Raw genomic sequence first — 57,671 nt, 5'->3', positions numbered from 1 at the left:
GCAAGACCCGCCGCCGCCAGAGCCTGCCGGCCGGGCTCATCCAACGCCACAAGAATAATGTGAACGGACTGATTGGCAGCAAGCAGCTTTGCGATCGCCGGCACAGTCACCGACAAGCCCGCATCACCCCCCATGCCATCTACGGCAAGCGTCACCTGCGACATAGTTTCCCCGGATATTCTTGTTGCTCAGAACGGCCGGCACTATGCCGGATTCTGATTTATTTTTCCGCTTCCGCTTTGTAAGAAAACGCAATCACACAAATAAAAACGGGAGCCGTAGCTCCCGTTTTTATTGATTCAGGATTACTCCTGATCGTCGTCGATTTCGACTGCCTGAGTGATCACCTGACGACCGCGGTAGTAGCCATCCGGGGTGATATGGTGACGGCGATGAACCTCACCAGTGTTGCTGTCGACGCTCAGGGTCGGCTTGCTCAGCGCATCGTGGGAACGACGCATGCCGCGCTTGGATCGAGTGGTATGTGCCTGTTGAACTGCCATGGTGCGCTCCTGTTAATCGTCCCGGTTCTTAAGCTGAGCCAGAACTGCAAAGGGGTTATCCCGTTTAGACTCTACCGCTGCCGCCGGCTCTGCAGACTTGTGCAGCACCACCGGACATTGTTCATGCATGGCCACCAGCGGCAGCGCCAGCAATAACTCTTCTTCGAGCAACTCGGAGAGCGTGATTCTCTCATCGGTTACCAGCCAAGGATCCAGATGCTCAGGCAGAGCCTTGATCTGCTCCTCGTCATATACCATCACCAGTGCAACATTGGCCTGAACGGCTGTCTGCACCAGCTCCAGACAACGCTGACAGGTAAGCTGCAGACGGGTTTTTACCGTGCCTGTAACTTGCTGCCGGCGCTCTTCGTCACGGCCAAAGCGAAGCGCCACCTCGACGATTTCATCCTGACTGTCGCGAAACTCCGCCAGTCTGGGCAACCGTGATACGGTGGTCTGACCCTTGATTTCAGCTTCCTGATCGGCCAGTTTGCGCGGCTCAAGAAACGACGGAAGTTGCCCGGAATTCATAGGCGCGCAATTCTAGTGATGCGCCGCCCCCCTGTCAAAGCCAATTTGCCAGCTTAACTGCTTGAGTGAAAAGCCTTTTTGACGGGACAATCGCCACCCCTGACTACGGAGCCCGGACATGAGCCAAGAACACCCACCACTGGTACTGGCCTCCTCCTCTCCCTTTCGCCGCGAGCTGCTGGGACGTCTTGGGCTGCAGTTCCTGTGTGACAGCCCCGATATTGACGAAAGCCGCCAGCCTGGCGAGCCCGCCGAGGAGCTGGTTCAACGTCTGGCACTGGAAAAAGCCCGTGCCGTGGCCGCGCGCCACCCCGCAGCGCTGATAATTGGCTCGGACCAGGTGGCGGTGCTGGAAGACGGCAGTATTGTTGGCAAACCAGGCAGTGCCGACCGGGCCGTCGAGCAACTTCGGCAGGCCAGCGGCAGCAGCGTCACTTTTCTCACAGGACTCTGCCTGTACAACAGCGCCAGCGATCAGTACCAGCTGTGCTGTGAACCCTTCAAGGTTCACTTCCGCCAGCTCAGCAGTGAAGCGATCAATTCATATATCAACAAGGAACAGCCGCTCAATTGTGCCGGCAGCTTCAAGTCGGAAGGGCTTGGCATCACCCTGTTTCGTCGATTGGAGGGGGATGACCCGAATGCTCTCATCGGCCTGCCTCTGATCCGACTGACCGACATGCTGGCCGGGGAAGGCGTCGCCCTCCCCTGAGCCAACCTTTCAACGCACGGTCATACCACCCAGGGCGTTGGCCATGCTCTGACCGATACTGGTGCCTAGCCGCCCCAGCAAATCATCCAGCGGGTGCCGGCGTGGCGTATAATCGACCATCTCATGAACACCAATAACATCCCGCGACACCTGCCCCGGGCTGCCAAGACCATCGATCAGACCAAGCTCAAGGGCGCGCTCGCCGGTCCAGAACAGGCCTGAGAAAATTTCGCTATCACGACCCTGGGTCAGACGCTCACCGCGACCCTGCTTGACTGCATCGATAAACTGACCATGAATCTCGTCAAGCATGTTCTGTACATGCTTCTGTTGCTCAGCTTGCACTGGCGCAAAAGGATCCAATAATGCCTTGTTGTTGCCGGCAATCATTACTCGCCGCTCAACACCCAGCTTGTCGATCGCCTCGGTAAACCCAAAGCCTGCCATGATCACGCCAATGGAACCGACAATACTGGCCTGGTCTGCATAGATGTAGTCAGCAGCGGCGGCAATGTAATAGGCCCCGGAGGCACCTATGTCCACAATCACCGCATATACCGGCTTGTTCGGGTGTTTGTCGCGCAAGCGCATAATCTCCCGATAAACATAGGCCGACTGAACCGGTGAACCACCAGGGCTATTGATTCGCAACAGCACTGCTTTGCTGTCATTCGCCTCAAAGGCTTCGCGCAAACCGGTGACGATCATGTCTGCACTGGCATCAGCGCCATCGGCGATCACCCCGGATACATCCACTACACCGACATGCTCGCCACTAACCGGCGTTGGCATGCCCATGCGTCCTGGCATCAGCAGGAACAACAACAGGAATAGATAGGCAAACGTTACCACCCGAAAAAAAATCGTCCAGCGGCGCTGCTTGCGGCTCTCGTCATGTACCGATAGCAGCAGTTTTTCCAGCAGTTTCCACTCGCGATCGGACTGTGGCCGACCTCCCTGATTCAGATCCATATCAGGTCATCTCCGACATTTTAAGAAGCGGCAGGATACCGCGAATATCATCCAACACCATACGCGGTGAATATTGCGCCAGCAGCTCACGGGGGTGGGCTCCCCAGGTCATCGCTACGGATTCGACTCCGGCGTTGTTGGCCATTTCCAGATCAAAACTGGTATCGCCCACCACCAGCGCCTGGTGGGGGGCTTTGTTCAACTGCGCCAATAGCTCGTTAACCATAGCCGGATGTGGCTTGGAACGAGACTCATCAGCACAGCGGGAGGCAGCAAAATAGCCGCCCAAGTCGCTACCCCGCCAAACCCGGTCCAGCCCCTTGCGACTCTTGCCGGTGGCCACCGCCATGGTGACCCCACTATCGCTCAGCTCATCAAGCAGCTCACGCACTCCGGGAAACAGCCGACTGGGCACCGCCTCAGCAGCGATAAAATGACGGGCATAATGCTGGCGCATCTGTTCCGCATCATCGCTGTCGATTCCCGGATACAGAGTACGTATCGCCTCCGGCAGGCCCAGACCGATAATCGAGCGAGCGTGCTCAGTGGCCAGCGCAGGCAGACCTGTATCATCGGCCGCCAGACACAGGCACTCAACAATCCGGCCTGTGGAGTCCATCAAGGTGCCATCCCAGTCGAAGATGACCAGCTGCTTCATGCCACCTTTTCCTTTTTCAGTACGCTCAGGGCGTGTTCAAACGCATCGTCCAGCGGGGCTTCCAGTGACAACTGGGCGCCAGTTTCCGGGTGGCGCAGCTTTAAGGTGCGCGCATGCAGGCACAGCCGCTGGATTCCCATTTTCTTGAGTCGTTCATTAACCGCTGGATCACCGTATTTACTATCACCCAACAGCGGAAAGCCACCGTACTGGGCATGAACACGAATCTGATGGGTGCGCCCGGTTCCCAGAGTTGCCTCCACCAGCTGGGTATCGGCAAGCCGTTCAACAATACGAAACTCGGTATCAGAGGCTTTACCCTCCCGTGACACCCGCACGATGCGCTCATTATTACTGCTGGTGAGCTTGAGCAATGGCGCATTGATGCTGCGGCTCTGACCTTTAAAACCACGGCATATCAGCCAGTAGCGCTTTTCCATACCGCCACCTTGCATCAGCTTTTGCAGGCGGCGCAGGAAGCTGCGCTTGCGCGCCACCATGATCAGGCCGGATGTATCCCGGTCAAGGCGGTGCACCAGCTCAAGCTGATCTTCTTTGGGGCGCAGTGCGCGCAAGGTTTCAATCAGGCCAAGACTGATGCCACTGCCACCGTGAACGGCAAGGCCAGCGGGCTTGTTGTAGACCAGCAGCCAGTCATCCTCATAGACCAGCCCGCGAGTCAGGCGCTCGGCCAGACCCGCACCCACCGCCGGAGCAACGGTGGCCTCGGCGGTACGAACCGGCGGGATACGGACTTCATCACCTTCTTCGAGGCGAGTGGTCTGGGACGCCCGCTTTTTATTCACCCGCACCTGCCCATCGCGGATGATTCGATAGATGCGAGACTTGGGGACACCCTTGAGGTGACCGATGAGGAAGTTATCCAGCCGTTGGCCGACGCGGTCCTCGCCGATGGTGACAAAGGTGACTTTTGCGGGGGTAGGTTCTGACATGGCGGCGATTCTAGCGAGTGTTATCCGGGTTTGCTTGGGAATTTCTACGGCACAATCCGGACAGTGACCCTGACAACCGGCAGGGCTGAGCTATCTCATTGATCAACCGGCAGTTTCACTGTTACACTCGGCCGTCGGCTCCGCCCGCCCTCCGGTGACGCGCTGCGAACATTCACCGGATGCTGAACATGAGCATGGCCATAAGTGGAGCCGACAGAACAGCAAGCCCATGGATCTTTTATTGGTCCGGCCCGCAGGCTGGCTATGTATACCGGCGCTGCCAGAGTGTTTACCTGGCAGCAAAAACATAACCGGTGGCCTGCAGAGAGATTACGCCGCAAAGCGTGGCGACAGACACATACGGTATCAACAACGCCGATTTATGGGCGCCGGAATAGAAAACGGCCCCGGAAGATGACAGTTTTGTGAGGCGAGCCCAACAGGCACGCAATAACAGAACCCGGCCATGAAGCCGCAATGAAAAAGAGGTTCGATCAGGGAAAATGATCAAGACGTGACCAAACTGCCGGTTATCGCCGGCCGTCACGTGTTGCATTGACCAATTCGGCCGGTCTGTCCCGCCCTAGCGGGCCTGTCTGCATGCCATCACAAGAATGTGATGAGCAAACATGAAACGCATGTTAATCAATGCAACCCACGCCGAAGAGGTTCGGGTTGCCCTTGTCGATGGCCAGAAGCTATACGATCTGGATATTGAGCACCGCACCCGCGAACAGAAAAAAGCCAACATCTATAAAGGCAAGATCACCCGCGTCGAACCCTCCCTGGAAGCTGCTTTTGTCGATTTCGGCGCTGAACGTCACGGCTTTCTTCCTCTTAAAGAAATTTCCCGGGAGTACTTCCAGAAAGACAACAAGGACTCCGGTGGCAGGATCAACATCAAGGATGTGATCCGTGAAGGCATGGAGGTGATCGTTCAGGTCGACAAGGAGGAGCGTGGCAACAAGGGCGCAGCCCTGTCCACCTTCATCAGTCTGGCAGGCCGCTATCTGGTACTGATGCCCAACAACCCGCGCGCCGGAGGCATCTCTCGCCGCATTGAGGGCGAAGAACGTCAGGAACTGAAGGATGCTCTCAACTCCCTGAAACTACCTGACGAGATGGGTGTTATTGTCCGCACTGCCGGCCTTGGCCGCAGCGCTGAAGAGCTACAGTGGGATCTCGACTTCCTCCTCAAGTTGTGGAGCAAGATCGACGAGGCCTCCAAAGGCCGTCAGGCGCCATTTCTGATCCATCAGGAATCAAATGCCATTATCCGTGCCATCCGCGACTATCTGCGTAAGGATATTGGCGAAGTGCTGATCGACTCGCCAGAGACCTACGAGGAAGCTCAGGGTTTTGTCACTCAGGTGATGGCTGACTTCCAGCACAAGATCAAACAGTACAAGGATGAAATCCCGCTGTTCTCTCGCTACCAGATCGAGTCGCAGATCGAGTCAGCGTTTCAGCGTGAAGTTAAGCTGCCATCCGGTGGGTCCATCGTGATCGACCCGACAGAGGCATTGGTTTCCATCGACATCAACTCGTCCCGCGCCACCAAGGGTGCCGATATTGAGGAAACCGCCCTTAACACCAATCTGGAAGCGGCGGATGAAATCGCCCGCCAGCTGCGACTGCGCGATATCGGTGGCTTGATCGTGGTCGACTTCATCGATATGGGGCCACAGCGCAACCAGCGTGAAGTAGAAAACCGGCTGCGTGAAGCTCTGGAGGCCGACCGCGCCCGGGTGCAAATTGGTCGAATTTCCCGTTTTGGCCTAATGGAGCTGTCACGTCAGCGCCTGCGTCCGTCGCTGGGTGAGACCTCATCCATCGTTTGCCCCCGCTGTAACGGCCAGGGCCATATCCGTGACGTCAAATCATTGGCGCTATCGGTGCTGCGGCTGATCGAAGAAGAAGTGATGAAAGAGCGTACCGGCGAGATTCAGGCCCAGGTGCCGGTGCCGGTGGGCACCTACATGCTGAATGAAAAACGCCAGCAGTTGCGCGATCTGGAAAGCCGCTACAAAACGCGAATTCTGATTATTCCGAATCCGAATCTTGATACCCCGCACTTTGAAGTGCAGCGCATTCGCGATGATCAAGTCAGTGATGGCCTGATAAGTCACGAAGTAAACCTGCTGGAAAGCAACGACCCTTCGCAGGAGCCAGTAACCGAAGCGGAAATCAAGATCCAGCAGCCTGCAGTCAAGCTGGTAGCCCCTGACACCGTCGCCCCAGCGCCCCGCCCGGAAGCGGCAGCGCCGGCTGCTGCGGCCACGGCTGCTCATCTTGGCTTCTTTGCACGCCTGGTGGCTTGGCTGAAGGCCATGTTTGCTGAAGCGCCTGCTAGCAAACCCACTCCGCCACCGGCACCAAGCCGTCCACCGCGCAATGACAATAACAACCGCAATCGCAACCGCAGTAACCGCGGTCGCCGTGGAGAGCCGCGTGATGGCCGGGTGCAGCAGAACGCTCGCGGTGATCGCCCTGAGAAAGCCGATCGCACTGATAACCGCGCTCCGCGTGGCGACCGTCAGGAGCGTTCAGAACGCCCCGAGCGTACTGAACGCCCTGAGCGTGCTGAACGCACCGATAATCGTCAGCGTGGCGATCGCCCTGAGCGAGCGCCCAAGCAGGAACGCGCTCCGCGTCCAGAGCGTCAGGAGCGGACTGAGCGCCGGCCGGAAAAAGTCTCCGAGGAAGTAACAGAAAACCCTGCCGCCATGGGCGCAGAAGCCGAGCGTCGTAAAGATGTTCGAGATGATCGCCCGCGCCGCGAGCGCCATCGTCCACGCCGCAAGGAGCGCGAACAGGGAAAAACCCGCACTGATGATGAAGTTGTTGCCAGCGACACACCTGCAGCTGTAAGCGAAGCAGCCGCCGTTGCAGCTGTAGCTGTTGAATCGACGACTACTCCAGCAGAGGCCGCCAGCCCGAAGCAAACTGAAACGCCGACTGCCAGCGTAGAGCCGGCGGCAGTTGTTTCACCAGCCGAGACAGACGTTGCCGCGCCGCAATCTAACGCAACCCCTGAAGTCGTTGCGGAGGAGTCTACGCAAGCGACAGAAACCACGGTGGAAGAACAGGCAAAAGACCATATGCCAGCTGCTGAAACGCAGCCGGCTGCCGAACCCGAGCCCGCTCAAGCAGCTGTCGCTGAGCCAGTACCGGTACAGGTTGAAAAGCCAGCCGAGCCAGCCAATCCGCCAGCATCACCGGCAGTAGCCAGCACCGGCAGGGCTAGCAATGACCCGCGTATTCTGCGCCGCCAGCAACAGGCTGAAGCAGCTGCCAAGGCAGCTGCTGAGCAGGGAAGCAGCGAGTCTTGATTCAGGCTGTTAAGGCATAACAAAAAGCCCCGCCATGCGGGGCTTTTTGTTAATTAAGCGGCTCATATACGCCGAACTGTGTTTCGAGACGCAGCACCACACCGTTAACCTCACTGTAATCATCAACACGCGGCCAGAAAACAAATGGTTCGATCTCAAAGAAAAGCCATCGACGAAAGAAGTTGCGCCGGTAACGCAGACTGGTTCGCCAGACATCCACATTAGTTGAAAGATCGCTAAAACCCTGAGCCGACACACTGTACTGCAGCGCAGTGCGCGCATTCAGACGCAAATACAGCACTGCTGCCTGACTTAAATCCCAACCCAGCTCGCGCTCCTGCAGATCTTCGTTATGCTCCGCCTCAGTGGTCAGCCTAAGTGCGGTGCGTGTTGTCAGCGGTCGTGCAAACTCAAAACGGGACTCAGTACCCAAGCCGGTACCATCGATCCAGTACACCGTTTCGGTAAAGCGAAAATCCCACCTATCTCCCGGCAACGGCAAGCGCAGTCGATAGCGCCCCCGAGTGAAAGTCTTGAACTCGGATCGGACACCTACCTCCAGATCAATGGAATCCCTTTCTCTTTGCCTGGCAGCCCAGTTCAACGCCGCACGAAAAGTATTATCTTCGTTATCACCAACCTGCTCTGGCCTGGTGTCCGCAGTGGTCGCGAAGTCATCATCGGGATCATCATCGTTACGGAATGTCAGGCTCAGACGATTAGACAGGTTAGGCAAATTGACACTGGCACGAACACGCACCTCATCGCCCATATCTCCATCATCTTGCCAACGATGCGCACCAATCACTCGGACCAGCGTGGTCGCCGGCTCATCAAGCAGACTATCCGGGCTGGCGAAGAAACGATCGAACCAGTCAACGGACCAGCACACTCCGCGAGACATGGCCTGATGTGTTCGATCATAAAGAGGAACATCATCGCCAGGCAGTGGCTGACCACACACATCGGCAATACCTGTCTCTAGCGATTGGACAGGTTGCGGCTCTGCCAGCGCAACATCCACGGGCTCCGCTGGCTCCGCTGGCTCCGCAAAAGCCGGCGGCAACGCCGCAGCACTTACTAGCAGACAAATGAAAGCAATAACCGGAGAAGGACTTCTTACCATTGCCCAAGCATAAGCCAGCAGCACAGTAACCGGAAACGGTATCCGTCCCGCCGGCCAGCGACCGACGGGATCAGACTATCAGGCAATGGCACCAGACTTGCGTAGTTCGGCGATCTGCTCAGCCGTGAAGCCGTGGCCAGCCAATACTTCATCGGTGTGCGAACCCAGCCGTGTGCCAACATATCGATACTCAGGCTTACTGCGCGAAAATTTGAATGGCGACGCCACCTGGCGCTGGCTGGCACCAGAGGCAGTGGGCACATCAACCAGCATTTCTCTGGCCACCAGCTGCGGATGCTGACACGCCTCACTAAATGACAGGACCGGCTCAGTGCAGCAATCCAGCGCAGCGAATATCTGCTCCCATTCGGCGAAGCTCTTTTGCTTCATCGCCTCAGCAATGCCCGCTTTCACCTCGGCAACGATCTCCGGCAGCATGGCCAGACCGCGGCCAGCAAGATCCGGGCGACCAATCGCCTGGCAGAACTGACTGAAAAACTGGGGCTCAATGCCGCCGACGGAAAACCAGCGGCCGTCGGAAGTTTCATAGCAATCATAGAACGAGCCTCCGTTGAGCTGGGTCCCCTCAAGCTGGGGATCTTCCCCGCCAATCAGCGCACCGGGGGCCGTCAGAGCATGCAAGCTAAATGCTGCATCTGTCATGGAAATATCGATGTACTGCCCCTCTCCACTATGCTGTCGCTCGATTACCGCAGCCAAAATGGCCATCACCGCATGGCATGAACCACCCGCCACATCAGCTACCTGGAAGGCCATAGGCGCCGGACCAGAGTCACGACGCCCGTTGTAGCCTGTCATTCCCGCAATCGACAAGTAGTTCATGTCATGACCGGCACGGTTACGATAGGGACCATCCTGACCATAGCCCGTGATTGAGCAGTAGATTAGGCGCGGATTGATTTCCCGCAGCTGCTCATAGCCAACCCCAAGCTTAGCCATGACCCCCGGACGAAATTGCTCCACCACAATGTCGTAGTCCTTGATAAGCTCATGCACGACCTGAACCCCGGCAGGCTTCTTCAGATCCACAGCCAGCGAGCGTTTTGAGCGATTCAGGTAGCCGTGGACCGCAGAGACGCCCTCATCCATGGGTGGCAGCATACGCACCATGTCAGGCCGCCCCGGCGATTCGAGGCGCAGCACATCAGCACCAAGATCAGCCAGAATCAGGGTGCCAAACGGCCCCGGCAGCAGTGCACTGAAATCCAGAACCTTGAGGGTGGACAATGGGCCGGCCATGCTATGCTCTCCAGAAAATGACACAGAATGCCGGCAGCTTAGTCGCCTGAGTCAGAGACACCAATGACAGGGATGCTCAAAATCATTGATCTGGATGTACAACAACGGAGCGCACTCAACCTATGAACCTGTTCCACAAGATTCGCGGCAGCCTGGCTCTGGTCGCCATGTTCTTCAATACACTGATCTGTATGGTGCCTTTGTATTTGTTGGTGGTGATGAAGCTGCTTCTCAAAGGCGACAAGGCTCAGGTGGCGCTTTCCCATGGGCTGGTGCGGATTGCCGAGTTCTGGATCACGATCAACAATCTGATCATCGCCCTGTTCAGCCAGATCCACTGGCAGGTAGAGGGCATGGATAATTTAACCAAGCAGCAGTGGTACTTCGTTATCAGCAACCACCAATCCTGGGCCGACATTCTGACACTGCAGCGCATCTTCAACCGGCGCATTCCCATGCTCAAGTTTTTCCTCAAGCAGGAGTTGCGCAAAGTACCCATGCTTGGCGATGCCTGGTGGGCGCTGGACTTCCCCTTTATGAAGCGCCACAGCCGTGAAGAAATCGAGAAAAACCCTGAGCTCAAAGGCACTGATCTGGCCACTACCCGGGCCGCTTGCGAAAAGTTCGCCATGTTCCCGACATCAGTAATGAACTTTGTTGAAGGCACTCGCTTTACCACACACAAGCACGACCAGCAGCAATCCCCCTATCAGTATCTGCTCAAACCAAAAGCCGGCGGTGCGGCCTTCACTCTTGGCGCAATGTCCGGTCATCTACGCACCCTGCTGGATGTGACTATCATCTACCCCAACGATGTGCCGCGTACTCTGCTGGCATTTCTGGGCGGCGCTCAGAGAAATATTCAAGTGATTGTCCAGCAGCATCCGATACCGGACTGGGCATCTCAGGGGGACTACGAAAACGATCCCGTTTTCCGGGAACGCTTCCAACAATGGATGGCAAAACTGTGGGCCGACAAAGATGCCTTGCTAGCCTCGCGACGTGCTGCCTGATATTGCTCGCCGCTGAGGCGGCTGGCAGCGGCATCTATCAGTGGCGCGACGCTACCGGCCGACTACACTTTGGTGACCGTCCTCCGCAAAGCACCACCACGGAGGATCTGTCACAACGCTACGACTATAGCCTGCCATTTTCTGTTGTGATCGATGGCACTGGCTACAGCGTACCCCCTCCCCTGCGCGACAAGTTATCCATGTCCGTGGTGAAGATTTTTTCAATTTATCAGCAAGCGCTGGGCATGGAGTATTCGGATAGCGCTGAATTTCGCATCATGATCTATGGTGACGAAGCGGAGTTCAGAACCTACCAGCGGCGGGTTGCTCCGGTACTCGAGAACGCCGCCGGCTTCTACAACAGTGCTAGCAACCAGATCACCACCTGGGCTATCCCAAACGAAAGGGCCCTGATCAAACTGATCATTCACGAATGTTCTCATGCAATTTCCGCCCGCAATGATCACGCCATTCCCAGCTGGCTTAATGAGGGGCTGGCTGAATATTTCGAGAATCTGCAAGTCCATGGATTGAGCGCCGACATCCCGCTTGACCGCCACTGGCTGCAAACTCTGCAAGAGCGCCGTATCAACGAGCGGCCCGGCCACCTTGCTGCAACCATCAATGCACCATACAAACAGTGGTACGCCGCCAACGGCCCCGACAACCTGTCCTATGCCACCAGCTGGTCGTTAGTCTGGTATCTGATGGACTCTGCCGAAGGGCGTCAACTGATCAACAGGCTATTGACTACGCCACATCCGGATGCAGACTTCAGCCGAGAACTAATAGATCAACAGTGGAGTGGCGGCTTTAGCGCACTGGAGCAAAGCTGGCAGCAGTGGCTAAAAAATGCACAGGGCAAACACCGCTACTGATTCTCCTCTCACCCCGTTATCATCAGGCGCACTTCCATCGCCAGACGTTTCTTTGAGGGCATTGCATGTTCAGTCGTTTTTTCAAACCCCGCTGGCAGCACACCGACGCCAAGGTGCGCGAACAGGCCGTTACCACGCTGGACCCGGATAGCGAAAGCGACAGGAGCACACTCGCCATATTAGCCCGAGGTGACTCCAGCGCCGCAGTAAGAGCGGCAGCCAGTGCTCAGCTAATTGACCTGACCGTGCTGGATCATGTTGTCCGCAATGATAAAGAGCAAAGTGTGCGCGACAGCGCCAATCAACGAATTGAGGCTCTGCTAGCAGGCACGGCAAAGCCTGGCCTTGCCGATGCCCAGCGCCTGCAGATTATTGGCTCAACAGATAATCAGGCGCTTCTTGCTGCAGTGGCTCATACCGCCAAGGACAGTGCCAGCCGCCTGACCGCCGCCAGCCGCATTGATGATGAATCGCTGCTAATGCAACTGGCTCTGCAAGGAGCAGATGCCGAACTACGCATAAGCGTTGCCGGGCGACTACAGGATCCTGAAAACCTGCGCCGCCTGACACGGGATGGACGTGACAAAAAAGTGATTCAACTGGCTCGGGAAAGGCTCAAGTTTTATCAGCAGCAACAACAGGAATATCAGCAACATGCACAGCGCGGAGAGGAACTGATAGAGCTACTACTGAGCCATAGCAAGCGGCCATATGACAACCTGTACGCTGCCCGCCTGCAACAACTTCAGCATAGCTGGGAGGAAATTTTCCACCACCTTGAGGAGCCCGCCAAAACTCATGGCGCAGCGCTAATCCGGCAATGTCAGCAACATGTCGATGAATGGCAGCAGCAGCAGCAAAAGCAGCAGGCCGAAGATAACGCCCGGCTGGAACTGAAAGCCGCGATCAATACCTTACAAGACTCATTGCAGGCTCTTCATGAAGCCACTGAGTGGCCCGCATCGAACAGCCTGGCAGCAATATTGGCCAGCCAACAACGGCGCTGGCAGGAAGCCACTGACATCAGCTCCGCTGACCCATCTCAAGAGCAGCATTATCTTGAGCTGGTGGCGAGCTGGAAGTCCCTCATTGACCACTGGCGACTACTTGATCAGCAAAACCCCGAATCGCTTTGGCCAGAAAATATTCCTGTTCCACCTGAACTTCGCAAAAAGCCGGTAGAACAGGAAGAACCTAATGAGCCTCAGCCAACGGCGTCTGCAAACGGGAAAAAATCCGCCAACGAAGTGGATCGTACAATTGGCGTACTACACAATGCTCTTCGCCAGCGGCAGCTAAAATTTGCCAACCGTTTATGGCATAAGCTGGAGCAGCTACAAGATGGTGTCAGCACCGCTCAGCGGGCACGCATGGAAAAACTGAAGCCGCAGCTTGATGAATTGCGCGATTGGCATGCTTTCGCAGCCGAGCCGAAAAAGCTGCAGCTATGTGAGCAGATGGAGCGGCTGGCCAAGATTGACATGGCCGCTCAGGAGAAGGCAGACAGCATTCAAATTCTGCAGGAGCAGTGGCGCGAGCTAATGTCCGCTGATCAACAAAGCGATCAGGCCCTATGGGACCGCTTTCGTGCAGCCGCTGACATGGCCTGGGAGCCGTGCCGCGAGCACTTTGCCGAGCAGGACCGTGAGCGTGCCGCCAATCTTGCTAAACGTGTCGCGCTGTGCGATCAACTTGAGCAGTATTTGGCCACCTTGAACCCGGAAAATGTCACCGACTGGTCTGCAGTAGCGGAAATTCGTCGTGCCGCACCGCAGGAGTGGAAAAGTTATCACCCGGTACGATTTACCGATATTCGTGAAGTCAGCAAACGATTTTCAGACCTCCTCAAACGTTTTGACGATCTGCTCGACAATATTGCCAGCACGCACATTGCTGAACTGGAAAAGCTGATTGAGGAAGGTCAATCTTTGCTCAATAGCGACGATAGCCGTCAATCTGCCGAGCATTTCAAGAACTTGCAAAAGCGCTGGCAAAACGTTGGCTGGGTACCACTTAATAGCCAGCGCAAGCTATATAAGCGCTTCCGCACCTTGGCCGACCAGGTATTTGCCCGCCGTGAGGAGCAGTTTCAAGCACAGCGTGAGCAGGCATCCAGTGAGGCTGAAGCACTACGTTGCGAGTTACAGGCACTGCAGCACGCACTGAACCAAGCGAGCGACGATAATGCCATGAAACTCTTGGCTGACATGGTGGAGCGAATCAATACCCTGCCCTGCCCCAAACGAGAAGAAAAGTTGCAACAGCAACGTGAGTCACTCGTAAGCGACGCGCGCCAACGACGCCAGCGCTGGCCACAGTGGCAGCGTTGGTCGGCCTTGAAAGCCAGCATCGAAAACGCTCCTGTCTCCGAGGACCACACCAGCCAGCAGGAATTGGCGGTAGCGCTGGAGGTTATCGCCGGGCTGGAATCACCAGAACATGCTCGGGAACAACGCATGCAATGGCAGTTGCAACAGTTGTCCAGCGCTATGAAAAGCAGCAGTGGAACGCCGACCATTGAGCGTTGTCGAGAAATACTCGAGCAATCTGCAGCACTGGAACAAGGCCTTAGTGATGGTATTCGCCAACGTATCCTGAAGGTATGGGCAGCACTAGAGCCGAAACTGTGACTGCTGTTAAAAATGCTTTGCAGGGGCCGCAGACATCACTATTGGCAGTGTTTCTCCAGAGCGGCCTCAAGCAGGGGGCGCGCATTATTCAACAGGATCGGCTGCCCCTTCGCATTGGGATGAATGCCATCCTCCAGCATCAACCCGTCCACTGCGCCAACACCGTCGAGGAAGAACGGCAGCAGCGCCACAGACTCTGACTTAGCCACGCGAGTAAAAGCCTGATCAAACATCTGCCGATAGGCCTCACCGTAATTGGGTGGCAGGTACATGCCAAACAGCAATGGCTGGGCGCCCGCCTGCCGCGACAATCTAACCATGGTGCGCAGATTCCCCTCCATTGCCTGCGGTGACAATCCGCGTAGCCCATCATTGCCACCAAGTTCAATCACCACGATATCCGGCTCCACATCCCGCAAAATGGCGGGCAGCCTGGCTGCGCCACCGGCTGTGGTCTCGCCACTAACTGACGCATTACTCACCTTCAGGCCATCACACTTGGCTGCGTATTCGGCTTCGAACAGAGCCACCCAGCCCTGCTCCTTGTCAATACCATAGGCGGCACTGATACTGTCCCCAACTATCAGTACGGTGGCGGCGTAGCAGCTGCCTGCCCACCACAATCCGACAGCAACAAGAAGATTTCGCATGCAGGACTCCTCAATTCTCAGCGCCCACTCGATCAATAAGACTGTTTCAGGCCCGGAAGGTTTACTGACCCTGCTTGACGATATCACGCTCGACGTGAAAGCCGGGGAAACCGTTGCCATCACCGGACCCTCTGGCAGCGGCAAGTCTACCCTGCTGAGCCTGCTGGCTGGGCTGGACATACCAAGCGAGGGAGAGATTCTGCTTCAGGGCAAGGCCTTTAGCAGCCTGGATGAAGACCAGCGCGCAGCGCGACGGGGAGCCCTGTGCGGCTTTGTCTTTCAGTCTTTTCATCTGGTACAGGATCTCACTGCGCTGGAAAATGTGATGCTGCCACTGGAGCTGCAGGGCAAGTCAAACGCCGAGAAAGAAGCCCAGCGCTGGCTTCAGCAAGTTGGCCTTGAGGCACGCATGGGACATTTTCCCGGCCAGCTGTCTGGCGGAGAACAGCAACGGGTGGCGCTGGCGCGCGCCTTTGTCGTGCAACCGAAACTTTTGTTTGCTGATGAACCCACCGGCAGCCTCGATCATGCTAACGGCGAACGTATCGCAGACCTGCTGTTTGACATGAATCAAGCCACCGGAACCGCGCTGGTGCTGGTCACCCATGACCCGCAATTGGCCCGCCGCTGTGGCCGTCAGCTGCGCCTTGAAGCGGGCAGATTACGCAGCGACGGGGCTGCCGCATGAAAGACTGGCTGCGCATCATGGGCCGCCCCTGGCGTGATAGTGCTTTCCGAGTGTTGGCGTTGGCCCTGTTTGTTGCCTCACTGGCATTGACCACTGTACTGCTACTACGCGCCGAACTGGATACACGCTTCAGTGCACGGGGCGCGGAAATGCTCGGTGGAGATCTGGTGCTGGACAGCAGCCGGGCACCGGAGCCAGCACAACGCGAGATCATCGACCGCCATCCACATACCGAAATCATCAAATTCCAAAGCGTCGTTATCCACGAAAATAAGCTACTGCTGGTTAGCGCCAAGGCTGTGGATGAAAAATGGCCACTACTGGGGGAGATTGAACTAAGCAATTCACGCTTTGGCGGCGAGTTCAGCAAGCTACGCCACGGCCCAGCGGTGGGCGAAGTCTGGGTTGCTGACCAGCTACTTGATCGGCTTGAGCTAGCGATCGGTGATCAGCTGCAGCTCGGCCAGGCCAGCCTGACCATCAGCGCCATGATTCGCCGTGAACCAGATCAAGGTGGCGGTTTCTACAGCATGAACCCGCGCGTCCTGCTAAATCAGGCTGATCTGGACAGTACCGGTGTGGTTGGCCCCGGCTCAAGGATCAGTTACGACACCGCCATGCTCAGCGACCAGCCGAGGCAACTCAAGGAGCAACTGGCAGCCACCTTGCGCCCGGATCAGAACATAGAGGACGTTGAGTACCAGCTGGAACGCTCCATGGGTCCACTGAAACAACTAACCCTGTGGATCAGTCTGGGAGTGATGCTTATCACTTTGCTATGTGGCGCCGCTATTTACTTGACCACCGGCCTGCGGGTAAGCCGGCGGGCCACGTTAGCCGCCTTGCTGCGTACCTTTGGTGCGTCACGAGCAACCATCATTCGTCGTTTGCTGGGTCACGAACTGGCCGCCACTCTTCCTCTGGTTGTGGCCGGGGTGGCGCTCGGCACGCTTGTCACACTGCTTGCCAGACAGGCCCTTGGCTGGGATGGCTCACTGGCGGCGGGGCCACTGGAGTGGTCAATGGTACTGCTAGGGCCTTTAGCTCTGTTTGCGGCCTTCTCCTTGCCCCGGCTAAGCGCCCTGGTGCAGGTTCCGGCGGTGCAAGTATTGAACCCCCATGGCAGCCAGAACTTACGTCGCAGCGGTCTGGAGCTCGGCGCAGCACTGGTTGGCCCAATGGTAATTGCCGCGACACTCACTGGTTCCATCATGGACCTTGGTCTGATGCTGCTGCTGCTTGCAGGATTTGGTGTATTGCTGCCAGCGCTGCTGCTGCCTCTCTTACTTCTACTGGACAGACGCAGTCGCCACTGGTCTGTCACCAGCAGGCTGGCCATTAGACGACTGAGCAGACGCCGCACCACCACCTTGCCACTGATGGCCGCACTCACTCTAGCCATGGCGATCCTTACTCTGGCCGGACAGAGCGGCACTGGTTTGCTTCAGGAGTGGCAGCGCAAACTGCCGGTGAATGCGCCCAACCATTTTGTATTCAACCTGTTTAGCGCAGATCAGCCCGTATTGCGCGACTGGCTAGACCGCCATGAAGCTCGCGCTGAGCCAGTTTACCCCATAGTCCGTGGCCGCCTGACGCTGATTAATGACATACCTGTTCGCGATGCTGTGAGCAAAGAAAATGATCGCGCCGAGCGGGCATTGAATCGAGATCTGGCGTTGACCGAAGAACAGCAGCTGCCGCCCAGCAACCGCGTGCGCGATGGTGAGTGGCATGGCTCAAACCCGGATGAGGTCTCGGTAGAAGCAGAGCTGGCTGACGCCATGGGGCTCCAGCTTGGCGATAAACTTACCTTCGTAGGCAGCCGCGGTGAAATGCGAGCCACTGTCACCAGCATCCGTGAGGTGGACTGGGATAGTTTCGCGCCGAATTTTTATTTTATGTTTTCCCCCGGAGCCTTCGCCCAGCAAGACGCTACCTGGCTGACAAGTTTCTGGCTTCCCCAAGGTGACGGCCGCAGGGTGGCGGAACTGATGGGCGCTTTGCCTCACATTACCCTGCTTGATGTGAATGCCATTCTTGAGAGAGCCCAATCGATTGTTACCCAGGCCAGTCAGGCCACCTCTTTGCTGGCCGGCCTGCTGGTGGCGGCGGCACTACTCGTACTGTTGGCGGCATTACTTTCTACGGCCGCACAACGTCGCAGTGACCAGCAACTCCTGCGCGCACTGGGCGCCCGGCAGAGTCTGCTCAGAAAAGTGAACTGGCTGGAATTTATCCTGTTGGGACTGAGCGCGGCGTTGGGTGCCACACTGATTGTTTTAGCAGCCATTGTCCCGCTCGGGGTCATACTTTTTGCGGGCAGCCTGCCGTGGTCGCTATGGCAATTGCTGCCACTGGCGATGGGCTGTGCCATCGCCCTGCTCGGCGGTGTGGTAGGTCGCCGGGTTGCCGGCGGCCGCTAATTTTTTTTCAAAGACGAGCGTGCTGCACCAACACATACACCGCGCCAACTACGAAGCAAACCAACGCGGCAATGCCCAAGGCTTGCATGCCTATGGCCTTGAGCGTCAGTGCGCCGACTACGCCTCCGAGAAAGAAAGTTAACAGCAAAGTCAGCAACAGCCACAGCTTCCAGATGCGAATTTTCTTTTGCCGCAGACGCTGGCCAATCAACACACCAATATCGGTAACCACTCCGGTGACATGGGTGGTGCGTAGCACCAGACCACGATAACTGCTAGCCATGGCATTCTGCAGGCCGCAGGCCATGGCTGCTAACGGCACCGCCAACGACACACTGTCCAGGGCCAGCCATGTGGCCACCGCAAGCATCATCCCCTGAAGCATCAACACACCGCCATAACGGCGCCCCGCTCGCAGGGTTGCGGCACCGATGAGAATACCGGACAGCATGGCACCGGCAAGAAAGCCGGCGACAATACCGGAAATCAGAATCAGGTCAGCCATATCGCCCAGTGCGATATCCCCACTAAGACGGGATACAGCGCCGCTCATATGGCTAACGGGCACAGCAAAAAAACCCAACATCACCACATTGATGTACCCGGCGATAGCCGCCAGCACCCCAGCGCCGACAAACACCCAGGGCTCGCCGACACGCCCAACAACTCTCTTGCCATGCTCGTCGCGGGTATAGGGCACAACTTGTCTCCGCTCGAAAAAATCCTGTGTTAACGCAAAACCAGCAGCGGCACGGCTGCATTCAGAATCATATTATTGGTGGTGCTACCAACAAAAAACTGACGGATACGGGAGTGGCCGTAAGCACCGATTACCATCAGGTCAATCTGCTCACGGACCTGATACTCACGCAAACTAGCCTCTACCTCCCCCGCGACAATAGCAGTCACTGCCTCATGACCAGCTTGTTCAAGGGTTTGTTTAGCCCATTCCATCTGTGCCCGATGGTCATCCGTGTCTGCGCCAACCAGCACCACATGACAGGGCAAACCGCTAAATAAAGTGCTGGCAGCGAGCATCTCCACCGCCTTGCGAGTTGTGGCACTACAATCAAATGCCAGCATGACTCGCTGTGGATCACGATAGGACTCCTGAGTAATCAATACCGGTCGATGCGTTGCCCGTATCACCTGTTCAACATGACTACCCAGATGACCGCCCAACTGATCACCCTCTTCTCCCTGCTTACCGATCACCAGCAAACGAATTTCGTTCTCCAGTTCAGTCAGGGTATCAACCAGATTGCCATGGCGCTGGCGGGTCATCGGCACCTGAACACCATCAGCAATGGCCCGCTCGACAGCGGCTTCAAGCATCAATTTTCCCTGCTCAAGGGCCAACCGGCTGCGTTGCTCATCCAATGTGGCCAGCTGTTCCAGTAATGCTTCCTGCGCCCCCAGGCCGATGCTGCCGCTCAGGTTGACCGCATTGGAATAAACAGCTCGATCAAGCACATGCAGAAAGGTTAGTGGTGCTTGCATGCGTAAAGCAGCCCACGCCGCATAATCACACACCGCTTCAGCCGCTCGGGATCCATCGATACAGGCCATTACATTGGTCATTATTATTCTCCTTAGTGGCCCATTAGCTGTTCAACAGCATCCGGCTTATCATGAACCGCAAAACGGTCAACGAGGGTTGCACTGGCCTCATTCAAACCAACGACAACAACCTCTGTACCATCTCGGCGGAACTTGACCACAACCTTATCGAGGGCGCTGATTGCGGTGATATCCCAGAAATGGGCACGGTGCAGATCAATCACAACCTTACTCAAGGCTTCCTTGAAATCAAAAGCACCAATAAAGGCTTCCGCCGAACTAAAGAACACCTGCCCGACTACATTGTAGGTGCGAGTATCCGCAGAAGAATCAAGCTCAGAACCAATATACAGAATCTGACCCACTTTATGAGCGAAGAACACCCCACTAAGCAGCACGCCCACCAGTACGCCAATGGCCAGATTGTGTGTCGCAACTACAACAGTGACTGTTGCCAGCATAACAATGCTACTACTAGGTGGGTGGTTACGCAGATTGGCGAATGAAGCCCAGTTAAAGGTGCCTATGGACACCATGATCATCACCGCCACCAGCGCCGCCATGGGAATACGCGCCACCCAATCACCAAGAAACACCACCATCAGCAGTAAAAACACACCCGCCAGAAGACAGGACAGCCGGCCACGCCCTCCGGACTGCACATTGATTACCGACTGGCCAATCATGGCACAGCCTGCCATGCCGCCCAGCAGGCCAGATGCAATATTGGCCATGCCCTGACCCTTACACTCGCGACGCTTATCGCTGTCCGTGTCCGTGAGGTCATCAACGATAGTTGAGGTCATCATGGACTCCAGTAAGCCCACTACCGCCATTGACATGGAGACAGGGAAAATAATCTGCAGCGTAGTAAAGTCCAGGGGGATGTCCGGGAGCAGGAAAACCGGCAGCGTATCCGGCAGGTCTCCCATGTCTCCCACAGTGCGCACATCAATACCGAAATACATCGCCACCGCCGTACAAACGATGATGCAGATCAGCGGTGAAGGCACCGCTTTCGTGACTAACGGCAGCAGATAGATAATGCCAAGCCCGGCGGCTGCCAGGGCATACACCGCCCAGTTCATCAGCTGAACCGTTGGCAGCAACGAGCCCTCAGTCCAGTGCAAAGAACCAAGCTCCGGCAACTGGGCAAGAAAAATCAGAATGGCCAGCGCATTAACGAACCCGGTGACTACCGAACGGGACACAAAGCGCATCAACACATCAACGCGCAGATAACCCAAAACAATTTGCAGTACGCCGGTCAGCAAGGTGGCAGCGAGTAGATACTGCAACCCGTGGTCGCGTACTAGCACCACCATCAGTAATGACATGGCGCCAGTGGCTGCGGAGATCATGCCCGGGCGGCCACCGACAAAAGCCGTCACTACGGCAATGCAGAATGACGCATACAGGCCAACTTTCGGATCGACCCCGGCAATAATCGAGAAGGCAATCGCTTCAGGAATCAGCGCCAACGCAACAACAAGGCCAGCCAGCAGATCGCCGCGAAAATTGGCGAGCCAGGTCTTTTTCAGTACCTGCAACATTCAGTTATTCCATAACGGTGAGCGCTGCCATTGCGGCAAGCAAAGGGAAACTCGGCACCGGTGGGGCGGTACCGAAGGGCGCGCAGTGTATCGAATCAGGCTGGCAAGACCAAACCACTCCAGGTTACTGTCAGGCAATCCGGGCCAAACTATGGGACCATAGTACAAAGTTATTGCACCAGCCTCGGCAGCCACTAGACTGGCCATCCAACGTATATCAACTATCTGACTTCGGGGTCTCGCATGCCACGTTCAACAATAAACTGGTGGCGTAAACTGCTTATTCTTCTAATCATCGGCCTTGCTGCGCTGCTTTATGTGGAGAGCCGGCCATTCGTCAGTTACCCGATTCACCAACTCAGCGGCCTACTCCCTGCCGGTCAGGTTTTACCAGCGCCCCAGCAGGCCAGGGCAGGCATGGCGGTGATAGACATTACCCCACCCATTGGTATTCCCAAGTTCGGCTATTCGGCCTGGGCCAAGGATGCGGATGGCTTCCGTACTAGACTCAAGGCCCGCGCCTTTTACCTGCGTGGCCGCGATGGCGAGCCTATGGCGCTGGTGCAACTTGATCTGGGTGCCGGGTCCCTCGCACTGCATCATGCCGTTGCCGAGCGAGTTGCCGCGCGCACGGACATTTCCCCCCATTCACTGAGTCTGCTGGTCACCCATACCCATACCGGGCCAGCTAACTTTTTTGATAGCGACTTCTACAATGCTTTCGGCGGCAACCGCCCAGGCTTTGATCCGGTACTGTTCGAGTTTCTTGCCAGCCGCATCAGCGATGCTGTCATTCAGGCATTCGAACAACGCCGCCCTGCCCGTTTCGCCACGGGTCAGACGCCGGTTTGGGGGCTGACCCGCAACCGCTCTGTGCAGGCCTGGGCCAACAATTTCAATATCGCTGCCAGTGAAATTAACGAGGCCCTGGCATTTCGGGCAATCAATCCGCAGATGACCATGTTACGCATCGACCTGCAGGACGATGATGGCCAATTCTATCCGGCAGGAGCACTGACGGCTTTTTCCATTCATGGCACCAGCATTCCCGCATTTACAGCGCCCTATCATGCTGATGTCTGGGCCTGGCTGGCACGGGATGTGGAGGCTGCCATGAGCGCCAGTGGCACTCCATTTTCGCCCATACATGGTCCGTTTCAAGCCACCCACGCGGATAACAATCCAGCATGGCATCTGGGCGAGCGCGGTGACATCGCCTCCCGCCGTATTGGCAAGGCACTGGCCCGAGAAGCGATCGGCCTGTGGCGCTCGCTCGGGGAGCAACTGGATAGTCAACTGACCTTGCAAAGCGGCAGCCGACTGCTAGATGTACTGGCACTGAATGACGATGCCCGCTTTGGCCTATGCGAACGGGCCATCATTGGAGCAGCCACCGCCGGTGCGGCCAATGGCGATGAGGTATTCCCCATCGGCTACCTACCCTATTTCAAGGAAGGCTGGCCACGACGCACCTTCACCGATGGCTGCCATGGGGTAAAACAGTGGATGCTGTCGAAACTACAACCGCTACTGCTGTCAGCGGAGCGCTATCCACACCGCGCTCTGCTACAAGTGCTTCGCATCAACAATCTGGTACTGGTGACCGCTCCCTGGGAAGTCACCCTTGAATCCGGTAATGCCATCCGCAAGGAAGTCGCCGCACAACTACCCGAGGGTGACTGGCTAGTAGAGATATCCAGTCTGGCCAACGGTGTATTCGGCTATGTCACCACACCCGCAGAGTATGCCCTCCAATACTACGAGGGTGGTCACACCATCTACGGCCCACAGACCCTGGATTTTCTGCGCGGCCAATTTGGCATGCTTAGTGGCGACCTGATAGCCAATGGCGTTGTCCGTGATATTCCACCGGACTACCGATTTGACTTGCGCAGCCGACACTTCTGGCCAGAACCTGGCAGCCGTGAGGGGCAACGCAAACTGCTCGGCAAGGCGAAATTTATCCGTGGTGAGCTGCCAGTAGAGCCATACTGGCAACTATCAGTTCTGGCAGAACCGCCGGAGCACATCAGGCTGCATGAACCACTGCTCTATGTTGAAAATGAAGCCGGTGAAATTGTTGCCAGCGACCAGGGCACTGACCTGCAAATTCGTTTGATCGAGTATCAGGGGGACAACGGACACTACGAACTGCGCTGGTATAACCCTTTGCTTGGCGGCGAACACAAGCATCGGCTGGTAATGCGGGCTAATGACAAGATGCCGGCCCTGGTTTCCGACTGGTTCTGAATCTTGGTCAAGGTTTTCCCGGCGCTGGCTGTTACACTGATTGCAATGTAACTCTGATCTCGCTCTTTTCGATTTTATACGGAGCCGCCATGCCTTTACGCCAGATTGCCTTGATTGTATTGCTTGCTTTTACTGCCGGCTGCGCCAGCACCACAACGCTGGTCACCCGGCATAGCGCAGAAAGCATTGAAGCACCTGTCAGCAAGCTATTACTGATCGGCCGTGCCGCCGACCTTGATATGCGCCAACAGTGGGAGCAGGCTTGCGCCACCCAGCTCAAGCATAATGGCCTGCGGCTGCGCAGCAGCCATAGTCTGTGGCCCGGGCAATTGCCGGAAAGCGAAGCGCTGATGCAGGAAGCCCTGTCTCAGGGCTTTGATGGCGTGATGATCGGCGAGATCACTTCCCTGTTGCTTCTGCCCTTGCAGATGCCTGCGGGCAATGTGGTAACCGATGAGCGTCGTCCGAGCAGCGATGCTTCCCAGCGGAGCCCTGGCTTCCAGATCACCCTGACTGGCAAAGAGCCGGCAAGCGACCCGGTGGGCCCTCAGGACATTGAGTTTCAACTGCAGCGGCCGTCAGGAAAAGTGCTGTGGAATGGACTGCTGCGCACCAACGAAGCCAACCAGATAGAGGCAATTGCACGCAGTCAGTGCAAGCGGCTACACAAAACACTGAGCAAGTCCGGCCTGCTGCCCTGAGTTTTCCCCAGCGGTAAACTCTGGTCATGGGCGCCCTCTGCAAACGCTGCTAGCCTTCGCTTCACTAACTGCGGAGGCTAGTCATGTCAGGTCCACTTACCGGTTTTCGAATTATTGAGCTCGCTGGCATTGGCCCAGGGCCATTCTGCGGAATGATGCTGGCCGATATGGGTGCCGAGGTAATTCGTATTGACCGCCCCGGTGGCAACCCTAGCGCCGAAGGTGGCCACGATGTGCTGTTTCGCAATCGGCAAAGCATCGCTGTCAATCTGAAACACCCGCAGGGCGTCAGCACCGTGCTAAAACTGTGCGAGAGCGCAGATGCCATCTTTGAAGGATACCGCCCAGGTGTAGCCGAACGCCTTGGTGTTGGCCCGCAAGAGTGCATGACCCGCAACCCAAAACTGGTATACGGGCGCATGACTGGCTGGGGCCAGGACGGCCCACTGGCACAATCCGCCGGCCATGATATCAACTACATTTCCATTTCCGGCGCCCTGCATGCCATGGGGCGACGTGGCGAAAAGCCGGCCCTGCCACTCAATCTGGTGGGCGACTTTGGTGGTGGCGGCATGATGTTGGCCTTTGGCATGGTGTGCGCCATGCTCGAAGCGCAGCGTTCCGGTAAAGGTCAGGTGATCGACTGTGCCATGCATGAGGGCTCTGCGGCCCTGATGGCCATGTTCTACGGCCTGCGTGCGAATGGCCTGTTTAATGACCAGCGCGGCAGCCACATGCTCGACTCTGGAGCCCACTTTTATGATGTGTATGAAACCGCTGACGGCAAGTACATTTCAATCGGCAGTATCGAGCCCCAGTTCTATGCCCTGCTGAAAGAAAAAGCGGGGCTGGATACGGACTTTGATGAACAGATGAACCCGGCATGCTGGCCGCAGCAAAAAGAAAAAATTGCCCATATTTTTCGCCGCAAAACCCGCGATCAGTGGTGTCAGATCATGCAGGGCAGCGATGTCTGCTTTGCCCCGGTTTTAGGCCTGGAAGAAGCGCCACAGCACCCACACAATGTGGCCCGTGGCAGCTTTATTGAAGTTGACGGAGTGACCCAGCACGCCCCTACACCGCGCTTCTCACGCACCACAAGCGATACACCTCAAGCCATGCGCAAACCGGGTACGGATACTAGAGCCACGTTATTGCGTAGCGGCTTCACGGCAGAGCAGGTTGAAGAACTGCTCAGTAGCGGCGCCGTTGCCCAGTTGTAATCGTGTACAGATAGAAGGGTTACTCAGGGACAAAATGAAGGGAGGCAGAGTTCAGGCAGTAGCGCAGCCCGGTCGGTGCCGGTCCGTCGGGAAATACATGGCCAAGATGGGCATCACAACGGGCACAACGAATCTCGGTGCGAATCATACCGTGACTGTGGTCTTCAATGCTGCGCACATGGTCTGCGTCAAAGCAGTCAGCGAAGCTTGGCCAACCGGTACCCGATTCAAACTTGTGCTGTGAGCGGAACAACGGTAGATCACAAAGCCGGCAGGCATAGAAACCTGCCTCCTTATTGTCCAGATAACCACCGCAGAAAGGTCGCTCGGTGCCCTGATTAAGGAGGATATGCCGCTCCTCGGGGGTCAGCGTTGCCGCCCGCTTCTCAAGCTCTTCGACGGCGGGCGGTGTCAGGTCATAACCACTGGCGGAACGGGTTTTCATCGCGGCGCCTCTTGTCAGTTTCTCGACTTCAATCTCTCAGGAAATGTCTGCTGCAACTTGGCCACTTTGGGAGTTGCGGCAAACATAATGTATGGCTGCATGGGATTGCGCGCAGCATAATTCTGATGATAACTCTCCGCCGTATAGAACGCCGTTAACGGCTCCAGCGTAGTAACAATGTCGGCACTAAAAAGACCACTACTGCTGAGCTGCCTGATATAGCCTCGCACTACTTCGGCCTGCGCCTCACTGCTATAGAAAACCACCGAACGATACTGACGACCACGATCATTGCCCTGACGATCAAGCTGAGTAGGATCATGGGCCACACAAAAGAATATTTTTAGCAGTTGACCCAGGCTGATCCGACCGGCGTCATAGCGAATCTCAATTACCTCAGCGTGATCTGTTTGACCACTGCAAACTGCATCGTAGTTTGCAGTTTCAGCGCTGCCACCAGCATAGCCGGAAGTTACCGACAGCACTCCTTCGAGTGCCAGATAAACGGCCTCAGTACACCAGAAACAGCCGCCACCAAGTACCAGAGACTGCTCACCAGTCTGCGGCAGGTCCTGTTCCACGTCCGGGCATTGCTGCATATCTGTCACCTGATTTCCTCGCGTTCGTCACTACAGTTCACCAGCCATGCACTGAGCAACTTCTATCATGGCCAGTCGCCGCTGTACTGACGCAACTGGGCAAGTAGCAAATCATTAATCCGCTCCGGCTTTTCCAAATGCAGAAAATGTCCGGCTCCGGCAATTTTCTCCACTCTCAGCCCGCCAGGAAAATCCCTCTGATTAATAGTATGGTCCAGCAGACGGGGGCTCATGCAACCATCCTGCTCGCCTAATAAAACCATGGTCGGCACCCTTACCGGTAAAGCCAGCCAACCTCGAGCCTCCCTGCTGGCCTCAGTCCACACCTTGGGCAGGTGCCGATACCAGCCCAACGCAGCGCTCATAACTCCGGGCTGCGCCAGAGTACGGCGGGCCTCATCCAGGTAGCCGGTAGAATCCCAACCGGGCGACCAGCGTCGCCACAACCACTCCACACCGGCCAGACCATCTCGCCGCAACACCCACTCTGGCACCAGCGGCAGCTGAAAAAACTCCATATAGCCGCTGAGAAGAAGTTGCTCCGGCACTTTCAGCAAGGCCGCGGGCAGGCGCTTCAGCGGCGGTATGGCAAGCATGGTACAACTGCGGAAAAGATCCGGTGAACGTGCCGCAGCCAGATAGGCGACTACTGCCCCCCAGTCATGTCCCACAAGATGGACACTGCCGCCCAGCTGGGAGGCAAACGCGCAAACATCCTCCACCGCGGCACGTAACGAGTAGTCGCCATCGCGGGGCTGACAATCCGGCGCGTAGCCACGCAACGTTGGAGCAATGGCGCAATAGCCCGCCTCGGCGAGGGCTTCTACCTGATGACGCCAGTTACGGTGACTATCGGGGAAACCATGCAGCAGCAGTACCGGTTCACCTTCTCCTGCCATCAGCGCGGGGAAGCGCAAATCATGATGTGTTAGCTCAACTTGCTTCATTCTCTTCATCCACCTGCTTTATTTGCTCTGCCTGTTGCTCAGCACGAAACAACTGCTGCACGGTTATATCCAGTGAGCTTTCCAGTCCTTGTCTGGCCTGCTGGCAACGGGCCGCCAGCAGCGACTCCCAAGGTCGACCATGCTGATCACTGACGCGCAGATCTTCCTGCATGCTCCATGGCAGCATATCCATCAACTGGATAAGGGTAAGATTGCCAAGATCGCGGCCAAGGACAAATTCACCGTTTTCCGTACGCCTCATCAGGCGTAGATCCATCAGCAAATTACGAAACTCCTCCCAATGACTGGCGCCCGCCAGTTTGAGCACGCTGCGCACTTCCTGGACACGCAACACCCTACCCTGCTGCTGGCGGCGCCAAAGAATTTCCAGTAATCGCAGCAGCGATTGAAGCCGTGGCAATTCGCTGCGGTATTCACCAAATACCACCATCACGCGGACCAACTCGGCGCCGCCGAGAACGATATTCCAGGAAATAAATATCCACAGCAGAAATAGCGGTACCGCAGCAAAGGCCCCGTAAACCACCTGATAGGACGGGGACAGTTTGATAAACAGGGTGAAACCGCCCTTGGCCAACTCAAACAGCAAAGCGGCAACGAACCCGCCAATCAACCCCTGACGTACCGGCACATAGCAATTAGGCACCACCACGTACAGCAGTGTCAGCGCCATGGTCATAAAGAGCAGAGGAAGCAAGGATAGCCAAAGACGCATGCCGCCAAGCATCTCAACCGTATCGGTGACCAGCGCCATGGAGGTCAGATAGGAGCTGATGCCTAACCCGGCGCCCAGACTTAATGGCCCCAAAGTCAGCACTGCCCAGTACATAATCAAACTGGTGGGGCCGCTGCGCGGTGTAGTTACCCGCCAGATGCGATTCATATTCTTTTCAATAGTGCTCAGCATCAGCACTGATGTGACCACCAGAAAAACAACACCGATGGCGGTCAGGTTTCCCGCCTGCCGGGAAAATTCATTTACATACTCGAGAACCTTTTCTCCCGCACCAGGGGCGAAATTGGAGAAAGCCCAAGCCTGAATCTCCCCACTACGCTCCTGTAATGCTGGAATGGCAGTAAGAATAGCAAAAGCCACCGTCATAATAGGCACGATGGCAAACAGCGTCGTATAGGTCAGTGCCGCAGCACTTTCACGACAGCCGTCATTGCGAAAACTCCTGAGCAACAGCAGGAAAAAATCCCGTGCCACTGTCAGTGTAGGTAGCAGTCTGTCATGCCAAGTACTGGCAGGCTGATTCATCGGTTGCCACTCTCCCCGTCAACACTACAATGGAGGCCCATCACTGAGTTTGAGCCGCCATGAGCAAGATTACCCTGTATCACAATCCGCGTTGTTCAAAATCCCGTCAGGCGCTGGCGCTGCTGCAGGAAAATGGCATTGAGCCCACGCAGGTACTTTATCTGCAAACGCCCCCTGATGCTGCCACCCTGACCACCTTGATAAAACAGCTAGGCCTGTCCCGGGCCCATGATCTGCTACGTAGCAAGGAGCCTGAGTATGCCGAGGCTGGGCTATCACCGCAAAGCAGCGACAGTGAAGTGATTGCCGCCATGGTACGCTTCCCCAAACTGATCGAGCGTCCACTGGCGATCCGCGGCAAACGAGCGGTCATCGGACGGCCGCCGGAAAACGTACTGCAACTGCTTTGAGCCTGACCGTGACTAATCCCTACGTTCTTATTCTTTACTACAGCCGCTCGGGTAGCGTCCGCAACCTGGCCCAGCAGGTCGCCCGAGGTGTGGAACAGGCGGGCGTGGAAGCCATGCTACGTACCGTCGCCCCCGTATCAGCCACCTGCGAAGCCACACAGGCACCGGTGCCGGACAACGGGGCGCCCTACTGCACACTGGAAGAACTGGCCGGCTGCTCAGCTCTGGCGCTGGGCTCTCCCACCCGGTTTGGCAATATGGCAGCGCCGCTGAAATACTTTATTGACCAAAGTAGTGGCCTGTGGATGAACGGGGACCTGCTGGGTAAGCCAGCCGGAGTATTCACCTCCACCAGCAGCCTGCATGGCGGCCAGGAAAGCACCCTGCTGTCGATGATGCTGCCGTTGCTGCATCACGGCATGTTGATCACCGGCCTGCCCTACTCAGAAAAAGCGCTGTACGCCACCAGCACCGGTGGTACGCCCTATGGCCCAAGCCACATGGCCGGAATCGATAACCAGAGCCGGCTCAGCGACGATGAGTCCACGTTGGCCCGGGCGCTCGGCCAGCGACTGGCAAAGCTGGCCATCACGCTGAGGAAGACCGCTTGATGCTGCTACTTGCCCGTATTAGCCATATCGCTCTGATCATTGCCGCCATCGGCGGATTCTGGTGGCTGGAGCCACAGCAAACCACCGTCTCCGCTGACACCATGTTACGCGCCGGCATTCTTCTCAGCCTGCTTGCCTATGGCCCCCTGCTGTTGCTGCTACCGGCCACCATCAAAGGTGATGGTCGCTTGCTGACTTGGCTATGTATTTTGCTGTTGTTCTATTTTGCCGGTTTCTCAGTGCAGTTATTTGATCCACCCCCGGTGCAGACACTGGCCATCATCAGGGTAGCCCTGACCACCCTGTTGTTCGTGAGCGCCGTGATGGTGATCCGGCAACGGGGCACTGGGCGTGATTGATGATCGCCAGAGTATGCGTACCGCGGAAGGGGCTACCCTGTCGCTGGTGCCGGCAGGCATCCTTCCCAGAGGCGGCGCCTTTCTGATTGATCTGCTAATCCGCGCCCCGGTGTATATCGTTGCGTTGGTTGTCCTGTCCACCCGCACTGGCAGCGCCGCCGGCCTGATGCTGATTTTGCTGTTCCTGCTGGAATGGTTCTACCCAGTGTTATTTGAGGTGCTGCGCCACGGCCAAACGCCAGGCAAGCGCCTGCTAGGCATTGCCGTCACCCATACAGATGGCGCCCCGGTAACCCTGAACGGCAGCCTGCTGCGCAACCTGATTCGCCAAGCCGACTTTTTCCCCATGTTCTATCTGACCGGGTTTGTCGCCATGCTCTCCAATCGCCGCTTTCAACGATTTGGTGACATGGCGGCGAACACCATGGTGGTACACGTTGGCAACAGCCGCCCGCCACAGCAAATTTCCGTCGCCCAGACTACCCCCCCTGACTGGCAAGTGACTCTGGACGACCAGCAGACACTATTGGCCTTGCTGGAGCGGCAGGACAGCCTGTCTGCGGCGCGCCGCCAGGAGCTGTGTGCGTTGGGTTGGCCGGAGCTGGATTCGGCACAGGCCGAGCAAAGGGCGATGGCAACTGCTCGCCACCTGCGAGGGCTGGAATGAAGCAAGCCCAGTTTGAAAAGCAGTTTGAAGCCGACTGGCGGCAACTCGACCAGCAACTGGCAACACTGGAAAAGCTGCGTCATGGCGACCTTGCCAGCGACCCCTCGCTGAATCAGCTGCCTGCCAGTTATCGGCGAATCTGTCACCATCAGGCACTGGCCAGAGAGCGCGGCTACAGCCTCAGCCTGATTCAGCGGCTCGATGATCTGGTGCTACGCGGCTACCGCCAGCTGTACCGTCCGCGCCTACCTCTGGCAGCACCGATCAAGCAATTCCTGTTGGCGGGCTTTCCGCAGGCAGTACGCGCTCAGTGGCCCTGGCAACTGGCCAGCGCGGTGGCTTTCTGCGTCTCCCTGATACTGCTTTGGGCGCTAGTGCGGAACCAGCCTGATATGGTCTACGCCCTGCTCGATCAGGCCACAGCCGAGCAGATGGAAAGCATGTATCACCCCGAAGCCGAGCATCGCACCCAACGCACCGCCAGCGATGATGTCACCATGTTTGGATACTACATCTACAACAATATCGGCATAGCTTTTCGCACCTTTGCCGGCGGACTATTTTTCGGCGTTGGTGCGTTGTTTGTCATGCTCTTTAACGGAAGCTTCTTTGGCGCCATAGCCGCACACCTGACCAACGCAGGATTCCAGCAACCCTTTTTCACTTTTGTTATTGCCCACGGCGCACCTGAGCTGACCGCTATTGTTCTGGCCGGCGGTGCAGGTCTACGTCTGGGCTGGGCGCTGTTAGCTCCCGGCCCATGGTCACGCAGGGAGGCGCTAGGTCTGGCCGCATCCCAGGCCATGACAGTGATGTATGGAGCCTTCGCGTTATTGTTGCTGGCAGCATTTATTGAAGCATTCTGGTCGCCCCGGCAATTTGAGGCATGGATCAAATACTCAGTTGGCGGGGTTCTCTGGCTGCTTACGCTTGGCTATCTGTTTGCTGCGGGAAGGCGCTGATGAAACTCGACAGCATCAACGCTCGCATTGCACCGCGAACACCATGGCAGTCAATGGACATGGGCACCCATCTGTATCGCGCCTGGTGGAAGCCGCTAACCCTTCTCTGGCTGATGTTCAGCCTGCCTCTATTACTGCTCGTCCTGTGGCTAACCCACAGCGGCTCCAATGGCTGGGCCCTGCTGCTATTCTGGTGGCTAAAACCGCTAATGGAACGACCACTGCTGGAGTTCTGCGCTCGCCAACTATTTAGTCAGGATGCTTCCATTGGCAGACTACTGAAAGACTTTCATCACTATGCCCTGCCGGGCCTGCTGCCTTGGCTACTATGGCGACGTTTTTATCTCACTCGCAGTTTTTCGGTACCCGTCGTACAACTTGAACGACTTTCCGGACGCAACTATCGCGAACGTTGTCGAGTGCTCTCCATGGGCACTCCAAATCGCGCCATGATGCTAACTTTCCTGATGGCCCACATCGAGTTGGTGCTTAGCTACTCTTTTACTGTGTTGGTTATGATGCTGCTTCCAGGGCAGTACTATCTCAGTAATGTGGACTGGTTCCTGCAAAGCAGCAGCAATGCCACACTGGGACTGATTACCTGGTACATAACCCTCTCCGTACTGGAGCCGCTATACGTCACCAGTGGCTTCGCCCTATACCTCAACAAACGCACATGGCTGGAAGGCTGGGATCTGGAGTTAGGACTACGCCGCCTTGGCCAGCGACGTGGGCCCGGCAACGTTACTGCGCTGTTGCTATGCATCTTGCCGCTGCTAGTGCTGAATTCCCCCGACGCCCAGGCCGGCCCTGCCAACCCCACCGGGGAAGCACAGCAACAGGCCATTGAAATTCTCGCCGGCGAAGATTTTATGCCCACCCATATCGAGCAGACATGGCAACTACGCAATAAGAAGTCCGCCATGGAGAAAGAAGAAGCCCCTGAAAACAGCTGGCTATATCGACTGCTAAGTTGGCTTTTTGATGGTACCGGCGGCGTGACTAGAGACGGTTCGTCACTGCCATCCCTGGCAGAAATTTTGCGCATTGCGCTCTGGTCAGTGGCTATTTCTCTACTGCTTTGGACACTCTGGCACTACCGCCATTGGCTTGCCTCATTGCCGAGACGGTGGCAACCGAGCCCGCCACCCGTAACCCATATCGCCGGGCTGGATATCCGTCGCGAATCACTACCAGACGATCTTCAGCAGGCAGTAATAAAGGAGGCACAACGGGGCAACTACCGTCAGGCCCTGAGTCTGCTATATCGCGGCACCCTGTCGCACCTCGCCAACACTGCAGATTTTTCTGTTCTACCCGGCGCCACGGAATCCGAAGTACTAGAGTATTGCCGGCACACCCACACTGATCGCCCCGGCGTCCTGTTACTGGGGGAAATCACCGCACTATGGATGGACGTAGCCTGGGCGCATCGTTTGCCCGACGCCGAGCAGATCATGCAACTGAGCCAGCGTTGGCAGCATCATTTTGTCTCGCCGACCAAAACAGCGCTGCTCACCTCATGAAGCAGTCTGGCAAGACAATACTGCTAACCATGCTGATTTTCGGCGCAGTTATATTACTGTGGCGTCAATTTGAGCGAGTGCCTATCGTTCAACACGATTCCCCGACAAACCAGCCGCAGGCTGCGGCAATGCAGTTGCTGCACAGCTGGCATAAAGAATCCCGTCGCATTATCTCCTCAGCAGAGCTGTTCCCGCTACCGGACTCCTCAGTGCTATTAATCATTGAGCGGCATCAGAGCCGCCTTCCACAATGGCAACAACAGGCACTGATTGATTGGGTGGAAAGTGGGGGCAGCCTGGTAATCAATGCCTTGCCAATCGATGAATCTAAAGATCAGAGCACGGAAGACATTATCAATCATGATCCCCTGCTCTATCACTTTGGTGTGACCTCCTGGCACTACCCCGATGTAGATGGCCGTCCTGCCCTGCCGCTGCCGGTAGCCAACGGCGTAGCGGTACTCGATTACGGTTTTCGCCGCCATTGCCTTGACTCATCCGACGACATGGATGAGTGCACCGCATTTCTCTGTGGCGAGGAGCGGGCTCATCTACAATATGCTTGGCTTAATGACAGTGACGGGGCGTTACAACTGGATCTGGAACCAAGCATTGATCTGCTGCACCGCGACCTGTTTGAAGAGGTGGATAATAGCGACCCATCAATACCCGCCAGCAACACCAGCGTATTAGCTCGCGCCAACAATGAAACCCATGACCTTGCGCTGCAGCTTGCCGCCGGCGCAGGAGAAATCTGGTTATTCACTAGCCTGGATATTTTCAGCAATGACCGCCTGCACCATCTCGACCATGCCGCCCTGCTTCAACAAATTAGTGCCGACAAACCCCAAATCTGGTGGGTTCAAAGCATTAACGTGCCACCTCTGAGCCAATGGCTATGGCAGCGAGGATGGCCGTTAATCAGCGCATTGGCACTGCTGCTGCTGATATTCCTCTGGCATAAGATACCAAGGAGAGGAGTCATTCTTCAGGCAAGTAGCCTCCAGCATCAGGACTTCACCGATCATCTACGTGCTTCCTCGGCGCTGCTATGGCGCATTGGCCAGCGAAGCGAGCTACTGCAACCATTACGTCAGCAGGTGGAGCGGGCGCTACTCAGACACCCGGGAGGCGCTGACCCTGAGCGCCGCACGGCACTGGCCATGGCGCTATCAGGCCTCAGTGAAGAGCAAGTCAAGCGCGCCTTCGATGAATTACCAGAAAATGAAACAAAAATGGTGGAGCTTGTGACCTTATTACAGCACCTGCGCGCCTCCGTCTGAGCGAATAGCAACAAAAAAAGGTAAGGTGGGCACACTCAAAGGAGGACCAGACATGCTTGCAGAACGTGGGCTGCCCCGCTCAACCATTCTTGTTCCTGTGTTTGCACCAGCGGTAATTGTCAGTTTCCTGCTGGTGGCTGGCACGCTGGCTAATCCAGCACTTGCCGGCGAATTATTCGCCGATGCCCTACATTTTATTACTCACACATTTGGCTGGTTTTACATGCTGGCAGTGGCCATTTTTCTGGTCTTTATTGTTGGCATTGCCATTTCCCGCTTTGGCAACATACGCCTCGGCCCCGACCACTCCAGTCCTGAGTATCCCTTTCCAGTCTGGTTTGCCATGCTTTTCTCAGCAGGCTATGGCATTGCCCTTTTGTTCTTCGGGGTGGCCGAACCTGTACTTCATTATGCAGACCCCCCAGCGGGTGCAGCACAAACCGTGGATGCCGCCAAACAGGCAATGCAAATTGCTTTTTTCCACTGGGGTTTTCATATCTGGGCCATCTATGGACTGGTTGGCCTTGTTCTGGCGTACTTCGCATTTCGCCACGGCCTACCCCTGTCCATGCGCTCCGCCCTATACCCTCTCATTGGCGACAAGATTTATGGACCACTGGGCCACACCGTTGATGTCTTTGCCATTCTCGGCACGCTTTTCGGCATAGCTACTACTCTAGGACTATCAGTCACTCAGATAAACGCCGGCTTGCATTACCTGTGGCCATCAATTTCGGTCAGCACCACAGTGCAGGTGGTTTGTATTTTTATCATTACGGGCCTGGCTATTTTTTCTGTGGTGGCCGGCATGGACAAAGGGGTTAAAAGGCTCTCGATCCTGAATATGGTGCTGGCTATCACCCTTATGACGTTTGTGTTTTTGGCTGGCCCCTCCATCCTGATTCTGGAAACCTTTCTGGAAAATACCGGAAGCTATCTGAACCATATTGTTGAGCGCACATTCAACTTGCAGGCCTACAGCCGTGGAGACTGGATCGGCAACTGGACCCTGTTTATCTTCGGCTGGACCATTGCCTGGGCGCCATTTGTAGGCTTGTTTATCGCCCGCATCAGCCGCGGTCGCACCATTCGCGAGTTTGTCCTTGGCGTAATGCTAGTGCCATCCATCTTTACTTTTCTCTGGTTTTCCATCTTTGGCGACACAGCGCTCAATATGATCATGAATGAAGGCTACACCGCGCTGATTGGCGAAGTGCAGTCGAACACAGCTATTGCCCTTTTCAAGCTATATGAGCGGCTGCCTTTCACTGAAGTGGTGTCATTTGTAACCGTTATTCTGATTGTTACTTTTTTCGTCACATCATCGGACTCCGGCTCGCTGGTAATCGATTCCCTGTCCTCCGGTGGCAGTGCGGAGACACCAGTTTGGCAGAGGGTTTTCTGGGCCTCCACCGAAGGCATCGTTGCCTCTGTGCTGCTTATCGCAGGCGGCCTCAGTGCGTTACAAACCATGACTATTGCCAGCGCACTGCCATTTGCCGTCATTATGCTTTTATCCGCTTGGGGGCTATGGCGAGCATTAGTCATTGAGGGCTACCGGGAAGCCAGCCTGCAGCAGCGTCAGAGCGAACCGACAGTTCCCGACCCCCTGAGCTGGAAAGAACGCCTTAACCGCATGCTTAACTTCCCCGATCAGGATCAGGCCAGTAGCTTTATTGAGGAGACTGGCTATCCCGCTATGCGCGAACTGGCCGCCACACTAAACCAGCTACAGTGGCATGCAGAGGTTCAGCATCAGCCAGGACAACGCTGCCGACTACATATCGTGCACGGCGACGGGGTTAATTTTTTCTACGAACTGAAGCTGGTAGCAGCACCAAGACCAGCTTTCTCGCTGGCCGCCCTTACCGGTAGTGATGACGATCAAAGCCAGTATTGGCGAGTGGAGGTTTTCCTGCGCCGCGGCAGTCAGGCCTATGATGTATATGGCTACGACCAGCAAGAACTGATCGGTGACATGCTGCATCAGTTTGGCAATTATCTGCATTTCCGCCATATATCCCCAGGCAACCTGCCTTGGGAAATGGCGGAGCTAAACACCACATCTGCCCCCAGGAGTGAGGCATGACAACACCACAGACTCTCGCCGATGCCGGCCAGTTGGCTCGCTCTATTGAAGATACCGTTAGCACCATACTAGTGGGTCAGCAACAGGTTGTGCGGGAAGTTTTGCTCGCATTAATCAGCAACGGCCATGTGCTGCTTGAGGGCGTCCCCGGCCTCGGCAAGACTTTACTGGTGCGGACGCTCAGCCACTGTTTGCAGATTGACTTTGCACGCATTCAGTTCACCCCCGACCTGATGCCAACTGACGTTACCGGTCATGCCATGTTTGACCAGAAAACGGAGCAGTTTCGAATTCGTAAAGGCCCGGCTTTTACTCAATTGCTACTCGCTGACGAGATCAATCGTGCCTCTGCAAAGACCCAGTCAGCACTGCTTGAGGTTATGCAGGAGCGACAGATCACCATTGAGGGAAAATGCTTTCCCCTGACACCGCCGTTTATGGTGCTTGCCACCCAGAATCCGCTTGATCAGGAAGGTACTTACCCACTGCCCGAAGCCGAGCTGGACCGCTTTTTGTTCAAGATAATGATCGATTATCCGATCATTGAGCAGGAAGCAAGGATTGTCCGCATGGTGCTTGATGGCACCATCAGTGACAGCTTGAACGTCAGCTCTCTGAGCACCCTTTGCGATGCCGAGGGCGTGCTAGCGTTACAGCACTTCGCCACCACAGTGTCACTGGATGAGGGAGTAATTGACTATGCCCTCCGACTGGTGCGCAGCACCCGCGACCAGAACGGGCTGTCACGGGGGGCTGGCCCCAGAGCAAGTATTGCCCTGTGCACAGCAGGGCGAGCCCAGGCACTGATGGAAGGCCGCGACTTTGTCATTCCTGACGACATCAAGTGTGTCGCCAGACCTGTATTACGCCATCGTATTCAGTTAAGCGCCGACTCAGAAATCGAAGGCCAAACGGTAGAATCACTGCTCAATAGAATGCTTGACCAGGTGCCGGCCCCACGCCAATGATGCTACGCGCCGCTCCACGACTGATACGCCTGACACTGATTCTGGTGGCGCTGTCCGGGTTGCCGCTACTGGCTCGCATATGGTTGCCCGAGCATCAGGTCAGTGCAGATGGTTTATGGCTGGCCGCCCTACTACTGTGGGGCCTTTTGGTACTATTCGACATTATCCGAGGCCTCAGTACGCCAACACCCAATGCCACGCGTTTGTTGCCGGCCGCATTTTCCGTACAGAGGAAACACTCCATCCGATTGCAGTTTGTTAGCAAAGAGCTGCCGCCGCTGGCCGAGCTCGCAGACCACCATCCGGCGGATGATGAGAATACCGGATTACCTGCACAGCTAAGGCCCGGTGACGGCACAGTTACGGAGTTCTGCTATCAGTATCGCCCGGCGCAACGGGGCCATGCCCCGTTCGGTGATATTGAATTGTGGATCCCCGGCCCTCTGGGCCTGGTTTGGCAGCGCCGACGTGTTGCCGCATCGATAAGCGTACCTGTGTATCCGGACTTCTCCATGCTTACAGGAGGCGCTTTGTTGGCCCATCAGGACAACCATCTGGACGGTGGTAGCCGCCTGCAGCAGCGTCGTGGCGAGGGAATGGAGTTTCATCAACTGCGCGAGTACCGGGACGGGGACGCCCTGAGACAGATCGACTGGAAAGCCAGCGCCCGGCGCCACACTCTGATTAGTCGCGAGTATCAGGAAGATCAGAACCAACATATTATTATGCTGCTGGATGGAGGCGCACGACTGGCCATGCCGGTAAATGGCCTGACTGGTTTTGATCACGCTCTGAATGCTGCACTGCTTCTGTCCTGGAGCGCCATCAAACACAGTGACAAGCCCGGCATAATGCTGTTTTCCAATGACACAGAGCGTTGGCTGCCACCGCAGCGGGGGCAGCAGGGAATCAACCGGCTGCTCAGTGGTCTGTATACATTGCAGCCGGGAAACCGCGCCAGTGATTATAGTAGCGCCGCGCGAAAGCTACTGGGTCGCTGGCACAAACATGCTCTACTTGTATTGATCAGTCGTATTCAGCCAGATGATGAACAGGAATTGATGAGCGCGGTAAAGCTGCTGGGTAGCCGGCACTTGCTGATGATTGCCGACATTCAGTTGCCAGCTCAGGAAAATCTCAGGCAGAGCGAAGTCAGCTCGCTCGACACGGCATTCAAAATCAGCGCTGATGCCGCCTGGCAGAATGCCCGGGACGCGCTACACACCAGATTGCGCCATGCGGGAGCCATGCTGGTGACATCAACACCCGAACAATTGCCAGCCCGGCTTAATCAGGTTTATTTGGCACTGAAACGCAGTGGCAGGCTTTAGCAAACATGAACATCAACAAGGTCCAAGTGGATGGCAGACCGTAATACTAGCGTGACAATGAAATGGTCCTTTCGCTTTGCCCGCATCGCCGGCATCGATATCGCAGTGCATGCCACCTTCGCCCTGTTACTGGGCTGGATTGCTTTGACTGTCTGGCGCACCACCCAGAGCGGCACGGCCGTGCTGCAAGGTCTGGCTTTTGTGCTGACCCTGTTCGCCTGTGTTGTGCTGCATGAACTTGGCCATGCCCTTACTGCCAGATACTTCGGCATTCGCACGCGCAGCATAACCCTGCTTCCCATCGGCGGTGTTGCTGCAATGGAAAAGATGCCGGAAGAGCCCAGGCAGGAAATGCTGGTTGCCCTCGCCGGGCCCATGGTGAATGTGGCCATCGCCATCATCATTGGTCTGTGGATCAGCTTGAACAGTATTGCTCCGCCTGACGTAAATGCGGATGCTTCGCAACTATTCGGTTCTCCGGCGGCCTTCCTGTATAGCCTGCTATCCATCAACATGATGCTGGCAATTTTTAATATGCTGCCTGCCTTTCCCATGGATGGCGGCCGGGTTCTGCGCGCAGCACTGGCCATGAGAATGGAGCACCATGTGGCCACTATTCGCGCCGCAAAGATCGGCCAAAGCATGGCCGTCGTGCTATTTTTTCTGGGCTTTTTCTATAGTCCAATACTGATGCTGATCAGTGTTTTTATCTGGTTCGCGGCTGGCGCGGAATCCGGCGCAGAACAACTACGTCACAGCCTGCACAGTGTCAGCCCCGGTCAGGCCATGATCAGCCGCTTTGACCTTCTGCATGGTGAGGATATGCTGCGACGGGCACTGGATTTGACCCTGCAGAGCGACCAGAAACATTTCCCGGTAAAGTTTGCCGACGGCAGCCTGCACGTGCTTAGCCAAAAGGATATGCTCGCCGCCCTGCGCGGCGAAGGAGAGCAGGCACAACTTAATAGCCTGTCTCTGCCGCTACTGGAGTGTTGCGATATCCGTGAGCCCATGGAGCAGGTACTCGACCGCATGCAGCATCAGAGCAATCCAATTATCGGTGTTACCGACGAGACTACTAAACTGTGCGGCGTCATTCACCTGGAAAATATAATGGAGCTGGTGCGTATTGATGAAGCCCGTGATGCGTGGCGCGAGAGTCGTGGACGGACTCTTTAGTCCACGGCGCGAAAGCGCTGAACTGGCTGAAATTTCCCCAACAGACGGCCATGGAGCTCCTCTGAGTCCTGACGCAACGCGGCCAGAAGCTGCTGCTGGTAGGCATCACTAAGGGCCTGTTGCAATGCATCAATGCTGACCAGCAAATCTGCCTCCAGCTGCTGACGGGAAAAAAACTCATCCGCTTTCAGAATGGCATACTCGGAAGCAAGCGTAACTCCGGTAAACACCACCACTGCACAACCCAGCGCCATAGGACCGCTAGCCGCACATAGTACGGCACCTCCGGTGGCTGAGCTGCGGCTGGCCACTCTGGCTCCGGCTCTTGCTGCCCCCTGGGCAGCTGCCCGGGACTGAGCCACGGAACGCAAGGATTGGGATAGCGAAAACGCGGCCGCTCCAGCACCCGCTACCACCGACACCCCTGCCTGCCCCAGAGCCTGGTTCTGCTGTAACGGAGCGCCCCGCAAGCTATCCGACAGCACATCCAGATCAATAAGCTCCAGCTGATCTCTGGGAAAATGTGGGTGGGCCTCCCAGCCACTCAGACGCCGCTGTAGATCGGCCAGCATATCGTCATACAGAAGAGCCACTTGGCGTCGATGCTCCTCCGCCATGGAATCCTCAAAACGGGTCAGTTTTTGTTGCCATAAACGAGGAGGGAAAAGACGCTCTGACAACATACTCACCGCACGCTCATTGTCCTCGGTGAAATAATCCATCATGGCAACGAGACTACGAGTCATACCACCGGAGAGCGAATAATGCCAATTGGCATAGGCCGGCACTTGAGCTCGCGCCTCGCTAAAAAGACTATCAAGCTGCTCATCTGCCAGCGTCTGCAATGCCACAAGACGGCCAGCCATATCTTCATCAAGCCAGTCCGCATTGTCGCGCAGAATCTGCTCAAGACGATCTTCTGGCAACACGTAGTAGCTGCCACCGAGCTGTATCACCTGTGACTGCCCTGTCAGCCAGCTCCATGGCTGCGGAACCAATATGCTCCAGCTAAGCAACGCCGCAAGCATTAATGCCAGCCATGGCAGCACCGGCGAAGCGGTTTGCGCAGGCCGCTGATCGCCCTGACCTACCACTGTTGAGCTCAACAGCCGGCCAAACATCAGCCCCACACCCTGCATCCACATCAACAGCGGCCAGACAAAACAGGCCCCCTGGAGCAGCAGCAACAACCAAGCCAGCAAAGCCAACAATGACGACGGCGCACCCGCTGTTAGCGTTTGCACCAGCCAAAGATACAGATACGAAAAACCATGCCAGATACCCGCCACCAGCAACAGCAACTGGCTCTCCGCCACTGCTTCCGTCATCCCCAGACGCGCCGCCTGAAACAGGGTCAGTTCTGACACATCCAGCACCGGTGTCCACAGGGATTGTAACAACCAAAGAGACACCAACAGCGCGCCCGCGAACCGCAACGAAACCAGCGCGGCAGCATAATGCAAAAAACGGCTGCTTAACTGCGCTGCCAGCAGGCTTTGCCATAACAGCATCAACAACCACCAGAGCGGCCCGCTGACCAACAGCAGAACCCAGAAACCGGCGCTTTGCGGTTGGCTAATCACTGCTAACAAAACAATCGCCACAGGCAAGGCCACAGCGGCCTGAACAACCGCCATGACAATACCGCCGCGAAGACGGTGTCCCCACGCAGAGGACTCAGCAAGGCACCCGGCCAGTATCACAGCTCGACGCCGACGGGCGCGCCACATCATCAATACGGCTAGAGGAATCCACAGCAGCAACAGCAGCAGCGCCACACCAGTATCACTAGCAATAACCGCAACATAGCCAATCAGCTTCAATGCGGCCACCAGTAGCACCAGCAACGAGGCCGGTACTATCAGTCGTGTAGCGAGGGAGCGCGTGACAAGCAGCATAATCTGTTGACCACTCCAGTGTAGGCGAATACCAGCTCACTGTAGCGAGGGAGCCGGGCCTTGGGAACTGCAGCCCGGCGTGGCATCCATGCCACCTATTTGGAAAGGTGGCGCATGGCCTCTTCCAGCCCCTGAATAGTCAGGGGGTACATCTTGTGATTTACCAGCTGTCGGATCCAGGTATTGGTGGTGGTCAAGTCCCAGCTTCGCTTGGGCTCAGGGTTCAGCCACACCACCTTGTTCCAGGTATCCATGATGCGCTGCATCCATACTGCACCGGGTTCTTCATTCCAGTGCTCCACACTGCCACCAACGGAGTTCACTTCATAGGGACTCATGGCCGCATCACCGACAAAGATAACTTTGTAATCATTGCCATACTTATGCAGCACATCCCACACCGAAACTTTTTCATCCCAGCGGCGGCGATTGTCCTTCCAGACATACTCGTAGATAAAGTTATGGAAGTAGAAATACTCCATATGCTTGAACTCGGTGCGCGCTGCAGAGAACAGCTCCTCGCACACCTTGACGTACGGGTCCATGGAGCCGCCGACGTCAAAAAACAGCAGTACCTTGACCCGGTTTTCCCTTTCCTGACGCAGGCGTATATCCAGCAAGCCGGCATTTTTTGCGGTTGAACTGATAGTGTCGTCGAGATCCAGCTCTTCTGCTTTTCCGGTACGGGCAAATTTTCTCAAACGACGCAGTGCCAGCTTGATATTGCGGGTGCCAAGCTCAACCGAATCATCCAGATTGCGGTACTCTCTCTTCTCCCAAACCTTGACCGCTTTCTTGTTGCGTGACGGCCCGGTAACACGAACGCCTTCCGGGTTCTCCCCGTAGCCGCCAAAGGGGCTGGTGCCCCCGGTGCCGATCATCTTGTTACCACCCTGATGGCGCTTGTGCTGCTCCTCAAGACGCTTGCGAAACTCATCAAGAATCTTCTCCAGACTTCCAAGCCCCTGCAGCTTGGCAAAGTCTTCCGGGCTAAGCGTTTTCTCCAGCTCCTTGCGCAACCACTCCTCTGGAATGGCCTTGTTAAACCAGTTCGGATCGACCGCATCCAGCCCTTTGAAGTAGCTGTCAAAGGCACGGTCAAAGCGATCATAGTACTTTTCGTCCTTTACCAGCACAGCACGGGAAAGGTGATAAAAGTCTTCCATATCCGCAAACGCCAGATGCGCGCTCAAGCCCTCGTGCAGGTCGAGCAACTCGCGCAGAGTTACCGGCACCTTGTGTTCGCGCAGCGTTTCGAAAAAGCGGATCAGCACAACCTCAACCCTCGCGACGACTCATGAAGGCTAGCCGCTCAAGCAGCTGGACGTCCTGTTCATTCTTCAACAGCGCACCGTACAGTGGCGGAATAGCCTTGCGAGTATCACGATTCTTCAGAACGTCCTCTGGAATATCATCGGACAGAAGCAGCTTGAGCCAATCAATCAGCTCACTGGTAGAGGGCTTCTTCTTCAGACCAGGCACCTTGCGCAGGTCGAAGAAGATCTCCATAGCCTGCTTGACCAGATCCCGTTTGATATCCGGGTAATGCACATCAACGATCTTCATCATCGTTTCGGCATCGGGGAAGTTGATGTAGTGGAAGAAGCAGCGACGCAAAAAGGCATCCGGCAGCTCCTTCTCGTTGTTTGAGGTAATCACGATAATCGGGCGCCGTTCCGCCTTGATGACCTGCTGGGTTTCGTAGACATAGAACTCCATGCGATCGAGTTCCTGCAGCAGGTCATTGGGAAACTCGATGTCCGCCTTGTCGATCTCGTCAATCAGCAGAACCACCTGCTGATCGCTTTCGAAAGCTTCCCAGAGCTTGCCCTTCTTGATGTAGTTGCCGACATCCTCGACGCCGCCTGCGCCGAGCTGGGAGTCACGCAGTCGCGATACCGCGTCGTACTCGTACAGCCCTTGCTGGGCCTTGGTGGTGGACTTGATATGCCAGGTAAGCAGCGGCAGATTCAGGGATTCGGCGATCTGCTCGGCAAGCAGGGTTTTGCCGGTGCCCGGCTCACCTTTAATCAGCAACGGGCGCTTCAGCGCAATCGATGCATTGACTGCCATCTTCAGATCGTCGGTGGCAACGTATTTGTCGGTACCCTGAAACTGCATGTTGTTCTCCAGAAATTCATTGCATGGCCGGGAGTCGGCACAGCACCCAGACTCACCCGGCCACTTTAGCAAGGTCATCCCTGATGGCAAGGTGAAAACCTGCCCGGGACTGAGCAGTCCGGTCAATGGCATAATTGCGTTCATGAACCTGTTGCTGCTGCTCCCCGATGATCAACTGGATTCCGGCCGCTGGCATATCAGTGGCCGGAGAGCTGTGCATATCCGCAAGGTGCTTGGGCTCACCTGCGGCGCGACCTTGCGAGCAGGCCTACTTAATGGGCCGCTTGGCGAGGCCCAACTGCTAGAGGACGACGGCGAGCAAATCACCCTGTCATTCAGCGGCAAAAGTCCAGCACCCTCGGCCCTGCCCCTGACCCTTATTCTGGCCCTGCCACGTCCGAAAATGCTCAAGCGCATCCTGATTGATGCCACCAGTCTGGGAGTCAAAAGAATCATCCTGCTGAATAGCTGGAAGGTGGAAAAGAGTTACTGGCAAACCCCGGAGCTGCATGCCGGGCTATTGCAGGAAAAGCTCCTGCTCGGCCTTGAGCAGGCGGGCGACACCCTGCTGCCATCACTGGAGCTCAAGCCACGCTTCAAGCCGTTTGTCGAAGATGAACTGCCTGAGATACTGGCGGGCAGCATCGCCTTGCTGGCCCATCCCGGCGACTACCCGGATATGCCCACTGGACTTAGCCAGCCGGTAACATTGGCGATTGGCCCGGAGGGCGGCTGGACAGAATATGAAACGGATCTGTTACGCGATAGCGGCTTTGACTGTCACCGCTTTGGTCAACGGATCCTGCGGGTAGAAACAGCACTTCCTGCACTAATCGGGCGGTTAATGCAGCTGCCCTGACGAGCCACCTTTATCAACTGTCGAAGCGGCTGACCAACGATGCCAGACAGAACCCGTACATCTGCTCTGCCCGAGCTTGAGCTTTAGCAACTTTGTCTGCTGGATAGGCCGGATCCGCCTGAAAGCGAGCCGACCACTCCACTCGACAACCACTGTCCGTGGCCAGCACCGCCAGTGTTGCGACATAGTCAGTGTCTGCTGTGATCCCCGGCGCCTCAACAATTCGATAGCTGTAACTACGCGCCTGACTATCCAGTGCCACCAGTTCTTCCTTAACCATGCTGCCATCCATCAAAGACACCTGACGAACCGCTCCTACGCCGGAACGATCCACCGCACAGGCGCTAACTCCGGGCAGCCAGCTGGCCAAACCAGAGAAATCTCCCAGCAGCTCCCACACCTGATCCGCTGATGCAGAGTAATCGTGACTAACAGTAAACGCTGGCATTACTCTCTCCTTTAGCTCGCCAGGCGACGGCGTAAAAACGCTTCAAAACTTACCAAATCCGGCTTCTTCTGACGCAACGGCTCAATATCAAAGCTCCAGCCCTGACGATTATTCCAATCGTACTGCCTGGCCGCCTCTGCATTCGACATTCGCAGCAGAAACATGGGAATAGCAAATGGCAGCAGACGCTTGCCGGTGACTTTACGATACACCGCCTTCATCTCATCGACGGTCAACACATCGCTGGCCACATCCAGTGATGTGCCCAGATACTGCTCAGGGTTACAGAATACTTCCGCAGCGAACCAGGCGATGTCCTCCACCGCGACCATATGGAAACGAGTATCCGGCTTCAGCGCACCGGCCATCATGGCTAGCACTACGCGGGGACTAAGGGGCTTTTTGCCGCTAAAGCCAACCACAGGCTCAAGAAAGTTTTCCATAAAAAAGACTTCGCGCAGAAATGTACGCGGCAACTGCAACTGGTCAACGTACTTCTCGATCTCGTACTTGCTCTGGAAATGCAGCACCCCCTCGGCATGATCACAGTTGGAAACCGAGGTTTGCACAAAGTGGCTAACACCCTGCTTCTTTGCCGCCCGAGCCAAGCGGCACCCCTGGTCAATTTCGCCTTGAAAGCCAACACCGCGCTCCCAGAAATTCTGCACGGCGAAAACGCCATGCACGCCTTCACAGGCACGCTGCAGAGAGCCCTCATCGTCAAGGTCCGCTGCTACCAGCTCAGCACCAAGCGCTTTCAGTGCTAATGCCGAAGGCTTGCTGATATTGCGAGTCATGGCACGTACCCGGAAGCCGCGCTTAAGCAGTTCGGGCACCAGGGCACTGCCCTGAGCACCGGTTGCTCCCGTTATGAGGATGGTTTCAGGCATGAATGACTCTCCAGAAAATCAGAACCCATGAGTTCTGTGGAGCATACCGACACCGGCTATTCACTGCTAGCGCAGGGACTGACTGGAAATAGCAGCCGGGAAGAAAATCAGGTCAGGCGTTGAGGTCCTGTGGCAACCAGGCCGGGCCAAATGGCTCCTGCGGGAGAATAAAGCGTTGCGGATAGCCTATACCCACCAAATAAAGGCCGTGGGGTGGTGCGGTCGAGGCAGCTACACTGCGGTTGCGAGCTTCAAGCACCTCAGCAACCCATTCCGGCTTTTTCTTACCAGTGCCCACAGCCATCAGGGTGCCCGCAATATTGCGAACCATATGCATCAAAAAGGCATTCGCTTCTGCTTCTAAAACGATCAAGTTCCCCCGCTGGAACAGGTCGAGACGGTGTACCGTTTTTACCGGCGTTTTCGACTGACAGTAGACGCCACGGAAGGAGCTGAAGTCATGTTCGCCGATCAGGTGTTTAGCCGCTTCTCGCATCGATGGCACATCCAACGGCAGAAACTGCCAACTGACCTGCCCTGCAAGCAACGCGGGTCTGATCGGATGGTTATAGATCACATAGCGGTAACGTCGCGAGAACGCAGAAAAGCGGGCGTGAAAATCATCCGCCACCGGTGTCGCCCAGCGAATACTAATGTCCTTGGGAAGGTTACTGTTACCACCGAACTGCCAGGCACGCATATCACGCACCGCATCACTGTCGAAGTGCACTACCTGACCGCAACCATGCACTCCAGCATCAGTACGTCCTGCACAGATAACTGAAACCGGATGATCCGCTACCTTGGCCAGTGCTCGCTCCACCTCAAGCTGTACAGTCGGCACGCCGGGCTGCTGTGTTTGCCAACCCCGATAGTTATTACCGTTGTATTCAATACCTAGTGCGATGCGGGACATGGTCAGATCAGGATTGCTACTGGGGAGCGCATTATGCCCTGAAACGAACAGGGCGGCACCGTTACCGGGGCCGCCCTGTTGTTTTCCTTACTCTTGATCAGCCCACTTGGGCGAGCAGATCCCGAGCTTCCTGCTGTTGCTCCGCACTACCTTCAGAGACTACTTCCTGAAGAATATCGCGAGCGCCTTCTGCATCACCCATGTCGATATAGGCTTTGGCCAGATCGAGCTTGGTAGCGTTCTCGTCGGTATCACCGAGGAAGTCAAAGTCATCATCGTCGGCACCCAGTGCCTGCTCCAGAGCAGGTTCAAGGGCCGGACGCGCGGTGGTTGGCTGCTCAGCGGTAAGCGGTGCAGGCTCTTCCAGATCATCATCAAACGACACCGCATCACGTTGAACGGTGGCGGACGGCTCTGCATCAACCGCAGGCATACTAACCTGAGTCGGCTCGTCATCATCCAGAGACAAGTCATCAAGGGACAGCTCGTCAAGGGACAAATCCAGCTCTTCTGCTGCCGGCTTCTCCGCAGCCTCAGAGAACTCATCGCTCATATCAGCGAGGCTGAGTTCTCCAAAGTCTGCTTCTTCAGAAAGATCCGCACTGATGTCATCCAGCGCAACAGCGGCTTTAGCAGGCGCATCGTCCAGATCCAGGGACAGCTCTTCCTCTCCGGCATCCAGCTCAAGAGATAGTTCGTCGTCGCCTTCCTCACCCATATCCAGACTCAGACCTTCGTCTTCGAGTGTCAGGGTTTCAGTCTTGTCATCATCCAGATCCAGACTGAGGCCGTCGTCTTCCAGAGATAGCTCTGCTTCGCCATCTGAAGAAAGATCAAAACTCAGCTCGTCATTATCTGCTGCAATCAACGGCGCTTCGGCCGGCTTGCTATCTCCCAGATCAAAGTCCAGAGATCCCAGGTCATCGCCGTCGTCGTCACCGCCGATGTCAAATTCGAGCGTGTCGTCAGCGGTAGCAGGCGCGGCGCTCGGGGCTTCGAAATCAGAAGCCAGATCCATCTCCAGATCGTCCAGGCTCGGCTCTTCTGCGCCACCTGCAAAGCCAGCGCGCAGGGAACTGATGGCTGCCGCAACACTGGCGCCGGCGCCGGCGAAAGCAGCTGCCTCACGCTCAAAGCCATCGCGGTCACCCATTTCTGCCTGCACTTCAAGCAGTCGCACTTTCAGGTCGTCGCGCTGTGGCGCTTTTTGAATCTCATTCTTCAGGAAGGTAACCGCCTCGGCATGACGTCCATAGGCGGTGTAAACATCTACTTCCTCAAGCGGATCCTGGGCCGGCTCGCCTGCTTCAGCAGACGGGTCTTCCAGATCCTCAACAAAATCACCGTTGTCGACGAAGAAATCATCTTCTTCATCCGCATCTGCCAGAGCCCGAGGTTCCTTATAACTGTCATCATCCTTATCAGCCTGACGACGGCGCATCCAGGCCATGCCACCAATCACAACAGCCAGGCCGACCAGTCCAGCGAGGATCAACACCAAGTTGTCCATGATGGTGCCGACAATGCCAGACTCAGCAGCGGGCTCAGGAGCTGGGGTAGTGCCCGCGGCGCCGGCCTGTGCCTGTGCCTGTGGCTGCTGCATACCGGCGGCTGCCCTGTCTGCAGCAAGCTGCTCTGGCGTTGCCGCTGCTCCTGAATCCATACCAGCCGCTTTACGAGCTTCGGCTATTTCTTCAGGCGTGGCTGGCCTTGCTCCGTCGGCGCCCATGGCCCCTTCCAGAGATTTAACCGCTTGCGCAGCACGGGAAATTGGATCCAGTGCTTCGCCCGAAGAACCCGCAGCAGCTGCTCCGCCGGCTGCGGCCGGGGCTGTTGCGGCTTCAGAACCGGCCGCCTGCGGCGCTTCTGTGCCCGCCGCCTGGGGTGCTTGTGTTCCTGTCACCGGAGCTACTGGCGCGTCTGTAACCGGCTCAATAACCACGGGCTCAGTCGGTGTTATACCCTGAGCTTCCTGCAGCTCACGCAACTGTTGCTGCAGTTGAGCAATCTGGCTGTTACGCAGCTTCAGCAGAGATTCACTGGTTGCGACCTGCTCCTGCAGATCTTGCAGCCGACTGGACAGCTCATTGTTCTGGCGATTCAGGCGATCAACATTTTCATCTCGAATGGCCAATTCGTTTTGCAGGGCAGAAGAATCCGTACTGGACGAACCACCTGTTCCTCGACCGGTGCCTGCACCGCTCTGCGCATCCGGAGATACCAGCTTTACCTGTCCTTCGGTAGCCACACCCAGATCAGCGCCGCCGCCACCGCTGGCGGTACCATCCAGCTGGGTGCGACTCGGCAGAGTAATACCACGTGCCTCAAGCTTGGCACGCCACTCCCGGTTTTGCTCCGCTACTTCCGCGATGGCACTGCGGGTACTGATCTGACGCACTTCCTGCTCGGAGGGCATGCGCAACACCGTGCCTTCGCGCACCAGATTGACGTTGCCATCGATGAAGGCGTCCGGGTTCAAGGACTGAATGGCAATCAGCATTTGCTGCACAGAAATACTGTTGACCGGGCGATTGTTCAGGGCGATGCGCCAAAGAGTATCAGAGGGCTGAACCACATAATCAGGAGCTCGACTAACGCCATAGTCCTGACTCTGGGCAACCACGCGCGGCTGACTTGGTGCTTGCTGACTAGCCGGCGCCTCAACCTTTGCGGGCTGAGCGGAAGAAACCGGGGCAACAGCAGGGCGCTGGACAGGCTCGGCAAAAGCCGGGGGATCCAGCAGCACGGTGTACTCGCGCAGCAAGCGGCCAGTTGGCCACATCACTTCAACAATAAAGTTCAGGAATGGCTCACGCACCGGCTGAGTGGAACGGATGCTGAGCACGCCGTTGCCATCCTGCTGCAGGGTGACTTCGAACTGGAGCTCATTAAGAAAAAATACCCGCTCAACGCCGGAGGATTGAAAATCACTCTCCGAGCCAAGGTTGGCCAGCACTTCTTCTGGTGTCAGATCACCAACGTCAAACAGCTCCACTTCCATACTGAGGGGCTGATTGAGATAGGAATTGAGTTTGTAGTCCCCCACTCCCAGTGCTGCTGCGAGTCCGGGGGCCAGCATTGCCAGCGCCGCGAGTCCGATGCCTGTTTTTCGGAACATGGTTACGCCCTTTATTTATTATCGACCCCCACCCCGGCCCATTGGGCTCCCCGGCGGGCCTGTCTTCGGTTGCCTGTTAACCTTGCGCTTCCTCGCAGGTCCTATTCTGTCCGAGTTTTACCGGAAAAACCTAGAAACTGCGTCACATAATGTCAGTAAGTATCCATTACAGATAGTCTTTTAGCAACAATTCGACAATTTGTACACCTTTCAGGGCTGCCCCGTAGCGGACATTGTCAGCGCTGACCCAAAGACCAAGAGTCCTGCCATCGTCACTACCGGCGAGCTCATGAATACGCAAATTGTCCGAATCGAGATCCGCGGAAACAGCCTGTCCGCGCTGAGTTTCATCTATATCAGCGATACCCAGACCGGCTCCGGCGAAACTCGCCAGAGCCTCGTCGACCCCCATCGGGCTATCACCAAACCAGCCGAAAGACACGCTTTGCCCAAAGAAAACCGGCACTCTGGCCACCTGACATTGAACCCGTCCAGCAAGCACCGGAAACAACCTCTGCAGCGCCAAACGCGTGCTCTGCGCCGGCGCCAGGGTGCCACTTCCACAGGCCTTTACCCCAGCAGTAAGGGTGACAAAGGCGCTCTGCGCCGGAAAGACCTTTGCTTCCGGGTCCTGACTGTTAAGCAGGCGAGCGGTTTGCCGAGCCAGCTCTTCCACCCCATCACGACCCGCTGCCGAGGCGGGCAGCATGGCCGTCAGAGATATCTGTGCGGGCACCTGATGTTCCAGCAAGCAAGCTAGCAACGGGGCGATCTGGGCAGCAATGCCCGCTGGCACGGCAACCAGATTACGTTCACGTACATCATCCAAAGCGGCTTCATTGATTCCCGGCAGCACCACCGGCACCTGGGGATCCGCCAGCCAGATGCCGGACAGGTCCACCACCACGCAGCCCTGCTCGGCTGCCTGTGGCGAGTACTTGGCACTGACCGCCGGCGGCACCGCAAACAAGGCAACATCGACAGCAGAAAAATCAAAGCCTTCGACGTTGGCCACCCTGAGGTAGCCACCCTTGTATTCAATCCGACGTCCGGCGGTGGCATCAGATGCCACCAGCTGCAGGGTGCTGATCGGCAACTCTCGCTCATTCAGCAAATCCAGTATTGCTTCACCAACCAAACCGGTGGCGCCAACCACAGCAACAGAAAAGGAACGACTCATTATTGCTCCAGCAGAATGCGCAGCATGCGCTTCAGCGGTTCAGCGGCGCCCCACAATAGCTGATCACCAACAGTGAAGGCGTTCAGATACTGGGAGCCCATATTCATCTTGCGCAGACGACCCACTGGTACAGACAGGGTGCCGGTTACCGCGGTGGGAGTCAGATCACGCAAAGAGTCCTCACGGGTGTTAGGGACCACTTTGACCCAATCATTGGCACTGGCAATGATTTCGTGAATTTCATCCATAGGCACATCTCGAGTCAGTTTGATGGTCAACGCCTGACTGTGGCAGCGCATTGCACCAATGCGTACGCAGGTACCATCCAGCGGAATCGGATTAACACTGCGGCCAAGAATCTTGTTGGTCTCGGCCTGGCCTTTCCACTCCTCCTTGCTCTGACCGTTGTCCAGCTGCTTGTCGATATAGGGCAGTAGCGAACCGGCCAGGGCATGACCAAAGTTGGCCTTTGGCAAGTCATCGGCGCGCATGGTCGCGGCCACCTGGCGGTCAATCTCCAGAATCGCGCTGGCCGGATCAGCCAGTTGTCCCGCCACATCCGCATGGACCTTACCCATTTGCGCAATCAACTCGCGCATGTTCTGGGCGCCCGCGCCTGACGCTGCCTGATACGTCATTGAAGTAGCCCACTCCACCAGCCCGGCATTGAACAACCCGCCCAACGACATCAGCATGAGACTGACCGTACAGTTACCACCAACAAAATCCTTCTTGCCGGCCAGCAGCGCTTCGTCAATCACTCGTCGGTTGACCGGATCAAGAATCAACACCGCATCATCCTTCATGCGCAGCGCCGAAGCTGCATCAATCCAATAGCCCTGCCAACCTGCAGCACGCAATTTCGGATAGATATCATTGGTGTAATCGCCACCCTGACAGGTGACAATTACGTCCAGCTTCTTTAGTTCATCGATGCTAGTAGCATCTTTCAGAGGCGGCACATCACGACCAATCTCCGGGCCAGCCTGACCAACCTGAGAGGTGGTAAAAAACACCGGCTCAATATCTCGAAAGTCGTTATCTTCCAACATCCGGCCCATCAGCACGGAACCAACCATGCCTCGCCAACCTACAAATCCTACGCTTTTCATATTCTTTCTCCTTGAATTGGAGTTTCGGGCGTACTAACCAAGAGCGGCCACAACCGCATCACCCATTTCAGCGGTGCCAACCTTACGGCAACCTTCGGTCCAGATATCCGCAGTACGCAGACCGCCCTCCAGCACCTGCTCAACCGCTTTCTCGATAACATCGGCCACATCGGCCCGCTCCAGGCTGTAACGCAGCAACATGGACAGTGACAAAATAGTAGCCAGCGGGTTGGCAATACCCTGGCCGGCAATATCCGGCGCCGACCCGTGACATGGCTCATACAGACCCTTGCGATTCTCATCCAGCGATGCCGACGGCAACATGCCAATAGAACCGGTTAACATTGCTGCTTCATCAGACAAAATGTCGCCAAACAGATTTCCGGTAACGATCACATCAAACTGCTTCGGCGCACGAACCAGCTGCATGGCAGCGTTGTCGACATACATATGCGACACCTGCACCTCTGGATACTCCGCCGCCATGCTGGTGATCACTTCTTTCCATAGCTCGGTAACTTCCAGCACATTAGCCTTGTCCACAGACAGCAACTTCTTGTCACGAACCATGGCCAGCTCGAATGCCACCCGGCCAATACGGCGAATTTCACTTTCGTTGTAAACATCAGTGTTGAAACCCACCCGCTCGCCATTTTCCACACGGATGCCGCGGGGCTGGCCAAAATAGATGCCGCCGGTCAGCTCTCGAACAATCAGGATATCCAGACCACTGACGATTTCCGGCTTTAGGCTGGAGGCGCTGGCAAGCTGTGGAAATAGAATTGCCGGGCGCAAATTGGCGAATAGCCCCAGAGACGAGCGCAGACGCAGCAGCCCTCGCTCAGGGCGCTTGTCACGCTCAATGGTGTCCCACTTCGGACCACCAATAGAGCCAAACAGAATAGCGTCCGCAGCCCGTGCTTTTTCCAGCGAAACTTCCGGCAACGGATCGCCATGCACGTCATAGGCTGAGCCACCAACCAGCGCCTCATCGGTACTGATACCAAGGTCAAACTTTTTGTTTACCGCATTGAGAACCTTGACCGCTTCAGCAACGATCTCTGGACCGATTCCATCACCGGGCATTACCAGTATTTTCTTACTCATGGACTTCCCACCCTCAGCAGGCGCTCCGCGCCCGATAAATTATTCAATAAACACCCACGGCTCGCGCTGTTGACGCGTAGCTTCATATTCACGAATCGAATCTGCCGCCTGCAGCGTCAAGCCAATATCGTCGAGACCGTTTAACAGGCAGTGCTTGCGAAACGCATCAATCTCGAAAGCAATGGCGTCGCCATCCGGGCGAATAATTTTCTGTTCAGCCAGATCAACGGTCAGGCGATAACCCTCTTTGTCTTTCACAGCACTGAACAGCTCGTCAGCCACTTCTTCACTGACAACAATCGGCAGCACGCCATTCTTGAAGCAGTTATTGAAGAAAATATCAGCAAAGCTGGGCGCAATAATGGCGCGAAAGCCAAAATCCAGCAGCGCCCAAGGGGCATGCTCACGGCTCGAGCCACAACCAAAGTTACGCCGTGCCAGGAGAATACTGGCACCCTGATAACGTGACTGATTAAGGACAAAATCCTGGTTCAACGGTCGCTTGCTGTTGTCCTGACCAGGCTGCCCCTCATCCAGATAGCGCCACTCATCAAACAGGTTCGGCCCAAAGCCGCTACGCTTGATCGATTTCAAAAACTGTTTGGGGATAATCTGATCAGTATCCACATTGGCGCGGTCAAGCGGCGCCACCAAACCATCCTCACGAATAAACTTTTCCATGACGCTCTCCTCAGAGATCGCGACTATCGAAGTCACGAATGTCCACAAAGTGACCGGCCACCGCTGCAGCCGCCGCCATTGCCGGGCTAACCAGGTGAGTACGCCCACCATTACCCTGACGACCTTCAAAGTTGCGGTTTGATGTAGAGGCGCAGTGCTCACCCGCCAACAGCTTGTCCGGGTTCATGGCCAGACACATGGAGCAGCCTGGCTCGCGCCACTCAAACCCTGCTTCAACAAAGACCTTGTCCAGCCCTTCCGCTTCGGCCTGCTGCTTGACCAGACCGGAACCGGGCACTACCAGCACCTGTTTGACGTTGCCCGCCTTCTTGCGGCCCTTGGCCACCGCCGCCGCCGCACGCAGATCTTCAATACGTGAATTGGTGCAGGAACCGATAAATACCCGATCCACCTTGATATCGGTGATCTTCATACCCGGTGTCAGGCCCATATACTGATAAGCACGCTCCATACCGGAACGCTTCACCGCGTCGCTCTCCTGCTCGGGAATCGGCAAGGTCGCATCCACTGGCAGCACCATTTCCGGCGATGTCCCCCAGGACACCTGTGGTTTGATATCGGCGGCGTTGATTTCGACCACCGTGTCGAACCGGGCTCCGTCATCGCTGACCAGCGTGCGCCAGTAGTCCACTGCCTTGTCCCAGTCGGCACCCTGCGGAGCAAACGGGCGACCACGAACATAGTCGATGGTGGTATCGTCCACCGCCACCATGCCAGCGCGGGCGCCGGCTTCGATGGACATATTGCAAATCGTCATGCGGCCTTCCATGGACAGCGAACGGATGGCGCTGCCGGCAAACTCCATGGCGTGGCCGTTGCCACCGGCAGTACCGATCACACCGATGATGTGCAGCACCACGTCTTTCGCTGTAACACCGGCACCAAGCTCACCTTCCACCCGGACCAGCATGTTTTTCATTTTTTTTGCCACCAGACACTGGGTGGCAAGCACATGCTCAACTTCAGAAGTGCCGATGCCGTGCGCAAGGCAGGCCAGCGCTCCGTTGGTGGAGGTATGCGAATCACCGCAGACCACGGTCATGCCGGGCACCACAGCCCCCTGCTCTGGCGCCATTACATGAACAATGCCCTGGCGCACGTCGCCAATACCGAACTCCCGGATACCAAAGGCGCGGGTGTTATCTTCCAGTGTCTGCACCTGAATGCGCGAGGTGTCGTCCTCGATCTCACTGGCGTTTTTGAACGGCGTGGTGGGCACGTTGTGGTCCAGGGTGGCGAAGTTAGAACCCACCCGCCACGGCTGCCGCCCAGCCAGTCGCAGCCCCTCAAAGGCCTGTGGCGAGGTCACTTCATGAATAATCTGTCGGTCGATATAGATCAGCGCCGAGCCGTCATCGCGTTGCTTGACGAGGTGGGCATCCCAAAGTTTGTCATACAGCGTACGGGCCATGGTTTCTCTCCAGCCTGCCCCGATGGGGGCTTGTCAGGGTTGGCACGATACGGAGATGGCTTGCATAAATCCAATTCATATTTATTATCTAAAGCATTCCTATTGGTTATCAACTGGACGCCTGCCCAACCACCAGCACCGGTTTTCAAACGCCAGAAGGACAAAAGAATTGGATACCCACAGTCTGCAAGTGTTCATCTCCGTCGCCGACACCGGCAGCTTCACCGGCGCCGGCGAGCAGCTATTCCTGACCCAGCCCGCGATCAGCAAACGTATCGCCCAACTGGAAGAACAACTCGGTGCCCGCCTGTTTGACCGCATCGGCCGGCAAATCCACCTCACCGAAGCCGGTCAGGCGCTACTACCGAAAGCTCGAGCAGTACTGCGAGAAATGGAAGACATCCGCCGCAGCATCACCAACCTGTCCGGCCGGGTGGCAGGCAAACTACGCATCGGCACCAGCCATCACATCGGCCTGCACCGACTGCCACCGATCCTCCGCCAGTTCTCCCGCCAGTACCCGGACGTGCAGCTGGATATCCATTTCATTGACTCGGAAGAAGCCTGGGAAGGAGTGCTGCATGGTGATCTGGAACTCGGCGTGGTGACCCTGCCACCACAACCAGACCCGCGTGTGCAGCAAACCGTGATCTGGAATGATCCACTAGTATTTATGGTCGCACCGGAACATGCGCTGGCACAGGAAAGAGAAGTGTCTCTGGAAATGCTGACCGACTACAGCGCCATCCTGCCATCACCGGTGACCTTCACCCGGCGCATCGTCGAGGATCTGTTCCACCAGCAATCGCTGACTCTGGATATCTCGATGTCGACCAACTATCTGGAAACCATCCACATGATGGTTGCCATTGGTCTGGGCTGGAGCGTACTACCGGCGAGCATGCTAGACGATCAGGTAAAGGCACTGTCCGTGCCTGGAGTCAGCATCCAACGACAACTGGGAGTAGTCACCCACCCATCCCGAAGCCCATCTAACGCGGCAAGGTGCTTTACCGACCTGTTGCGCAGTGCAGCTCAAGCGTAGCGTGACAATAGATCGCGCACCTCAGCGATGCGATCCGTCATGCTGCCCATGCTCTCGTCAAATACACAACCTTCCACCAGACAGGCGATCATCTCGAAAAATGACTTGTCCAATGCCTTGCGAGCCGCGGTAAGCTGCTGCAGGATTTTCTCGCAGTCCTCGCCTTCGCGAATCAGCTTCTGAACCCCACGCAACTGCCCTTCTACCCGGGCCAGTCGCTTCAATAGCGCCTGCTGCTTTTCATCATCCGGCTTAATTTGCACTTTCTTACCCCCCATAGGGATATGGTCATTGCCAACAAGCCAAAGCATCCATGTTCTGCCAATACAAGTCAGCCAGGCGCCTGATAACCATCCCAGACCAAGCAGCCTGACCAGTTTACCGGATATTGCAACGACCGATATCAGAATAAAGTTTTAACTGCGTCAGCGTACTTTCCACCAAGCCAGCATGCTGGCAAACATGGCCACCGCCGCCGCCAGCAGGAAGCTATCTGAGCCAAATGATGTCCACAGCATTCCCGACAGTCCGGCGCCAACGGCCCAGCCCGCTCCGAAGCCAAAACTGGAATACAGTGCCTGGCCCTGACC

At 56.4% G+C, this 57,671-nt stretch carries 52 protein-coding genes (1 of these 52 running past the window's edge); 23 read left to right on the top strand and 29 right to left on the bottom strand.

All coding sequences use genetic code 11. The features are described from left to right. The 3 genes from plsX to J1C54_RS12780 form a co-directional block, all read right to left on the bottom strand. Window positions 1-164, bottom strand: the 5' end (the start) of a protein-coding gene (gene plsX, locus J1C54_RS12790; RefSeq protein WP_229148473.1) for a phosphate acyltransferase PlsX. 874 nt of this gene lie to the left of the window's left edge; 164 of the gene's 1,038 nt are visible here — the first part of the coding sequence; it begins with the start codon at window positions 162-164; the stop codon falls past the left edge of the window. A 141-nt stretch (window positions 165-305) separates the two neighbouring features. Beyond that, a complete protein-coding gene (rpmF, locus tag J1C54_RS12785) occupies window positions 306-503 on the bottom strand; it encodes a 50S ribosomal protein L32 (protein ID WP_229148470.1) in 198 nt (65 codons plus the stop codon). Window positions 504-515: 12 nt separating this feature from the next. Beyond that, a complete protein-coding gene (locus J1C54_RS12780) occupies window positions 516-1,034 on the bottom strand; it encodes a YceD family protein (RefSeq protein WP_229148467.1) in 519 nt (172 codons plus the stop codon). A gap of 118 nt (window positions 1,035-1,152) precedes the next feature. Here J1C54_RS12780 and J1C54_RS12775 point away from each other — a divergent pair, with 118 nt between their 5' ends. Continuing rightward, complete coding sequence (locus tag J1C54_RS12775; RefSeq protein ID WP_229148464.1) at window positions 1,153-1,746, top strand: nucleoside triphosphate pyrophosphatase; 594 nt, start codon at window positions 1,153-1,155, stop codon at window positions 1,744-1,746. 9 nt (window positions 1,747-1,755) lie between these two features. Here J1C54_RS12775 and sppA read toward each other — a convergent pair whose 3' ends face one another. From sppA to J1C54_RS12760, 3 genes are read right to left on the bottom strand one after another with little or no spacing between them, the layout of a single operon-like run. Beyond that, entirely contained in the window at window positions 1,756-2,718 is a 963-nt protein-coding gene (sppA, locus tag J1C54_RS12770) for a signal peptide peptidase SppA (protein ID WP_229148463.1), read from the bottom strand. Window position 2,719: 1 nt separating this feature from the next. Then, complete coding sequence (locus tag J1C54_RS12765) at window positions 2,720-3,376, bottom strand: HAD family hydrolase (RefSeq protein WP_229148462.1); 657 nt, start codon at window positions 3,374-3,376, stop codon at window positions 2,720-2,722. Then, window positions 3,373-4,329: an RluA family pseudouridine synthase gene (locus J1C54_RS12760; protein WP_229148461.1), complete on the bottom strand. Its 957-nt coding sequence runs from the start codon at window positions 4,327-4,329 to the stop codon at window positions 3,373-3,375. Before J1C54_RS12760 ends, J1C54_RS12765 begins: the two co-directional genes overlap by 4 nt. Window positions 4,330-4,958: 629 nt before the next feature. On the opposite strand from J1C54_RS12760, the gene rne reads away from it, so the two are divergent. Next, window positions 4,959-7,661: a ribonuclease E gene (gene rne / locus J1C54_RS12755; RefSeq protein WP_229148459.1), complete on the top strand. Its 2,703-nt coding sequence runs from the start codon at window positions 4,959-4,961 to the stop codon at window positions 7,659-7,661. Between the two features lie 49 nt (window positions 7,662-7,710). Here rne and J1C54_RS12750 read toward each other — a convergent pair whose 3' ends face one another. Both J1C54_RS12750 and J1C54_RS12745 read right to left on the bottom strand, forming a co-directional pair. Further along, window positions 7,711-8,787: a hypothetical protein gene (locus J1C54_RS12750; RefSeq protein WP_229148455.1), complete on the bottom strand. Its 1,077-nt coding sequence runs from the start codon at window positions 8,785-8,787 to the stop codon at window positions 7,711-7,713. Window positions 8,788-8,865: 78 nt separating this feature from the next. Then, window positions 8,866-10,047 (bottom strand): CaiB/BaiF CoA-transferase family protein, encoded by a 1,182-nt coding sequence (locus tag J1C54_RS12745; RefSeq protein WP_229148453.1) that lies wholly within the window; start codon window positions 10,045-10,047, stop codon window positions 8,866-8,868. 122 nt (window positions 10,048-10,169) lie between these two features. Here J1C54_RS12745 and J1C54_RS12740 point away from each other — a divergent pair, with 122 nt between their 5' ends. The 3 genes from J1C54_RS12740 (at window position 10,170) to J1C54_RS12730 (ending at window position 14,568) form a co-directional block, all read left to right on the top strand. Then, window positions 10,170-11,060 carry an acyltransferase gene (locus J1C54_RS12740; protein WP_229148449.1) on the top strand — a complete coding sequence of 297 codons (891 nt, stop codon included), beginning with the start codon at window positions 10,170-10,172 and terminating at the stop codon, window positions 11,058-11,060. After that, on the top strand, window positions 11,000-11,938 hold the full coding sequence (locus J1C54_RS12735) for a DUF4124 domain-containing protein (RefSeq protein WP_229148446.1): 939 nt from the start codon (window positions 11,000-11,002) through the stop codon (window positions 11,936-11,938). The genes J1C54_RS12740 and J1C54_RS12735 overlap by 61 nt, the downstream gene beginning before the upstream one ends. 65 nt (window positions 11,939-12,003) lie before the next feature. After that, a complete protein-coding gene (locus J1C54_RS12730) occupies window positions 12,004-14,568 on the top strand; it encodes a DUF349 domain-containing protein (RefSeq protein ID WP_229148443.1) in 2,565 nt (854 codons plus the stop codon). 38 nt (window positions 14,569-14,606) lie between these two features. Here J1C54_RS12730 and J1C54_RS12725 read toward each other — a convergent pair whose 3' ends face one another. Further along, complete coding sequence (locus tag J1C54_RS12725) at window positions 14,607-15,218, bottom strand: arylesterase (protein ID WP_229148441.1); 612 nt, start codon at window positions 15,216-15,218, stop codon at window positions 14,607-14,609. Here J1C54_RS12725 and J1C54_RS12720 point away from each other — a divergent pair. Both J1C54_RS12720 and J1C54_RS12715 read left to right on the top strand, forming a co-directional pair. Further along, on the top strand, window positions 15,217-15,906 hold the full coding sequence (locus tag J1C54_RS12720; RefSeq protein ID WP_229148439.1) for an ABC transporter ATP-binding protein: 690 nt from the start codon (window positions 15,217-15,219) through the stop codon (window positions 15,904-15,906). The genes J1C54_RS12725 and J1C54_RS12720 overlap by 2 nt on opposite strands. After that, window positions 15,903-18,329, top strand: coding sequence for an ABC transporter permease (locus tag J1C54_RS12715; RefSeq protein ID WP_229148436.1), 2,427 nt, complete (start codon window positions 15,903-15,905; stop codon window positions 18,327-18,329). The genes J1C54_RS12720 and J1C54_RS12715 overlap by 4 nt, the downstream gene beginning before the upstream one ends. 7 nt (window positions 18,330-18,336) lie before the next feature. Here the strand turns inward: J1C54_RS12715 and J1C54_RS12710 are convergent, their stop codons facing one another. From J1C54_RS12710 to J1C54_RS12700, 3 genes are read right to left on the bottom strand one after another with little or no spacing between them, the layout of a single operon-like run. Next, window positions 18,337-19,029: a YoaK family protein gene (locus J1C54_RS12710; RefSeq protein ID WP_229148434.1), complete on the bottom strand. Its 693-nt coding sequence runs from the start codon at window positions 19,027-19,029 to the stop codon at window positions 18,337-18,339. 29 nt (window positions 19,030-19,058) lie between these two features. After that, window positions 19,059-19,910 (bottom strand): universal stress protein, encoded by an 852-nt coding sequence (locus tag J1C54_RS12705; protein WP_229148432.1) that lies wholly within the window; start codon window positions 19,908-19,910, stop codon window positions 19,059-19,061. A gap of 11 nt (window positions 19,911-19,921) precedes the next feature. After that, a complete protein-coding gene (locus J1C54_RS12700) occupies window positions 19,922-21,442 on the bottom strand; it encodes a SulP family inorganic anion transporter (RefSeq protein ID WP_229148430.1) in 1,521 nt (506 codons plus the stop codon). Between the two features lie 243 nt (window positions 21,443-21,685). Between J1C54_RS12700 and J1C54_RS12695 the strand changes: the two genes are divergently transcribed. From J1C54_RS12695 to J1C54_RS12685, 3 genes are all read left to right on the top strand, one after another. Further along, the gene (locus tag J1C54_RS12695) at window positions 21,686-23,692 is read left to right on the top strand and encodes a neutral/alkaline non-lysosomal ceramidase N-terminal domain-containing protein (protein ID WP_229148427.1); all 2,007 of its coding nucleotides are present in this window, start codon (window positions 21,686-21,688) and stop codon (window positions 23,690-23,692) included. 89 nt (window positions 23,693-23,781) lie between these two features. Beyond that, the gene (locus J1C54_RS12690; RefSeq protein ID WP_229148426.1) at window positions 23,782-24,393 is read left to right on the top strand and encodes a hypothetical protein; all 612 of its coding nucleotides are present in this window, start codon (window positions 23,782-23,784) and stop codon (window positions 24,391-24,393) included. Window positions 24,394-24,476: 83 nt separating this feature from the next. Next, the gene (locus tag J1C54_RS12685) at window positions 24,477-25,616 is read left to right on the top strand and encodes a CaiB/BaiF CoA-transferase family protein (protein ID WP_229148425.1); all 1,140 of its coding nucleotides are present in this window, start codon (window positions 24,477-24,479) and stop codon (window positions 25,614-25,616) included. Window positions 25,617-25,635: 19 nt separating this feature from the next. Here J1C54_RS12685 and msrB read toward each other — a convergent pair whose 3' ends face one another. The 4 genes from msrB to J1C54_RS12665 form a co-directional block, all read right to left on the bottom strand. Next, window positions 25,636-26,061 (bottom strand): peptide-methionine (R)-S-oxide reductase MsrB, encoded by a 426-nt coding sequence (msrB, locus tag J1C54_RS12680; RefSeq protein ID WP_229148422.1) that lies wholly within the window; start codon window positions 26,059-26,061, stop codon window positions 25,636-25,638. Between the two features lie 14 nt (window positions 26,062-26,075). Then, a complete protein-coding gene (msrA, locus tag J1C54_RS12675; protein WP_229148541.1) occupies window positions 26,076-26,660 on the bottom strand; it encodes a peptide-methionine (S)-S-oxide reductase MsrA in 585 nt (194 codons plus the stop codon). Window positions 26,661-26,725: 65 nt separating this feature from the next. After that, complete coding sequence (locus tag J1C54_RS12670) at window positions 26,726-27,607, bottom strand: alpha/beta fold hydrolase (protein ID WP_229148420.1); 882 nt, start codon at window positions 27,605-27,607, stop codon at window positions 26,726-26,728. After that, window positions 27,594-28,889 carry a YihY family inner membrane protein gene (locus tag J1C54_RS12665; RefSeq protein WP_229148419.1) on the bottom strand — a complete coding sequence of 432 codons (1,296 nt, stop codon included), beginning with the start codon at window positions 28,887-28,889 and terminating at the stop codon, window positions 27,594-27,596. Before J1C54_RS12665 ends, J1C54_RS12670 begins: the two co-directional genes overlap by 14 nt. 59 nt (window positions 28,890-28,948) lie before the next feature. On the opposite strand from J1C54_RS12665, the gene arsC reads away from it, so the two are divergent. From arsC to J1C54_RS12610, 11 genes are read left to right on the top strand one after another with little or no spacing between them, the layout of a single operon-like run. After that, window positions 28,949-29,299, top strand: a complete 351-nt coding sequence (gene arsC, locus J1C54_RS12660) for an arsenate reductase (glutaredoxin) (protein WP_229148415.1) — start codon at window positions 28,949-28,951, stop codon at window positions 29,297-29,299. 8 nt (window positions 29,300-29,307) lie between these two features. After that, window positions 29,308-29,910 carry an NAD(P)H:quinone oxidoreductase gene (wrbA, locus tag J1C54_RS12655; protein ID WP_370635657.1) on the top strand — a complete coding sequence of 201 codons (603 nt, stop codon included), beginning with the start codon at window positions 29,308-29,310 and terminating at the stop codon, window positions 29,908-29,910. Further along, complete coding sequence (locus tag J1C54_RS12650; RefSeq protein ID WP_229148414.1) at window positions 29,910-30,269, top strand: DUF2069 domain-containing protein; 360 nt, start codon at window positions 29,910-29,912, stop codon at window positions 30,267-30,269. The genes wrbA and J1C54_RS12650 overlap by 1 nt, the downstream gene beginning before the upstream one ends. After that, window positions 30,262-30,936, top strand: coding sequence for an RDD family protein (locus J1C54_RS12645; protein ID WP_229148412.1), 675 nt, complete (start codon window positions 30,262-30,264; stop codon window positions 30,934-30,936). The genes J1C54_RS12650 and J1C54_RS12645 overlap by 8 nt, the downstream gene beginning before the upstream one ends. Next, a complete protein-coding gene (locus J1C54_RS12640) occupies window positions 30,933-31,898 on the top strand; it encodes a stage II sporulation protein M (RefSeq protein ID WP_229148411.1) in 966 nt (321 codons plus the stop codon). The genes J1C54_RS12645 and J1C54_RS12640 overlap by 4 nt, the downstream gene beginning before the upstream one ends. Continuing rightward, the gene (locus J1C54_RS12635) at window positions 31,898-33,424 is read left to right on the top strand and encodes a DUF4129 domain-containing protein (RefSeq protein WP_229148409.1); all 1,527 of its coding nucleotides are present in this window, start codon (window positions 31,898-31,900) and stop codon (window positions 33,422-33,424) included. The genes J1C54_RS12640 and J1C54_RS12635 overlap by 1 nt, the downstream gene beginning before the upstream one ends. Continuing rightward, a complete protein-coding gene (locus J1C54_RS12630; RefSeq protein ID WP_229148407.1) occupies window positions 33,421-34,707 on the top strand; it encodes a DUF4350 domain-containing protein in 1,287 nt (428 codons plus the stop codon). The genes J1C54_RS12635 and J1C54_RS12630 overlap by 4 nt, the downstream gene beginning before the upstream one ends. A gap of 52 nt (window positions 34,708-34,759) precedes the next feature. Next, window positions 34,760-36,796 (top strand): BCCT family transporter, encoded by a 2,037-nt coding sequence (locus J1C54_RS12625; protein WP_229148406.1) that lies wholly within the window; start codon window positions 34,760-34,762, stop codon window positions 36,794-36,796. Further along, window positions 36,793-37,764, top strand: a complete 972-nt coding sequence (locus J1C54_RS12620) for a MoxR family ATPase (protein ID WP_229148405.1) — start codon at window positions 36,793-36,795, stop codon at window positions 37,762-37,764. The genes J1C54_RS12625 and J1C54_RS12620 overlap by 4 nt, the downstream gene beginning before the upstream one ends. Beyond that, window positions 37,761-39,095: a DUF58 domain-containing protein gene (locus tag J1C54_RS12615; protein ID WP_229148403.1), complete on the top strand. Its 1,335-nt coding sequence runs from the start codon at window positions 37,761-37,763 to the stop codon at window positions 39,093-39,095. Before J1C54_RS12620 ends, J1C54_RS12615 begins: the two co-directional genes overlap by 4 nt. A 30-nt stretch (window positions 39,096-39,125) precedes the next feature. Next, window positions 39,126-40,274: a site-2 protease family protein gene (locus J1C54_RS12610; protein ID WP_229148402.1), complete on the top strand. Its 1,149-nt coding sequence runs from the start codon at window positions 39,126-39,128 to the stop codon at window positions 40,272-40,274. Here the strand turns inward: J1C54_RS12610 and J1C54_RS12605 are convergent. From J1C54_RS12605 to J1C54_RS12595, 3 genes are all read right to left on the bottom strand, one after another. After that, window positions 40,271-42,172, bottom strand: a complete 1,902-nt coding sequence (locus J1C54_RS12605; protein ID WP_229148401.1) for a hypothetical protein — start codon at window positions 42,170-42,172, stop codon at window positions 40,271-40,273. The two genes, J1C54_RS12610 and J1C54_RS12605, sit on opposite strands and share 4 nt — an antisense overlap. 95 nt (window positions 42,173-42,267) lie before the next feature. After that, window positions 42,268-43,446 carry a VWA domain-containing protein gene (locus tag J1C54_RS12600; protein ID WP_229148399.1) on the bottom strand — a complete coding sequence of 393 codons (1,179 nt, stop codon included), beginning with the start codon at window positions 43,444-43,446 and terminating at the stop codon, window positions 42,268-42,270. 4 nt (window positions 43,447-43,450) lie between these two features. Then, window positions 43,451-44,293 carry a MoxR family ATPase gene (locus J1C54_RS12595; protein WP_229148398.1) on the bottom strand — a complete coding sequence of 281 codons (843 nt, stop codon included), beginning with the start codon at window positions 44,291-44,293 and terminating at the stop codon, window positions 43,451-43,453. On the opposite strand from J1C54_RS12595, the gene J1C54_RS12590 reads away from it, so the two are divergent. Next, a complete protein-coding gene (locus J1C54_RS12590) occupies window positions 44,292-45,152 on the top strand; it encodes a 16S rRNA (uracil(1498)-N(3))-methyltransferase (protein WP_370635656.1) in 861 nt (286 codons plus the stop codon). The genes J1C54_RS12595 and J1C54_RS12590 overlap by 2 nt on opposite strands. A 13-nt stretch (window positions 45,153-45,165) precedes the next feature. Here the strand turns inward: J1C54_RS12590 and J1C54_RS12585 are convergent, their stop codons facing one another. From J1C54_RS12585 to leuC, 9 genes are all read right to left on the bottom strand, one after another. Then, a complete protein-coding gene (locus J1C54_RS12585) occupies window positions 45,166-45,600 on the bottom strand; it encodes an SRPBCC family protein (protein WP_229148397.1) in 435 nt (144 codons plus the stop codon). An 11-nt stretch (window positions 45,601-45,611) separates the two neighbouring features. Continuing rightward, window positions 45,612-46,490 carry an NmrA/HSCARG family protein gene (locus J1C54_RS12580; protein ID WP_229148396.1) on the bottom strand — a complete coding sequence of 293 codons (879 nt, stop codon included), beginning with the start codon at window positions 46,488-46,490 and terminating at the stop codon, window positions 45,612-45,614. A 112-nt stretch (window positions 46,491-46,602) separates the two neighbouring features. Next, the gene (truA, locus tag J1C54_RS12575; RefSeq protein ID WP_229148395.1) at window positions 46,603-47,406 is read right to left on the bottom strand and encodes a tRNA pseudouridine(38-40) synthase TruA; all 804 of its coding nucleotides are present in this window, start codon (window positions 47,404-47,406) and stop codon (window positions 46,603-46,605) included. A gap of 97 nt (window positions 47,407-47,503) precedes the next feature. Beyond that, a complete protein-coding gene (locus J1C54_RS12570) occupies window positions 47,504-50,524 on the bottom strand; it encodes a FimV/HubP family polar landmark protein (RefSeq protein WP_229148394.1) in 3,021 nt (1,006 codons plus the stop codon). A gap of 166 nt (window positions 50,525-50,690) precedes the next feature. Further along, window positions 50,691-51,704, bottom strand: coding sequence for an Asd/ArgC dimerization domain-containing protein (locus J1C54_RS12565; RefSeq protein ID WP_229148391.1), 1,014 nt, complete (start codon window positions 51,702-51,704; stop codon window positions 50,691-50,693). After that, on the bottom strand, window positions 51,704-52,816 hold the full coding sequence (asd, locus tag J1C54_RS12560) for an aspartate-semialdehyde dehydrogenase (RefSeq protein WP_229148388.1): 1,113 nt from the start codon (window positions 52,814-52,816) through the stop codon (window positions 51,704-51,706). Before asd ends, J1C54_RS12565 begins: the two co-directional genes overlap by 1 nt. A 33-nt stretch (window positions 52,817-52,849) precedes the next feature. Then, entirely contained in the window at window positions 52,850-53,923 is a 1,074-nt protein-coding gene (gene leuB / locus J1C54_RS12555) for a 3-isopropylmalate dehydrogenase (RefSeq protein WP_229148385.1), read from the bottom strand. A gap of 39 nt (window positions 53,924-53,962) precedes the next feature. Beyond that, the gene (gene leuD, locus J1C54_RS12550) at window positions 53,963-54,604 is read right to left on the bottom strand and encodes a 3-isopropylmalate dehydratase small subunit (RefSeq protein WP_229148383.1); all 642 of its coding nucleotides are present in this window, start codon (window positions 54,602-54,604) and stop codon (window positions 53,963-53,965) included. A gap of 10 nt (window positions 54,605-54,614) precedes the next feature. After that, window positions 54,615-56,036 carry a 3-isopropylmalate dehydratase large subunit gene (gene leuC / locus J1C54_RS12545; protein ID WP_229148379.1) on the bottom strand — a complete coding sequence of 474 codons (1,422 nt, stop codon included), beginning with the start codon at window positions 56,034-56,036 and terminating at the stop codon, window positions 54,615-54,617. A 169-nt stretch (window positions 56,037-56,205) separates the two neighbouring features. On the opposite strand from leuC, the gene J1C54_RS12540 reads away from it, so the two are divergent. Beyond that, complete coding sequence (locus tag J1C54_RS12540) at window positions 56,206-57,081, top strand: LysR family transcriptional regulator (protein ID WP_229148377.1); 876 nt, start codon at window positions 56,206-56,208, stop codon at window positions 57,079-57,081. On the opposite strand, the gene J1C54_RS12535 is transcribed toward J1C54_RS12540, so the two are convergent. After that, window positions 57,072-57,392 (bottom strand): metal-sensing transcriptional repressor, encoded by a 321-nt coding sequence (locus tag J1C54_RS12535; RefSeq protein ID WP_229148374.1) that lies wholly within the window; start codon window positions 57,390-57,392, stop codon window positions 57,072-57,074. The two genes, J1C54_RS12540 and J1C54_RS12535, sit on opposite strands and share 10 nt — an antisense overlap. Window positions 57,393-57,671 lie beyond the last annotated feature (279 nt).

The organism is Alcanivorax sp. 1008 (assembly GCF_020667895.1).
GTDB lineage: Bacteria > Pseudomonadota > Gammaproteobacteria > Pseudomonadales > Alcanivoracaceae > PGZG01.
Note: the sequence above shows the minus strand (reverse complement) of the source record. Positions and strands in the feature narration are given on the sequence as shown.

Coding starts and splice junctions, on each gene's coding strand:
- rpmF (WP_229148470.1), bottom strand. CDS start 503: ATGGCAGTTCAACAGGCACATACCACTCGATCCAAGCGCGGCATGCGT.
- J1C54_RS12780 (WP_229148467.1), bottom strand. CDS start 1,034: ATGAATTCCGGGCAACTTCCGTCGTTTCTTGAGCCGCGCAAACTGGCC.
- J1C54_RS12775 (WP_229148464.1), top strand. CDS start 1,153: ATGAGCCAAGAACACCCACCACTGGTACTGGCCTCCTCCTCTCCCTTT.
- sppA (WP_229148463.1), bottom strand. CDS start 2,718: ATGGATCTGAATCAGGGAGGTCGGCCACAGTCCGATCGCGAGTGGAAA.
- J1C54_RS12765 (WP_229148462.1), bottom strand. CDS start 3,376: ATGAAGCAGCTGGTCATCTTCGACTGGGATGGCACCTTGATGGACTCC.
- J1C54_RS12760 (WP_229148461.1), bottom strand. CDS start 4,329: ATGTCAGAACCTACCCCCGCAAAAGTCACCTTTGTCACCATCGGCGAG.
- rne (WP_229148459.1), top strand. CDS start 4,959: ATGAAACGCATGTTAATCAATGCAACCCACGCCGAAGAGGTTCGGGTT.
- J1C54_RS12750 (WP_229148455.1), bottom strand. CDS start 8,787: ATGGTAAGAAGTCCTTCTCCGGTTATTGCTTTCATTTGTCTGCTAGTA.
- J1C54_RS12745 (WP_229148453.1), bottom strand. CDS start 10,047: ATGGCCGGCCCATTGTCCACCCTCAAGGTTCTGGATTTCAGTGCACTG.
- J1C54_RS12740 (WP_229148449.1), top strand. CDS start 10,170: ATGAACCTGTTCCACAAGATTCGCGGCAGCCTGGCTCTGGTCGCCATG.
- J1C54_RS12735 (WP_229148446.1), top strand. CDS start 11,000: ATGGATGGCAAAACTGTGGGCCGACAAAGATGCCTTGCTAGCCTCGCG.
- J1C54_RS12730 (WP_229148443.1), top strand. CDS start 12,004: ATGTTCAGTCGTTTTTTCAAACCCCGCTGGCAGCACACCGACGCCAAG.
- J1C54_RS12720 (WP_229148439.1), top strand. CDS start 15,217: ATGCAGGACTCCTCAATTCTCAGCGCCCACTCGATCAATAAGACTGTT.
- J1C54_RS12725 (WP_229148441.1), bottom strand. CDS start 15,218: ATGCGAAATCTTCTTGTTGCTGTCGGATTGTGGTGGGCAGGCAGCTGC.
- J1C54_RS12715 (WP_229148436.1), top strand. CDS start 15,903: ATGAAAGACTGGCTGCGCATCATGGGCCGCCCCTGGCGTGATAGTGCT.
- J1C54_RS12705 (WP_229148432.1), bottom strand. CDS start 19,910: ATGACCAATGTAATGGCCTGTATCGATGGATCCCGAGCGGCTGAAGCG.
- J1C54_RS12700 (WP_229148430.1), bottom strand. CDS start 21,442: ATGTTGCAGGTACTGAAAAAGACCTGGCTCGCCAATTTTCGCGGCGAT.
- J1C54_RS12695 (WP_229148427.1), top strand. CDS start 21,686: ATGCCACGTTCAACAATAAACTGGTGGCGTAAACTGCTTATTCTTCTA.
- J1C54_RS12690 (WP_229148426.1), top strand. CDS start 23,782: ATGCCTTTACGCCAGATTGCCTTGATTGTATTGCTTGCTTTTACTGCC.
- J1C54_RS12685 (WP_229148425.1), top strand. CDS start 24,477: ATGTCAGGTCCACTTACCGGTTTTCGAATTATTGAGCTCGCTGGCATT.
- msrB (WP_229148422.1), bottom strand. CDS start 26,061: ATGAAAACCCGTTCCGCCAGTGGTTATGACCTGACACCGCCCGCCGTC.
- msrA (WP_229148541.1), bottom strand. CDS start 26,660: ATGCAGCAATGCCCGGACGTGGAACAGGACCTGCCGCAGACTGGTGAG.
- J1C54_RS12670 (WP_229148420.1), bottom strand. CDS start 27,607: ATGAAGCAAGTTGAGCTAACACATCATGATTTGCGCTTCCCCGCGCTG.
- J1C54_RS12665 (WP_229148419.1), bottom strand. CDS start 28,889: ATGAATCAGCCTGCCAGTACTTGGCATGACAGACTGCTACCTACACTG.
- arsC (WP_229148415.1), top strand. CDS start 28,949: ATGAGCAAGATTACCCTGTATCACAATCCGCGTTGTTCAAAATCCCGT.
- J1C54_RS12650 (WP_229148414.1), top strand. CDS start 29,910: ATGCTGCTACTTGCCCGTATTAGCCATATCGCTCTGATCATTGCCGCC.
- J1C54_RS12640 (WP_229148411.1), top strand. CDS start 30,933: ATGAAGCAAGCCCAGTTTGAAAAGCAGTTTGAAGCCGACTGGCGGCAA.
- J1C54_RS12635 (WP_229148409.1), top strand. CDS start 31,898: ATGAAACTCGACAGCATCAACGCTCGCATTGCACCGCGAACACCATGG.
- J1C54_RS12630 (WP_229148407.1), top strand. CDS start 33,421: ATGAAGCAGTCTGGCAAGACAATACTGCTAACCATGCTGATTTTCGGC.
- J1C54_RS12625 (WP_229148406.1), top strand. CDS start 34,760: ATGCTTGCAGAACGTGGGCTGCCCCGCTCAACCATTCTTGTTCCTGTG.
- J1C54_RS12620 (WP_229148405.1), top strand. CDS start 36,793: ATGACAACACCACAGACTCTCGCCGATGCCGGCCAGTTGGCTCGCTCT.
- J1C54_RS12615 (WP_229148403.1), top strand. CDS start 37,761: ATGATGCTACGCGCCGCTCCACGACTGATACGCCTGACACTGATTCTG.
- J1C54_RS12610 (WP_229148402.1), top strand. CDS start 39,126: ATGGCAGACCGTAATACTAGCGTGACAATGAAATGGTCCTTTCGCTTT.
- J1C54_RS12605 (WP_229148401.1), bottom strand. CDS start 42,172: ATGCTGCTTGTCACGCGCTCCCTCGCTACACGACTGATAGTACCGGCC.
- J1C54_RS12590 (WP_370635656.1), top strand. CDS start 44,292: ATGTTGTTCTCCAGAAATTCATTGCATGGCCGGGAGTCGGCACAGCAC.
- J1C54_RS12595 (WP_229148398.1), bottom strand. CDS start 44,293: ATGCAGTTTCAGGGTACCGACAAATACGTTGCCACCGACGATCTGAAG.
- J1C54_RS12585 (WP_229148397.1), bottom strand. CDS start 45,600: ATGCCAGCGTTTACTGTTAGTCACGATTACTCTGCATCAGCGGATCAG.
- J1C54_RS12580 (WP_229148396.1), bottom strand. CDS start 46,490: ATGCCTGAAACCATCCTCATAACGGGAGCAACCGGTGCTCAGGGCAGT.
- truA (WP_229148395.1), bottom strand. CDS start 47,406: ATGTCCCGCATCGCACTAGGTATTGAATACAACGGTAATAACTATCGG.
- J1C54_RS12570 (WP_229148394.1), bottom strand. CDS start 50,524: ATGTTCCGAAAAACAGGCATCGGACTCGCGGCGCTGGCAATGCTGGCC.
- J1C54_RS12565 (WP_229148391.1), bottom strand. CDS start 51,704: ATGAGTCGTTCCTTTTCTGTTGCTGTGGTTGGCGCCACCGGTTTGGTT.
- asd (WP_229148388.1), bottom strand. CDS start 52,816: ATGAAAAGCGTAGGATTTGTAGGTTGGCGAGGCATGGTTGGTTCCGTG.
- leuB (WP_229148385.1), bottom strand. CDS start 53,923: ATGAGTAAGAAAATACTGGTAATGCCCGGTGATGGAATCGGTCCAGAG.
- leuD (WP_229148383.1), bottom strand. CDS start 54,604: ATGGAAAAGTTTATTCGTGAGGATGGTTTGGTGGCGCCGCTTGACCGC.
- leuC (WP_229148379.1), bottom strand. CDS start 56,036: ATGGCCCGTACGCTGTATGACAAACTTTGGGATGCCCACCTCGTCAAG.
- J1C54_RS12535 (WP_229148374.1), bottom strand. CDS start 57,392: ATGCTTTGGCTTGTTGGCAATGACCATATCCCTATGGGGGGTAAGAAA.